General features: G+C 67.8%; 45 protein-coding genes (1 of these 45 running past the window's edge). 28 read left to right on the top strand and 17 right to left on the bottom strand.

The features are described from left to right. The 6 genes from BDO18943_RS30570 to BDO18943_RS30545 form a co-directional block, all read left to right on the top strand. A protein-coding gene (locus BDO18943_RS30570; RefSeq protein ID WP_175025215.1) for a fimbrial protein crosses the window boundary here: on the top strand, window positions 1-502 show its 3' portion. Its footprint begins 38 nt before the window's first position; only the last 502 of its 540 coding nucleotides appear in the window; its start codon lies off the left edge, out of view; it ends in the stop codon at window positions 500-502. 109 nt (window positions 503-611) lie between these two features. Continuing rightward, window positions 612-1,370 carry a fimbrial biogenesis chaperone gene (locus BDO18943_RS30565; protein WP_175025214.1) on the top strand — a complete coding sequence of 253 codons (759 nt, stop codon included), beginning with the start codon at window positions 612-614 and terminating at the stop codon, window positions 1,368-1,370. Then, window positions 1,367-4,150 (top strand): fimbria/pilus outer membrane usher protein, encoded by a 2,784-nt coding sequence (locus BDO18943_RS30560; RefSeq protein WP_235996229.1) that lies wholly within the window; start codon window positions 1,367-1,369, stop codon window positions 4,148-4,150. The genes BDO18943_RS30565 and BDO18943_RS30560 overlap by 4 nt, the downstream gene beginning before the upstream one ends. Before the next feature lie 95 nt (window positions 4,151-4,245). After that, window positions 4,246-5,670, top strand: coding sequence for a fimbrial protein (locus BDO18943_RS30555; RefSeq protein ID WP_175025213.1), 1,425 nt, complete (start codon window positions 4,246-4,248; stop codon window positions 5,668-5,670). A gap of 136 nt (window positions 5,671-5,806) precedes the next feature. After that, on the top strand, window positions 5,807-6,604 hold the full coding sequence (locus BDO18943_RS30550; protein WP_235996228.1) for a fimbrial biogenesis chaperone: 798 nt from the start codon (window positions 5,807-5,809) through the stop codon (window positions 6,602-6,604). Between the two features lie 125 nt (window positions 6,605-6,729). After that, on the top strand, window positions 6,730-7,161 hold the full coding sequence (locus tag BDO18943_RS30545; protein WP_175025212.1) for a DUF1090 family protein: 432 nt from the start codon (window positions 6,730-6,732) through the stop codon (window positions 7,159-7,161). Between the two features lie 42 nt (window positions 7,162-7,203). On the opposite strand, the gene BDO18943_RS30540 is transcribed toward BDO18943_RS30545, so the two are convergent. After that, window positions 7,204-8,145, bottom strand: coding sequence for an AEC family transporter (locus BDO18943_RS30540; RefSeq protein WP_175025211.1), 942 nt, complete (start codon window positions 8,143-8,145; stop codon window positions 7,204-7,206). A gap of 87 nt (window positions 8,146-8,232) precedes the next feature. Then, entirely contained in the window at window positions 8,233-9,804 is a 1,572-nt protein-coding gene (locus BDO18943_RS30535) for an MFS transporter (RefSeq protein ID WP_043179436.1), read from the bottom strand. A 100-nt stretch (window positions 9,805-9,904) separates the two neighbouring features. On the opposite strand from BDO18943_RS30535, the gene BDO18943_RS30530 reads away from it, so the two are divergent. Beyond that, window positions 9,905-10,783 (top strand): LysR family transcriptional regulator, encoded by an 879-nt coding sequence (locus BDO18943_RS30530; RefSeq protein WP_043179439.1) that lies wholly within the window; start codon window positions 9,905-9,907, stop codon window positions 10,781-10,783. Between the two features lie 158 nt (window positions 10,784-10,941). After that, window positions 10,942-11,070, top strand: a complete 129-nt coding sequence (locus BDO18943_RS43005; RefSeq protein ID WP_265328609.1) for a hypothetical protein — start codon at window positions 10,942-10,944, stop codon at window positions 11,068-11,070. A 22-nt stretch (window positions 11,071-11,092) separates the two neighbouring features. On the opposite strand, the gene BDO18943_RS30520 is transcribed toward BDO18943_RS43005, so the two are convergent. Further along, window positions 11,093-11,467 carry a phage protein NinX family protein gene (locus BDO18943_RS30520; RefSeq protein WP_175025210.1) on the bottom strand — a complete coding sequence of 125 codons (375 nt, stop codon included), beginning with the start codon at window positions 11,465-11,467 and terminating at the stop codon, window positions 11,093-11,095. A gap of 216 nt (window positions 11,468-11,683) precedes the next feature. On the opposite strand from BDO18943_RS30520, the gene BDO18943_RS30515 reads away from it, so the two are divergent. From BDO18943_RS30515 to BDO18943_RS30490, 6 genes are all read left to right on the top strand, one after another. Then, window positions 11,684-12,751, top strand: coding sequence for an ABC transporter substrate-binding protein (locus BDO18943_RS30515; RefSeq protein ID WP_175025209.1), 1,068 nt, complete (start codon window positions 11,684-11,686; stop codon window positions 12,749-12,751). A gap of 14 nt (window positions 12,752-12,765) precedes the next feature. Beyond that, window positions 12,766-13,608 carry an ABC transporter permease gene (locus BDO18943_RS30510; RefSeq protein WP_175025208.1) on the top strand — a complete coding sequence of 281 codons (843 nt, stop codon included), beginning with the start codon at window positions 12,766-12,768 and terminating at the stop codon, window positions 13,606-13,608. A gap of 39 nt (window positions 13,609-13,647) precedes the next feature. Then, complete coding sequence (locus BDO18943_RS30505) at window positions 13,648-14,469, top strand: ABC transporter permease (RefSeq protein ID WP_175025207.1); 822 nt, start codon at window positions 13,648-13,650, stop codon at window positions 14,467-14,469. A gap of 41 nt (window positions 14,470-14,510) precedes the next feature. Beyond that, window positions 14,511-15,356, top strand: a complete 846-nt coding sequence (locus BDO18943_RS30500; RefSeq protein ID WP_175025206.1) for an ABC transporter ATP-binding protein — start codon at window positions 14,511-14,513, stop codon at window positions 15,354-15,356. 148 nt (window positions 15,357-15,504) lie between these two features. Beyond that, on the top strand, window positions 15,505-16,458 hold the full coding sequence (locus BDO18943_RS30495) for a TauD/TfdA dioxygenase family protein (RefSeq protein WP_175025205.1): 954 nt from the start codon (window positions 15,505-15,507) through the stop codon (window positions 16,456-16,458). A gap of 159 nt (window positions 16,459-16,617) precedes the next feature. Beyond that, window positions 16,618-17,565, top strand: coding sequence for a TauD/TfdA dioxygenase family protein (locus BDO18943_RS30490; protein ID WP_175025204.1), 948 nt, complete (start codon window positions 16,618-16,620; stop codon window positions 17,563-17,565). Window positions 17,566-17,670: 105 nt separating this feature from the next. Here the strand turns inward: BDO18943_RS30490 and BDO18943_RS30485 are convergent, their stop codons facing one another. After that, window positions 17,671-19,332 carry an ABC transporter substrate-binding protein gene (locus BDO18943_RS30485; protein WP_175025203.1) on the bottom strand — a complete coding sequence of 554 codons (1,662 nt, stop codon included), beginning with the start codon at window positions 19,330-19,332 and terminating at the stop codon, window positions 17,671-17,673. A 270-nt stretch (window positions 19,333-19,602) separates the two neighbouring features. Here BDO18943_RS30485 and BDO18943_RS30480 point away from each other — a divergent pair, with 270 nt between their 5' ends. Both BDO18943_RS30480 and BDO18943_RS30475 read left to right on the top strand, forming a co-directional pair. Next, the gene (locus BDO18943_RS30480) at window positions 19,603-20,010 is read left to right on the top strand and encodes a DUF427 domain-containing protein (protein WP_043179453.1); all 408 of its coding nucleotides are present in this window, start codon (window positions 19,603-19,605) and stop codon (window positions 20,008-20,010) included. A gap of 317 nt (window positions 20,011-20,327) precedes the next feature. Further along, entirely contained in the window at window positions 20,328-21,320 is a 993-nt protein-coding gene (locus BDO18943_RS30475) for a sulfonate ABC transporter substrate-binding protein (protein WP_175025202.1), read from the top strand. A gap of 22 nt (window positions 21,321-21,342) precedes the next feature. Here BDO18943_RS30475 and BDO18943_RS30470 read toward each other — a convergent pair whose 3' ends face one another. Beyond that, entirely contained in the window at window positions 21,343-21,927 is a 585-nt protein-coding gene (locus BDO18943_RS30470) for a putative glycolipid-binding domain-containing protein (protein ID WP_175025201.1), read from the bottom strand. A 174-nt stretch (window positions 21,928-22,101) separates the two neighbouring features. Here BDO18943_RS30470 and BDO18943_RS30465 point away from each other — a divergent pair, with 174 nt between their 5' ends. After that, complete coding sequence (locus tag BDO18943_RS30465) at window positions 22,102-23,010, top strand: LysR family transcriptional regulator (protein ID WP_175025200.1); 909 nt, start codon at window positions 22,102-22,104, stop codon at window positions 23,008-23,010. Window positions 23,011-23,031: 21 nt separating this feature from the next. Here BDO18943_RS30465 and potE read toward each other — a convergent pair whose 3' ends face one another. Both potE and BDO18943_RS30455 read right to left on the bottom strand, forming a co-directional pair. Then, complete coding sequence (gene potE / locus BDO18943_RS30460) at window positions 23,032-24,417, bottom strand: putrescine-ornithine antiporter (protein WP_043179463.1); 1,386 nt, start codon at window positions 24,415-24,417, stop codon at window positions 23,032-23,034. 70 nt (window positions 24,418-24,487) lie between these two features. Further along, on the bottom strand, window positions 24,488-26,788 hold the full coding sequence (locus BDO18943_RS30455; protein WP_175025199.1) for an Orn/Lys/Arg family decarboxylase: 2,301 nt from the start codon (window positions 26,786-26,788) through the stop codon (window positions 24,488-24,490). A gap of 510 nt (window positions 26,789-27,298) precedes the next feature. On the opposite strand from BDO18943_RS30455, the gene BDO18943_RS30450 reads away from it, so the two are divergent. Further along, window positions 27,299-29,479 (top strand): ornithine decarboxylase, encoded by a 2,181-nt coding sequence (locus tag BDO18943_RS30450; RefSeq protein WP_175025198.1) that lies wholly within the window; start codon window positions 27,299-27,301, stop codon window positions 29,477-29,479. A 99-nt stretch (window positions 29,480-29,578) separates the two neighbouring features. After that, window positions 29,579-30,112, top strand: coding sequence for a hypothetical protein (locus tag BDO18943_RS30445; RefSeq protein WP_175025197.1), 534 nt, complete (start codon window positions 29,579-29,581; stop codon window positions 30,110-30,112). Between the two features lie 61 nt (window positions 30,113-30,173). Here the strand turns inward: BDO18943_RS30445 and BDO18943_RS30440 are convergent, their stop codons facing one another. From BDO18943_RS30440 to BDO18943_RS30430, 3 genes are all read right to left on the bottom strand, one after another. Further along, window positions 30,174-31,331 (bottom strand): iron-containing alcohol dehydrogenase, encoded by a 1,158-nt coding sequence (locus BDO18943_RS30440; RefSeq protein WP_175025196.1) that lies wholly within the window; start codon window positions 31,329-31,331, stop codon window positions 30,174-30,176. Further along, the gene (locus tag BDO18943_RS30435) at window positions 31,328-31,663 is read right to left on the bottom strand and encodes a putative quinol monooxygenase (protein WP_175025195.1); all 336 of its coding nucleotides are present in this window, start codon (window positions 31,661-31,663) and stop codon (window positions 31,328-31,330) included. Before BDO18943_RS30435 ends, BDO18943_RS30440 begins: the two co-directional genes overlap by 4 nt. A gap of 294 nt (window positions 31,664-31,957) precedes the next feature. Then, the gene (locus BDO18943_RS30430; RefSeq protein WP_175025194.1) at window positions 31,958-32,674 is read right to left on the bottom strand and encodes an SDR family NAD(P)-dependent oxidoreductase; all 717 of its coding nucleotides are present in this window, start codon (window positions 32,672-32,674) and stop codon (window positions 31,958-31,960) included. 133 nt (window positions 32,675-32,807) lie between these two features. Here BDO18943_RS30430 and BDO18943_RS30425 point away from each other — a divergent pair, with 133 nt between their 5' ends. Then, a complete protein-coding gene (locus BDO18943_RS30425; RefSeq protein ID WP_175025193.1) occupies window positions 32,808-33,785 on the top strand; it encodes a LysR family transcriptional regulator in 978 nt (325 codons plus the stop codon). Window positions 33,786-33,793: 8 nt separating this feature from the next. Here the strand turns inward: BDO18943_RS30425 and BDO18943_RS30420 are convergent, their stop codons facing one another. Further along, complete coding sequence (locus BDO18943_RS30420; RefSeq protein WP_175025192.1) at window positions 33,794-34,531, bottom strand: SDR family oxidoreductase; 738 nt, start codon at window positions 34,529-34,531, stop codon at window positions 33,794-33,796. 103 nt (window positions 34,532-34,634) lie between these two features. Here BDO18943_RS30420 and BDO18943_RS30415 point away from each other — a divergent pair, with 103 nt between their 5' ends. From BDO18943_RS30415 to BDO18943_RS30405, 3 genes are all read left to right on the top strand, one after another. Then, complete coding sequence (locus BDO18943_RS30415; protein WP_175025191.1) at window positions 34,635-35,591, top strand: LysR family transcriptional regulator; 957 nt, start codon at window positions 34,635-34,637, stop codon at window positions 35,589-35,591. A 150-nt stretch (window positions 35,592-35,741) separates the two neighbouring features. Beyond that, a complete protein-coding gene (locus tag BDO18943_RS30410) occupies window positions 35,742-37,130 on the top strand; it encodes a nucleobase:cation symporter-2 family protein (protein ID WP_175025190.1) in 1,389 nt (462 codons plus the stop codon). 347 nt (window positions 37,131-37,477) lie between these two features. Next, window positions 37,478-37,903 (top strand): NUDIX hydrolase, encoded by a 426-nt coding sequence (locus BDO18943_RS30405; RefSeq protein ID WP_175025189.1) that lies wholly within the window; start codon window positions 37,478-37,480, stop codon window positions 37,901-37,903. Between the two features lie 77 nt (window positions 37,904-37,980). Here BDO18943_RS30405 and BDO18943_RS30400 read toward each other — a convergent pair whose 3' ends face one another. Beyond that, the gene (locus BDO18943_RS30400) at window positions 37,981-38,193 is read right to left on the bottom strand and encodes a hypothetical protein (protein WP_175025188.1); all 213 of its coding nucleotides are present in this window, start codon (window positions 38,191-38,193) and stop codon (window positions 37,981-37,983) included. Between the two features lie 459 nt (window positions 38,194-38,652). On the opposite strand from BDO18943_RS30400, the gene BDO18943_RS30395 reads away from it, so the two are divergent. The 5 genes from BDO18943_RS30395 to BDO18943_RS30375 are packed head-to-tail and all read left to right on the top strand — an operon-like array spanning window position 38,653 to window position 48,162. After that, window positions 38,653-40,938, top strand: a complete 2,286-nt coding sequence (locus tag BDO18943_RS30395) for a hypothetical protein (protein ID WP_175025187.1) — start codon at window positions 38,653-38,655, stop codon at window positions 40,936-40,938. 31 nt (window positions 40,939-40,969) lie between these two features. Continuing rightward, complete coding sequence (locus tag BDO18943_RS30390) at window positions 40,970-42,625, top strand: hypothetical protein (protein ID WP_175025186.1); 1,656 nt, start codon at window positions 40,970-40,972, stop codon at window positions 42,623-42,625. 28 nt (window positions 42,626-42,653) lie between these two features. Beyond that, window positions 42,654-43,649 carry a hypothetical protein gene (locus tag BDO18943_RS30385; protein WP_175025185.1) on the top strand — a complete coding sequence of 332 codons (996 nt, stop codon included), beginning with the start codon at window positions 42,654-42,656 and terminating at the stop codon, window positions 43,647-43,649. Beyond that, window positions 43,646-44,506 carry a hypothetical protein gene (locus tag BDO18943_RS30380; RefSeq protein WP_175025184.1) on the top strand — a complete coding sequence of 287 codons (861 nt, stop codon included), beginning with the start codon at window positions 43,646-43,648 and terminating at the stop codon, window positions 44,504-44,506. Before BDO18943_RS30385 ends, BDO18943_RS30380 begins: the two co-directional genes overlap by 4 nt. 35 nt (window positions 44,507-44,541) lie before the next feature. Then, a complete protein-coding gene (locus BDO18943_RS30375; protein WP_175025183.1) occupies window positions 44,542-48,162 on the top strand; it encodes a hypothetical protein in 3,621 nt (1,206 codons plus the stop codon). Between the two features lie 134 nt (window positions 48,163-48,296). Here the strand turns inward: BDO18943_RS30375 and BDO18943_RS30370 are convergent, their stop codons facing one another. From BDO18943_RS30370 to BDO18943_RS30350, 5 genes are all read right to left on the bottom strand, one after another. Further along, window positions 48,297-50,534 carry a TOMM precursor leader peptide-binding protein gene (locus tag BDO18943_RS30370; RefSeq protein WP_175025182.1) on the bottom strand — a complete coding sequence of 746 codons (2,238 nt, stop codon included), beginning with the start codon at window positions 50,532-50,534 and terminating at the stop codon, window positions 48,297-48,299. Window positions 50,535-50,629: 95 nt separating this feature from the next. Further along, window positions 50,630-50,992, bottom strand: coding sequence for a BMA_0021/BMA_0022 family TOMM bacteriocin (locus tag BDO18943_RS30365; protein WP_043179514.1), 363 nt, complete (start codon window positions 50,990-50,992; stop codon window positions 50,630-50,632). Between the two features lie 16 nt (window positions 50,993-51,008). After that, complete coding sequence (locus BDO18943_RS30360; RefSeq protein ID WP_043179516.1) at window positions 51,009-51,353, bottom strand: BMA_0021/BMA_0022 family TOMM bacteriocin; 345 nt, start codon at window positions 51,351-51,353, stop codon at window positions 51,009-51,011. Between the two features lie 33 nt (window positions 51,354-51,386). Next, the gene (locus tag BDO18943_RS30355) at window positions 51,387-55,430 is read right to left on the bottom strand and encodes a TOMM system kinase/cyclase fusion protein (protein WP_175025181.1); all 4,044 of its coding nucleotides are present in this window, start codon (window positions 55,428-55,430) and stop codon (window positions 51,387-51,389) included. Then, entirely contained in the window at window positions 55,427-56,428 is a 1,002-nt protein-coding gene (locus BDO18943_RS30350) for an FHA domain-containing protein (protein ID WP_175025180.1), read from the bottom strand. The genes BDO18943_RS30355 and BDO18943_RS30350 overlap by 4 nt, the downstream gene beginning before the upstream one ends. Window positions 56,429-57,671: the final 1,243 nt, after the last annotated feature.

Below are 57,671 nucleotides of genomic sequence, written 5' to 3'. Positions count from 1 at the left end.
GCCGGCTTTAGCTTTCGCACAAAGCAGCAACACCATCCAGTTCCAGGGCGAAGTGACGGACCAGACCTGCTCGGTCGCGGTCAACGGCAATGCGTCCAGCCCGACCGTGCTGCTGCCGACCGTGTCGACGGCCGACCTGGCCACTGCCGGCGGCACGGCCGGTGAAACCCACTTCACGATCGGCCTGAGCGGCTGCACGGCGCCGACCACCACCGCCCGCGCGATCAATACGGTGTTCGTCGGCAACCAGGTGACGACCAACGGCAACCTCGGCAACACCGGCACGGCCACCAACGTCGCGCTGCAGCTGCTCGATCCGGTCAATGCCACGACGCCGTTCAACCTGAGCGGTGCATCCGGCTACGCGGCGCCGGGCCTGAGCCTCGCGGTCGGTGACACGTCGGCGTCGCACGACTTCGCGGTGCGCTACATCACCGAGAACGGCAGCGCGACGGCCGGCTCGGTGCTCGGTAGCGTGCAGTACGCGATCAACTACAAGTAATCGCTCGACGCGGCGCTTCGCCTTCCTGCCTCGGAACCTCGCGCGTAGCTGCCGCGCTCCTGCGCGCCCTCCAGACCAGACAAAAACCAGACCACCCGCGGGGAAGCCGATGAACCGACCGCACACCCTGAATGTGCTCGGCTCGGCGCTGCTGGCGATTTGCGCTTGCCACGCAAGCGTTGCCGCCGCCAGCGTCGTGATGACAAACACACGCGTGATCTTTGCAGGCAACGCGAAAGAACAGAACCTTCAGTTCACGAACCTGGACGATTCTCCGAGCGTCATGCAGGTGTGGGTCGACGCCGGCGATGCGAACTCGACGCCCGATACCGCCAACGCGCCGTTCGTGGTCAATCCGCCGATCTTCCGGATCGAACCGAAGACCGGGCAGACGGTCCGGCTGATCTTCGTCGGCCGAGATCTTCCTCAAGATCACGAATCTATCTTCTATCTCAACAGCCTTCAGATTCCGTCGCTGAATGCGGCCTACTCGAACCAGAACCGGATGCTGGTGATGCTGCGCAACCGGATCAAGGTGTTCTACCGTCCCGCGACGATCGAAGGCTCGCCGGAAACGGCGCCGGACAAGCTCACGCTGCGTCTCGACCGGCACGACGGCAAGACGCGCGTCGTGCTGGACAACCCCACCGGCTACTTCGTGTCGGTCCTCGGCGGCAGCGCCATGTGCGGCACGCAGGTCGCCACGTTCACCGCGGATATTGTCGCGCCGCGCTCGGGTGCGCGCTGGGTGCTGAACGGCGCCTGCCTGCCCGGCCCCGATGCAGCAAAAATCACGATTCGCTACGTCAACGACTACGGCGCGATCGACACGCACGAATATCGCTCGACCGGCCAGCCCGATAAATGACGCGGACCCATCGAAACCCGCGACAAACTCGCCGCACCGGACCTCGCGCCACGCCGGTCCGCGCAGCCTGTTCGACCGGCGAAGCACCCTGCTACGCACGCCTGTCGCTGCTCGCCGTCGCGCTCGTCCTCGCGCCCCCCGCCCACGCGCTCCAGGCAGCACCGGTCGGCCGCGAGGCCGACGGCGCAACCACGCTCGCGTACAACTTCGACAGCCGGCTGCTGCTGGGCACGCCGCTCGGCGTCGCCAACATCGAGCGTTTCAACCGCACGCATGCCGCCGATCCCGGGCGATACCAGGTCGATCTGTACGTGAACGATCGCTTCGTTTCGCGGCGCGACATCACGTTCCGCAACGCCGATGACGGCGAGCTTTACCCGTGCCTGAGCGATGCGCTGCTGACGTCCGCGGGCGTGCTGCTGCGCGACGTCGCGGATGCCCGCATGCCACACGCCGCGCCCGGGCAGGACGCTCCCGACGATACGCGGCTCTTGCCCGAACCGACACCCGATCACGCGGACACGCCCCCGGCGGATGCACCGCCAGCATTCTGCGGCCCGCTGACGAAGCGCGTGCCGGACGCGCGGACCACGTTCGACCTGTCTCGCCTGCGGCTCGACATCAGCGTCCCGCAACTCGAGATGAAGGTCGCGCCACGCGGCGCAGTCGATCCAGCGTCGCTGGACGCGGGCGAAACCGCCGCATACGTGAACTACGACGCGAGCTACTACACGTCGTCGGCGTACGGCGTGCGCGCGAATTCGGTCTACACGGGCCTCAATGCCGGTGTAAACGTCGACCTGTGGCGGGTGCGCCAGCAGTCGTCGTTCACCTACAATGGCGGCACCGGCAACAGCATCAGCCGCTGGAACAACATCCGCACCTATGCGGAGCGACCGCTGATCGGCCTGCGCAGCCAGCTCACCGTCGGCCAGAGCTTCACGAGCGGCAGCCTGTTCAGCACCGTCGGCTATACGGGCGTCCGCCTGGAATCCGACGATCGCATGCTGCCCGACTCGATGCGCGGCTATGCGCCGGTCATCAACGGTGTCGCGCAGACCAACGCGCGCGTCGTCGTGAACCAGAACGGCCACGTGATCTATCAGACAACGGTCGCCCCCGGCCCGTTCCGGATCGCGGACCTGAACCCGACCAGCTACCAGGGCGATCTCGACGTCGAGGTGCACGAGGCGAATGGCCAGGTGTCGCGCTTCACGGTGCCGTTCTCCGCGGTGCCGAATTCGATGCGCCCCGGCGTGTCGCACTACAGCGTCACGCTCGGCCAGGTGCGGCAGATCGAAGGCTCGCACGCGAAGTTCGCCGACCTGACCTACCAGCGCGGCCTGACCAATTCGCTGACGGCCAACGGTGCCGTACGCGTCTCGCCCGACTATCAGTCGGCGCTGGCTGGCGCCGTGCTCGGCACCTGGATCGGCGCGTTCGGCTGGAACACGACCTGGTCCCACGCGCGCAACGCCCAGGGCGGCTGGCTGAATGGCTGGATGAGCTCCGTCACGTACAGCCACACCTTCACGCCGACCCAGACGACCTTCTCGCTGGCCGGCTATCGCTATTCGACGAAAGGCTATCGCGAGTTCATCGACGCGCTCAGCGCGCGCGAAGCGTACCGGCGCGGCGAAACCTGGGCGTCGTCGACCTACCAGCAGCGCGACCAGTTCACGCTCAACGTGAACCAGGATTTCGGCAAGTACGGCGCGCTGTCGCTGTCCGCCACGACCAGCAGCTACTACGAATCGCGGCCGCACGACACGCAGGTCCAGCTCAGCTACAACAACCACTACCGGTCGATCAGCTACAACCTGTCGTTCGTCCGGCAGAAGACGGCCACCGCCGTCGCGCCGGACAGCGGGCCGATGCAGAACCTGCTGCCCGGCTACGGGCGGGCCGGCGCGGACATGCGGACGAGCAACGTGCTGATGCTGACCCTCTCGATCCCGCTCGGGTCGGGGCCGCGCACCGCATCGCTGTCGGGCAGCGTGTCGCACGGCAACGATCAGGGCACGTCGTACCAGGCATCGCTCAGCGGCATTGCCGACCGTGCGCAGACGCTCAGCTACGGCCTCAGCCTGTCCGGCGAAACGCGCAACGGCGCGCGCACCTACAGCGGCAACCTGCAGAAGAACCTGTCGATGATCACGGCGGGCGCCAGCTATTCGAACGGCGATCATTTCTGGCAGGCCGGCGCCACCGCACGCGGCGCGATCGTCGCGCACCGCGGCGGCGTCACGCTCGGGCCGTATCTCGGCGATACGTTCGGCATCGTCGAGGCCAAGGGCGCGCGAGGCGCGACCGTGCGCAGCGGGATGGGCGCGCGCGTCGACCGCTTCGGCTACGCGATCGTGCCGTCGCTCACGCCCTACCGCTACACGGACGTTGCGCTCGACACGCAAGGCATCGACCGCGACACCGAGCTGACCGGCAACCAGGTACGAGTCGCGCCGTATGCGGGCTCGGCCGTGCTGCTCAAGTTCGCGACGCTGACCGGCCATGCGGTCCTGATCCAGGGCGCGCGCGCCGACGGCGAACGACTGCCGCTGGGCGCGGACGTGCTGGACGACAAGGGCGCGTCGATCGGCGTGGTCGGGCAAGGCGGGCTTGCCTATGCGCGCGTGCCGTCGGCGCACGGCACGGTCAAGGTCCGCTGGGGCAAGCGGCGCGAGGACCAGTGCGCGATGCGCTACGACCTGCCCGCGCCGTCGGCGGCGAAGGCGCCGATCATGCGCATCCGCGCGCAATGCCTGCCGCTCGCGCTGAAATGACCGGCTGCGCGGACCACCGCCGCTCGCCCCCGCGCGGCATCCATCGAAACGGGTCGCGACGCACGTCGCGATCGACCTCAGGAGGAGTGTCATTCATGTCGTACCGTTCGACCCAGGAAGGCCGATCCGTCGCACGGCGATACCGCGGTGCGCTGCTCGCCGCACTGGCGATCGCGGCGCTCGCCATCGGCGTCTCGCCGGCCCGCGCGCAATCCACGTCCCGCGGCTGCTTCAGGATCACCGGGTTGACCACCGGCGTCAATTCACCGTACTACACCGACCCGGGCACGATCGCGCGGCCCTGGTCCGGTGCGATCGACACCGCAGGCGCCGGCGCGTACAAGATGACGATCAACATCGATACGTCATCGTTCGTCCCGGAAGGCACGCTGCTCGCCAGCCTCGTCTCGCCGGTCTACAACCTCGGCTCGAACGGCACCGGCAGCTACGGCCCCGAGCAGGTGCTGTACCGCTGCTCGCCCGATTCCGCCGGCACGATGTTCGAATACTTCGCGACCAACGGCGACAACGCGAGCGCCGGCGGCAATGACGTCAGCGCCATCTCGGGTGTCCCGGGCACGTACCAGTCGCGCTATGCCGGCGTCGTGTTCCGCGTCACGAACATGACGACGGGCCAGACCACGACACGCTACTGGCAGGCACGGCCGCTGACCGGCCTGGACGTCGATAGCCAGGGCTGGTACCTCGTCAAGACCAAGAACTTCAGCGCGTACAAGGTCGAGCTGTTCAAGTGCAGCAACTGCCCGAACGGCGGCAACCGGTCGACGGGCGCGTGGGCCGAATCGCAGCCGTTCGCGTACAGCGCGTTTCGCGGCGGCGCATCCGGCACGATTCCCGCCAGCGGCCTGTTCGTCGGTGCCGATTCCGCGACCAATTATTCGGGCTGGTACGGCGACTGGCCGGCCGCGATCAATCCGTACGGCAACATCACCGTGCGGCGCGCCGCGACGTGCGCGGTCACCAATACGACGCCGATGATCCTGTTTCCGACGATGTCGGTCAGCGAGCTGGCACAGGGTGGCTCCCGGCAATTGCCTATCACGGTACGGATCGAATGCCAGAGCGTGACGCCGAGCGGCATGAGCGCCTTCGTGAGCGGAACGGCGGCCAACCAGACCGCGCTCGGGATCCTCGCAGCGCCGGCGAACGTCCAGCAGGCGATCAACGCGGGCCTGAAGACCTCGGGCAGTGCCGTCACGTACCTGCTGTCGAACGGCTATGGCACCGACCCAGGCGTCGCGACCGGCGTCGGCGTCGCGCTGTCGCGGCCGGGCGGCGCCACGCTGGATTTCCTGAGCAACCAGTACGTGACGACGGGCGGCGCCGCGGACGGCTGGGATCCCGTGCTGAACGACACGACGGCCGAATCGACCGTCAACGGGCAGACGAGCTACACGCGCGTCATCAATGCGACCTTCAAGGCATTCGCACCGGGTTCGACGCCGGTGACGGCGGGCCGCTACCAAGCCAGCGCGCAGGTGATCGTCCGTGTGCAATGACGTTCGACGGGGTGCGGCCGTCGTATCGGCCCGTTTGCACGGCGCCTGGAGATGGGCATCGCGCGCGCAACGAGCCGGCCGCCACATCGCGTGCGCCGCGCTGTGCGTCGGCGCAATCGCCTCTGCGGTCGCGGGCGTGACGCCGGAAGTCTCCCGCATCGTCTTCGCCGCCGACGCAGCCGAGCAGTCGGTCCAGCTCTACAACCTGAACACGTACCCCGTGCTCGTTCAGGCCTGGGTGGACGACGGCGACATCCGGTCAATACCGCAATCGTCGAGCGCGCCGGTCGTCGCGTTGCCGCCGATCTTCCGCATGGCGCCGCACGACCAGACGAGCCTGCGGCTGATCAATGCCGGCGATCCGCTGCCGACGGACCGCGAATCGCTGCGCTGGCTCAACCTGTACGAGATCCCTGCCACGCCGAAGGACTGGGGGCATGACCAACAGACCGTAACCGTCACGATGCGCACCCAGATCAAGCTGTTCGTTCGCCCGGCCGGTCTCGCCGATCCGGGCGCGAGCCGACTGCGGAAACTCGTGCTGTCGCTCGCGCCCGCGCGCCGCGGGCTCGCGCTGACGATCGACAATCCCACTCCGTATTACGCGACGATCGGCGCGGTGCAGGTCTCGCTGGGCGACGCCGCGAAGCAAGCGGTTCCTGACATGATCGCGCCGCTTTCCCGCACGACCGTCACGTTCGACGCATGGCGTGCATCCCCTGGCGCGGTCGCGCGCGTCACCTTCTCGCTGATCGGCGACGACGGCAATCCTGACGCCGACACCCGCACGGTGCGCGTCGGTGCGTGTTCGGGTGACGTCGCGTGCGATTCTGGTCCAGCGTCCGATGCCGTACAGGCCGATACGTCCCCCGCAGGTTCGAACGCAACCAGATCGTCAACCGACAGTCTCGATGAAATGCGCGCGCGCAAGTAACAGTTGCGCTTCCCGATGCGCACCGGTTGCCAGACCCGTCTGATTTACCCGGCCGTGGCCGAGTCGGCAGAGTACCAACCGACGGATGCACACCAGGCAGCACCGAATACCCACCAGGACATACGATGAAAAGAACCCTGATCGCCGCTGCCCTCCCGCTCATGCTGCTCGTTCATTCGAGCGCGTTCGCAGCAACGCAGGATTGCGCGACGCGCATCCGCGCACGACAGACGCAGATCGATTACGCGAAACGCTACGGCAACACGCAGCAGGCGATGAACCAGCAGATCGCGCTCGAACGCGTCAGGGCCAACTGCACGGACACCGGCCAGCTAGCCCGTGTCGAGCGCAAGGTCGACGACCGCCAGCGCGATGTCCGCAACGCGCAGGACGCCAGGCATCAGGCCGAAACGGACCTGCACGCGGCCGACGCGCGCGGCGACGCCCGCAAGGCCGCGAAGGCGCAGCGCAAGCTCGCGAACAAACAGCACGACCTGGACAAGGCCGTCCGCGATCTTCACGAAGCGCAGGCCGCTCGCGACGCGCTGCGGCGCTGACGAGATCGCGATGCGCGACGCCCGCCGGCGGTACGCATCAACTCACGCATGCCGCGCGATCACGAGCAGCACCGACAGCGAGACGATCGACCCGAGCGTCGACAACAGGATCGTGCGCGACGTCACGTGCGCTTCGCGGCCGTAGAACTCGGCGAGCATGTACGGCCCCGTGCCGGTCGGCAGCGCCGCCAGCACGACCGCGATCTGCGCGAGCACCGGCGGCATCGCGAACACGCGCACGCCGAGCCACCACGCCAGCGCCGGCTGCACGAACAGCTTGACCGCCGTCAGCGCGATGCTGCCGCGCGGCGCGGCACCGGTCGGGTCGCGCTTTTCCGCGAGAAACAGCCCGAGGCTGACGAGCGCGCACGGGCTTGCGGCCGCGCCGAGCAGCTTGAGGAAGGTCTCGACCGGCGCGCCGAGCGGCACCCGCGCGGCCGACACGCAAACGCCCGCCAGCGGCGCGACGATCAGCGGATTGCGCAGCAGCGCGCCGACCACCTTCCACATCAGCTTCAGCGGCGCGCGGTCGCGCTGCAGTCCGATCTCGATCAGCACGATCGCACCGGCGAACAGCACGCACGCCACGAGGATGGTCGCGATCGTGGTCGGCGTGAGGCTGTCGGTGCCGAATGCGAGCAGGCACAGCGGGAAGCCGAGATAGCCGGTGTTCGGATACGACGCGGCGATCGCGTCGATGCTCGCATCGGCGAGCCCGCGCCCCGCGAACAGGCGCCACGCGAGCACCCCGGCGAACACGAGCGCGCAGGTCAGCGCGAACGTCGCCACGAAGGCCGGCTGATACAGCTGGTGCCACGACGCGTGCGCCATGATCTGGAACAGCAGCGCGGGCAGCGCGAGCCAGACGACAACCCGGTTCAGTTCCGAGGCCGCGGCGGGCCCGAGTACGCCGCGCCGGCGGCACAGAAACCCAGCCGCGATCAGCCCGAACACGGGTAACAGAATCTCGATCGTCGATGACATCTTGAATACGCTGCGTGAAACCGGAACGCGCCAGCTTAATGGTTCCGCCGGGTCGCGTCCAATGCGCGGCGCGTGCCGCGCCGTGCGTCACGCGCCGTCGCGCATCGGTTGCGTAAGCAACTTGTAGGCAACGACGGCCGCGACCAGCGCAAGCACGCCGCTCACCGTCAGCGCATCGGCGAACCCGCTCGCGAACGCGACGGGCGCCGCCTGCGCGAGCGCACCGGCGGCCGACGACGGCACGCGCTCGAGCGCCCGCGCCAGGTCGCCGGCCAGCAGGCTCGACATGAACGGCGCGTCGGCGAACGCGCGCAGGCCGGGCGCGGCGGACAGCAGCCGGTCGAGCCGCGCCTGCGTGCTCGCCGCCAGCACCGCGCCGAGCACGCCGACGGCCGTCACGATCGCCGAGAAGCGCGTCGTCGTGCTGATGCCCGACGCCATGCCCGTGCGGTTCGGCGGCACGCACGCCATGATCGCCTTCTGCGTGTCGCCGTTCATGATGCCCGCGCCGCAGCCCGTCACGAACATGCCGATCGCGACGAGCCGGTAGTCGCCGCTGGCCGTCAGCGCCGCGGTCGCGAGGTTGCCCGCGCCGATCAGCGCGAGCCCGCCCGCCAGCACGCCGCCGGACGACACGCGCGCGGCAAGCGCCGCGCCGAGCGACGGCCCGGCGATCATCGCGAACGCGAATGGCAGCATGCCGAGCCCCGCGTCGATCGCCGACATCCCGAACGCGTTCTGCAGGTACAGCGGCAGGAACGTCATCATCACCTGCGCGCACGCCGCATAGCCGAACATCGCGAGCACGGCACCGACGAAGCGCGGCTGGCGGAACAGCGCGAGATCGATCATCGGCCGCGCCTGCCAGCGCTCCGCGCCGACGAACGCCGCGCACAGCGCGGCGGCGAGCGCGAGCCGGCCGAGCGTCGCGGCCGACAGCCAGCCGTGCGACGGTGCGCCGATCAGCGCCGCGATCGCGCACGCGAGCGCCGCGCCGAACAGCAGGCTGCCGGCCGCATCCACGCGTTTCGCGTGCGGATCGCGCGACTCGTCGATCGCGACACGCGCGCCGGCCGCGAGCAGCAGGCAGACGGGCAGGTTCAGCAGGAACACCCAGCGCCAGCCGATCCATTGCGTGATCGCGCCGCCGACGAGCGGCGCGATGGCCGTCGCGATCCCCATGCACATGCCCCAGATCGCCCACGCGCGCGCCCGCTCGCGCCCGTCCGGAAAACGGTTCGCGATCACGGCAAGCGCGGCCGTCAGCAGCAGCGCGGCGCCGCCGCCCTTCACCGCTCGCGCGGCGATCAGCCAGCCGGCCGATGGCGCAACGCCGCAGCCGAGCGACGCGAGAAAGAACAGCGCGAGCCCCGCGCCCAGCATCCGCTTGCGCCCGAAGCGGTCGGCGAGCCCGCCGGCCGGCAGCAGGCACGCGGCGAACGCGGTCATGTACGCGCTCACGACCCATTCGATCTCGGCGAAGCTCGCATGGAAACTGCGCGCGATGCTCGGCAGCGACACGGCGACGACGTTCGTGTCGAGCACGATCAGCGAGCAGGTTGCGGACGCGACGGCGAGCGTCGCGGCGGCCGGCAGGCGGGCGCCGGTGCGCGGGGCGGCCGCCGCGCCCGCGCGCGACGCCGGTGAAGACTGGGACATCGGCTACTCCGGAACAGGAAGAACGAGCCGTATGCTAGGCTTGGCCCGTATTGCCTGTCATTGACACTCCGACGCTGTTTTATTGACGAAAATTGCAATCATGGACCGGCTCGAATTCCGTCACGTGCGCGCGTTCCTGAGCGTCGCGCAGCACCTGCATTTTGCCCGTGCGGCCGAAGCGCTCGACATGGCGCCGCCCGCGCTCACGCGGCAGATCCAGGAGGCCGAACGCGTGCTCGGCGTGCGCCTCTTTCACCGGTCGCGCCGCGCGGTCACGCTGAGCGCGGCCGGCGAAGCCTATCTCGCCGAGGCCAGCGCCGCGGTCGAACACCTGCAGCGCGGCCGAGAACTCGCGGCGCTGGCCGAGCGCGGCGAACTTGGCCGGATCGAGATCGGCTACGTGTCGTCGGCCGTCTATTCGGGCACGCTGCAGCGCACGGTCGGCGCATTTCGTGACGCGCACCCGCGTATCGAGCTGAACCTGCGCGAAGTGCCGATGGACGACGTCGCGAACCAGCTCGACACGGGCCGGCTCGACCTCGCATACGTGCGCCCGCCGCTGCCGCTGCCCGGCGGCCTGCGGATCGTCACGCTGCAACGGGACGTATTCGTCGCGGCCGTGCCGGCCGGGTCGCGCTATGCGTCGATGGCCGCCATTCGTGCGGCCGACCTCGCCGATGCGCGCTTCGCGGTGCCCGAACAGGAGCGCGGCACGCTCGAAGTCGCGCGCCGCGGCCGCTTCGCGCCGCTGATCGCCGCCCGCCCGGGCGGCTTGCTCGCGGTGCTCGCGTGCGTGTCGGTGAACGGCTGGGTCGCGGTGATTCCCGATGCGCTCGCCGGCTGCGTGTCGCTGCCGGGCGTCGTGTACCGGCCGATCGCCGGCAAGCCGATCACGTCGGAACTGGCGCTCGCGCACCGGCGCTTCGAAAAGGCGCCGGCGGTACGCGCGTTCCTGCGGACGGTTCCGTCGGCCGTGTAACGCGCACCGTGACGCGCCCGTGCCCGTCGATGGCGGCCAGGCCGGCCGTCGCCGCGCGAATAGGCATTGCACGATTCAATGTTTGTCGGCCAGAAACCGTATCCGTCACCTGCCCGATAGTCGCTTCGCCTGCTCGCGGATCACCGCCCCCCCCGCCGATGACCCAATCCTCCACCCCGGCGCGCCGCCCCATGCTGCAGCGTCTTGCCGCCGTCACGGCCGCCGGCGCGATCCTGCCACGGCACGTCGACTTCGCATCGATCGCGATCCGGAACGTCTCCGCCTGAACGATGCCGCGCGCGGCTACGTTCAGCGTGGCCGCGCCATGTCGAGATCCGGCACGTCGTCGCCGAACGTCGACGCGACGAGCGTACGCATTGCGGCGACCAGCAGCGTCGGCCCCGACTGGTTAAACGTGCAGCGCTCGCCGGCGGCGGGCACGGCACGGTGCAGCACCGCCCGCCACGCCCCGTGCCCGCCGTCGCGCTCGAATGCGGCGAACGGCACACGCTCGACGATCGGGCCGCCGTCGGCCCATGACGACGACGGCGCAAACGGAGCCGGCGCGCCGCCCGGTTCGCGGATCGCCGTACATCCGGATGCGTCGGCGCGGGGAGCGTCGAGATCCTCCGCCATTGCCACCCAGTAGTCGAGCGCCGCGCCTGTCAGGTCCTGGACTTGCATGCCCGCCTCCATCGTCGCCGTCGCGATGAAAAACATCCCGGCCGTTGTGCGCGCAGCCGCACCAGTTGGGTGCCCGCGCGGCATGTATCGTCATCGGCCGCACCGCGATAAGCATAGTTCAAATCGTTGCTTGTCCGGCCCCGGCACGCCATCGAGAATGCGTCGACGGGCTGCGGCCCGGCCTTGCTTCCTCCAACGTTCCGGATCCATCGATTCATGCTTCCACTGCGCCTGCTTCGATCGCTGCTGATCGCGTCCCTCATTGCGTTGCCGGCGGCTGCCGCGCACGCCGACAAGCCCGCCACCATCCGCATCGGCGTCGCCCAGCAAGGCGCCGGCGATCCGCCGACGTTCGGTGGATCGAGCGCCGCCACCGCGCAGTTGCAGCAACTGGTCGAAAAGGAATTCGCGGCCGACGGCATCAAGGTGCAGTGGCTGTTCTTCAAGGGCGCGGGGCCGGCCGTCAACGAGGCGATCGCCAACAAGGCGCTCGACTTCGCGTACCAGGGCGACCTGCCCGCCGTGCTCGCGCGGGCGAACGGGATCAAGACGCGCCTCCTGCTCGCCGCGAGCGTGCGCTCGGGCGTCAAGATCGCGGTGCCGCCGGACTCCACCATCCGCTCGATCAAGGACCTGAAGGACCGCCGCGTGTCGATCTTCCGCGGCACCAACCTGCAGCTCGTCGCCGACAACGCGCTCGCGAAAAACGGCCTCAATGAACGCGACCTGCGCGTGATCAACCTCGACTCCGCGAGTTCGCTCGCCGCACTCGCGTCGAAAGGCATCGACGCGTCGGTGGGCGACTACCAGCTGTACAAGCTGCGCGACGCAGGGCTCGCGAAGATCATCTACGAATCGCAGAACGACGGGCCGCAACTCACGCGCCAGACCCACCTGCTCGTGCTCGACGATTTCGAGCGCGCGCATCCGGATATCGTGCAGCGCGTCGTCACCGCGCTCGTGAAGGGCGCACAATGGTCGTCCGACGAGGCGAATCGCGATGCGCTGTTCAAGCTGTGGGCGAAGAGCGGCGTGCCGGTTTCGTCGTGGCAGGCCGACTATGCGAACCAGCGCCTGAAGGATCGCCTGTCGCCGCTGATCGATCCGTTCGTCGTCGCGCGCTACAAGTCCGTCGCGCAGGATGCGCTCGCGCTGAAGCTGATCCGCCAGCCGGTCGACGTCGATGGCTGGTTCGAACCGAAGTATCTCGACAATGCGCTGCGCACGCTGAAGCTCGAAAGCTACTGGCAACGCTACGACGCGGCCGGCAAGCCGCTGTCCTGACCCGGACCCTCCCGATGAGCGACACCGCGTTTTCCATCCCGTCATCCGAGCGCCACGCGCTCACCACGCCGCCGCACCGTGCGGCGGGCGTGAAACGGTGGGCGTGGCGGCTCGCGCCGTGGCTGCTGCCCGCGCTGCTGTTCGCGCTGTGGAGCATCGGCAGCGCGCGCGGCTGGATCGCGCCACAAATCCTGCCGCCGCCCGAACGCGTATTCGACGCACTTGCCGATCTCGCGACGAGCGGCGATCTCGTGCGCCACACGCTGATCAGCTTGCAGCGCGTGCTGGTCGGCTTCGCCGCCGGCACGCTGCTCGGCTTCGCGACCGGCGTCGCACTCGGCCTGTCGCGCACGCTGGAAGCTTACGTACTGCCAAGCTTCAATGCGCTGGTGCAGATTCCGGTGCTCGGCTGGCTGCCGTTCCTGCTGCTGCTCGTTGGCGTCGGCGAACCGCTCAAGTACCTGCTGATCGCGCATGCGGCGCTCGTCCCCGTCACGCTGAGCACGTTGCAAGGGTTTCGCCAGACACCGCCCGCGCTCGACGAAGTCGCACGCGTGTTCGGCTACACGCGCCGGCAACGCATCGTGCACGTCGTGCTGCCCGCCGCGATCCCGACGCTCGCGACCGGCGTGCGGCTCGCGTTCACGAAGTCGTGGCTCGCGCTCGTCGTCGTCGAACTCGTCGCGTCGTCCGAAGGCCTCGGCTACCTGATCGTGTACGGGCGGCAACTGTTCCAGCTCGATCTCGTGATGGCGGCCGTGATCGTCGTCGGGGCGGTCGGCCTGCTGATCAACCGGCTGCTCGACGCGCTCGAAGCGCGCCTGCGCCGCGGCGTGCCGTCCGCGTTCCGCGGCTGAGCCCCACGCCCTACCCGCGTAACCGAAGGAGATTCACCCGTGACGTATTCTGCTGCCGCCCCTGACGTCACCCCGCCCGCCACCACGACCGCCCGCCGCCTGCACGCGCCCGACTGGCGCGGCTTCGTGCTGCCGCTCGTCGCGTTCGCGCTGTGGTGGGCGATCGCTTCCACACACCTCGTGAGCAGCGGGCTGCTCGTCGGGCCGGCCGACGTGTTACGCACCGCATGGGCGCAAGCCACAAGCGGCGCACTCGGCCGCGCGCTGTCCGCGTCGCTCGCGCGTGAAGCCTGCGGGTTCGCGATCGGCGCGACGAGCGGGCTGCTGCTCGGCGCCGCGCTCGGGCTGTCGCGCGTCGCCGCGCGAATCGTCGGCCCGAGCTTCGACACGTTCAAGCAGATCTCGCTGTTCGCATGGATTCCTCTGATTTCCGTGTGGTTCGGCCTCGGCGACGTCGCCAAGGTCGTATTCCTGTCGCTCGCCGCACTGCTGCCGGTCGCCGCGCACACCTGCGACGGCATTCATGCGGTGCCGCGCGCATATGTCGACGTCGCCCGCGCGCTGCGCTACTCGCGGCTCCAGCTCGTCCGCCACGTGATCCTGCCGGCAGCGCTGCCGTCGATCTTCACCGGGCTGTATCTCGGCCTGATCTATTCGTGGCTCGCGACGCTCGGCGCCGAATACCTGCTGGTCGCCGGCAGCGGAATCGGCAACACGCTGATCGACGGCAGCGAGCAGTTCCGGATGGATCTCGTGCTGTTCGGGATCATCGTCGTCGGCATAACGGGCTGGGCGCTGAACGCGATTGCGCGCGCGATCGAGCGCAAGGTGCTGGCCCGGCGCGGCGACCTGACGCGCTGATCGCCTTTTCCCTTCCCCCCCACACGCTTCCTCGCACCGCCATGACGACCCTCGCCTCCGATTCGCTCGACATTCTCCACGTGAGCAAGCACTACGCGCAACGCGGCGCCACGCTCGCCGTACTCGACGACGTGTCGCTGCACGTGCGCGCCGGCGAATTCGTCACGATCGTCGGTGCAAGCGGTTGCGGCAAGTCGACGCTGCTGCGGCTGATCGCCGGGCTCGACGCCGACTACGCGGGCGAGATCCGGGCCGGCGCCGAGCGCGTGCGCGACACGTCGCTGCAGCGCGGGATCGTGTTCCAGGATCACCGGCTGTTCCCGTGGCTGACCGTCGCGCAGAACATCGAGGCCGCATTGCGCAATGCCCCGCTCGACGCGGCCGCGAAGCGGCGCGCGGTCGCCGATCACATCGCGCTCGTCGGGCTGAACGGCTTCGAGCACGCGTATCCGAATCAGCTGTCGGGCGGGATGGCGCAGCGCGTCGCGATCGCGCGCGGCCTCGTGAACCGCCCGCGCGTGCTGCTGCTCGACGAGCCGTTCGGCGCGCTCGACGCGCAGACGCGTGCGCGAATGCAGAACGAGCTGCTGCGCATCTGGGAACAGGAGCGCATCACGATGATCCTCGTCACGCACGACGTCGACGAAGCCGTGTGTCTCGGCGACCGCGTCGTGACGATGGCGCCGCGCCCGGGCCGCATCGAACGCATCGTCGAGGTCGCGCTGCCGCGCCCGCGCCGGCGCGATTCGCCGGAATTCGCGCGGTTGCGCGACACCGTGCTCGCCGATTTCGACGACAGCGAACCGCCGGGCGACGATCGCGCGGGCGGCAAGCGCATCGACCCGCCGCGCCCGCACCGGATCGGCGAATGGCGGCTTGCGTGGTAACACGCCCGACGCGCCGAATGGCTCAGCATCACGACGCATATCGATCGTCGCTGCGCACACGCTAAGGTTGTGACGATTCATCGGTTCCGATTGCGCGCGGTCCCTGCTTGAATGGGGACTCGACCGACCCGCCTCCAGGAGACTCCCGATGTCCGAAGTCCAGCACGCCGCTCACCCGTCTTCGCATGCTTCGCACGCCGCGCCGCGCACGGCCGCCACGCCGCTCCAGCTTCGCCAGGTCGCCGGACGGATCGGCGCCGAGATCGCCGGCGTGCGGTTGTCGGGCACGCTCGACGACGCGACGTTCGACGCGATCCAGGCCGCGCTGCTGCGCCACAAGGTGCTGTTCTTCCGTGGCCAGCACCATCTCGACGACACCGCACAGGAAGCGTTCGCACGCCGCTTCGGCAATACCGTCGCGCACCCGACCGTGCCGTCCGTCGACGGCAGCGCGCACCTGCTCGAACTCGATTCCGCACACGGCGCCCGCGCCAATTCGTGGCACACCGACGTGACCTTCGTCGATGCGTACCCGAAGATCTCGATCCTGCGCGCGGTCGTGATTCCGCCGTTCGGCGGCGATACCGTGTGGGCCAACACGGCCGCCGCGTACACGCACCTGCCCGACCCGCTGCGCGCGCTCGCCGACACGCTGTGGGCGCTGCATACGAACGCGTACGACTACGCGTCGACGCACGTGCATGCCGACGATACGCAACTGAAGCGCTACCGCGAAGTGTTCACGTCGACCGTCTACGAAACCGAGCACCCGGTCGTGCGCGTCCATCCGGAAACCGGCGAACGCACGCTCGTGCTCGGGCATTTCGTGCAGCGACTCAAGGGGCTGTCGGCGCAGGATTCCGCGCACCTGCTGCAGGTGTTCCACGAACACGTGACGCGTCTCGAGAACACGGTGCGCTGGAACTGGCAGGAAGGCGACGTCGCGATCTGGGACAACCGCGCGACGCAGCACTACGCGATCAACGACTACGGCGATGCGCGCCGTGTCGTGCGCCGCGCGACCGTGCACGGCGACGTGCCGGTCGGCATCGACGGCCGCCAGAGCGTCGTGCTGAAGGGGCCGGGCGCGACGCTGCAATAACGCCCGCATCCCGCGGCGGCGGCGCCTTGTGCGCGCCGCCGTGCCTACCCCGCTTTCCGCCACCGGACACGCGACCATGCCCTTTCCGCCACCAGACCGACGCCTGCACGCGCAACGATGTCGGCCCGCCATCCCGTTCACTTCCGCCAGGAGCGTCGCATGAGCGCCCTACTCGAACCCGCCGCCCAGCCGGTCGACGTGATCCCGCTGTCCGCCCATATCGGTGCGGAAATCCGCGGCGTCGACCTCACGCAACCGTTGACCACGCCGCAGATCGCGGCGATCCGCGCCGCGCTGCTGCAATGGCGCGTCATCTTCTTCCGCGAACAGTTCCTCACGCACGAGCAGCACGTCGCGTTCTCCGCGCAGTTCGGCGAGCCGACGGTCGGCCATCCGGTGTTCGGGCACGTCGACGGGCAGCCGGCCGTCTATTCGGTCGCCAAGCATCGCAAGGCGACGCGCTTCGAAGGCGAGCCGGTGCGCCGGCCTTGGACCGGCTGGCACACCGACGTGACGGCCGCCGTGAACCCGCCGTGGGCGTCGATCCTGCGCGGCGTAACGATCCCGCCATACGGCGGCGACACGCACTGGACGAACCTCGTGCGGGCGTACGACACGCTGTCCGCGCCGCTGCGCGGCTTCGTCGACGGGCTGCGCGGCCTTCATCGCTTCACGCCGCCGGCCGGTGCGCGCGCCACCGGCGCGTTCGACGAGGCGGTCGAACGCCGCCCGCTCGTGACCGAGCATCCGCTCGTGCGCGTGCATCCGGAGACCGGCGAACGTGCGCTGTACGTGAGCCCGAGCTTCCTGAAATCGGTCGTCGGGCTGACGCCGCGCGAGAGCCAGGCACTGCTCGAACTGCTGTGGGAACACGTAACGCGGCCGGAATTCACGATCCGCTTCAAGTGGGAACCGCGCAGCATCGCGTTCTGGGACAACCGCGCGACCGCCCACCTCGCGCCCGTCGACATCTTCGATCTCGACTTCGACCGCCAGCTTTATCGCACGACGCTCACCGGCGACGTGCCGGTCGGCCCCGACGGCCGACCGTCGGTCGCGCTCGAAGGCTCGCCGGTCGAAGCCGCGGCGGCGGTCGCGCTCAACTGAACCGACCTGACCTGAAGGTGGGAAAGGCCGGCGCGCACTGCATCGCGCCGGCCGCTCCCGCCGTCACGCCACGCGGACGAAAGCATCGTCCACGCGGCTCTCCCGTCAATCCAGCCAGACCCCATCGAAGCGATGCCCGCCGAGCGGCGAGAACGTCAGCCCGTGCACGCGTTTGGACACCGGCAGCGACACGATCGACGTCGCGATCGGCGTGAACGGCACCTGATCCTTGAACACGACCTGCGCCTGCTCGTACAGTGCCGTGCGCTTCGCGACGTCCGCGTTGGAACGCGCCGCGTCCACCAGCTTCTCGAAATCCTGGTTGCACCACTTCGCAAGATTGCTGCCGTGCACCGCGTCGCAACCGAGCAGCGTGCCGAGCCAGTTGTCGGGATCGCCGTTGTCGCCCGACCAGCCGTACAGGATCGCGTCGTGCTGCCCGTCGTGCTTCGCGCGGCGGTTGTATTCGCCCCATTCGTAGCTGACGATCTTCGCGCGCACGCCGATCTTCGCCCAGTCCTGCTGGATCAGCTGCGCCATCAACTGCGCATTCGGGTTGTACGGGCGCTGCACCGGCATCGCCCACAGCGTCAGGTCGAAGCCATTCGGGAACCCGGCCTGCGCGAGCAGCGCCTTCGCGGCAGCCGGATCGCGCGGCGCATCCTTCAGGCGCGGGTTGTACGACCATTGCGCGGGCGGCATCGGGTTCGTCGCGATCTTCGCGTCGCCGTTGAACACGGTCTTCACGATCGCCGACTTGTCGATCGCGATGTCGAGCGCGCGCCGCACGTCGACGCGATCGAGTGGCGCATGCTGCGTGTTGTACGCGACGAAGCCGACGTTGAAGCCCATCCCCGAGAACAACGTCAGCTTGGGGTCGCGCCGCACCGTGTCGAGGTCGGCCGGCCGCGGGAACACCGATACCTGGCACTCGCCGGCCACCAGCTTCTGCAGGCGCGCGGCCGGATCGGGCGTGATCGCGAACACGAGATGGGCGAGCTTCACGTCGTCCGGCTTCCAGTAGTCGGGATTCGCGTCGTAGCGGATCAGCGCGTCCTTCTGGTACGCGCGCAGCAGGAACGGCCCGGTGCCGACCGGGAACTGGTTGATGTCGGCCTCGCGATGGCGCGCCGCGAGCTGCGACGCATACTCGGCCGACAGGATCGACGCGAACGCCATCGCGAGATTGCGCACGAACACGACATCGGGCGTCTTCAGCACGAAGCGCACCGTGTAGTCGTCGACCTTGTCGATGCGCGCGACGTTACGGTCGAAACCGAGGTCGCTGAAATACGGGAAGCTGACCGGGTAGGCCTTGCGGAACGGATCGTCCAGGTCGAGCATCCGATGGAACGTGAAGACGACATCGTCGGCCTGGAACGGCCGCGTCGGCTTGAACCACGCGGTGGTCTGGAATTTCACGCCGTGCCGCAGGTGGAAGGTGATCGTGCGCTGGTCGGGCGACACGTCCCAGCTCGTCGCGAGCGCCGGTTCGAGATCGAGCGTGCCGCGCTTGAACTGCACGAGCCCGTTGTAGACCGGGTACGTGCTCGCGTCGAAATCGGTGCTCGTCGTGTGCTGGCCCGGATCGAAACCGGCCGGGCTGCCTTCGGTGCAATACACGAGCGTCTTGCCGGCCGGTGCGGCGAGCGCCTGCGTCGCCGCGCCGGCGAGCAGCAGCGACGCCGCGATGCAGCGCAGGGCCGTTGCGGCATGGGGGATGCCACGCGCACGACGCGCAGCAGGCGAAACGAAAGCGTTCTTCATGGTGGCGGAGATGAGAGAGGGCTGTCATGCACATGACGACCGCCGATCTTCGCGCGCCTCACGTCGATCGCTTACCAATTAATTTCGCGTTGCTTATCGTCGTGGATGCATCCCGCTGCCCGTGCATGAAAACGTCCACGCGAGCGCCGGTCGGCCTGCTCGCGCCGCCGTCTTCCGGCCCCCTGCAGACTTGCGCGAAATGGCGCATCGTATCGGCTGGCCAACGCCGGCGCGCATCCTGCCGCGCCGCCGATTCCAGGAGGACTCACGATGCCTGTCAGCTCCGATACGTCCGCTCGCCCGGTGAAGACGCCGGGCCCCGATCACCCGATCACGGTCGAACCGCACCCGCGGCGCGTCGTGGTCAAGGCGGCCGGCAGGGTCGTCGCGGATACGCGCCGCGCGCTGGCGCTGCGCGAAGCCGCTTACCCGGCCGTGCTCTACATCCCGCGCGAAGACGCCGACCTGACGCTGCTGCAGCGTACCAATCACGCGACGTACTGCCCGTACAAGGGCGACGCGGCCTACTACTCGATTCCGGTCGGCGGCGAGCGCGCGGTCAATGCCGTCTGGACCTACGAGGCGCCCTATCCGGCCGTCGATGCGATCCGCGGGCATCTCGCGTTCTATCCGGATCGCGTCGATTCGATCGAGGAAAGCCCGGCCGGCTCCGATTGAGCCTTGCGGCAGCCGTGCGTCGCGCGCCAGGCGGCCGCGCGTGCGAGGCCGCAATGTAGCCTGCGCGGCCCGCCGTGCCGGCTCGTGCCGGCTAGTTCCGGCCGGTTCCGGTGCTCGTCACCCGCCCGACCGAAGCCACCGACTCCGCCGCTGATTTGCATATGCGGATTCGTTGGTTGGCCGCCGGCCTGCGCGGCCGTATCGTCCTGAATCCGGCGCGGGCCGGTCCGTGGCGCGCATCGCCCGCTTCGGGCCCCGCCCTGCGCCGGCCGCGCCGCCTTTCGCGCGGCCCGTGAACCCGCACGCAGGACGCCTCGATGAACGACACACCGCACGCAGACGTTGAACCGACACCGGCGAACCCGCATCGCCGCCAGTGGCTGCAAGGCGCAGCCGCCGGACTGGCCGGGCTCGCGCTCGGCCCGCTCGCGGGCCTGCCTGCCCACGCGCAAGACAGCGGCACGCGGCTGCGCATCGGTTTCCAGAAATACGGCAACTTCGTCGTGCTCAAGGCGCGCGGCACGCTGGAAAAGCGGCTCGCGAGCCAGGGCGTCACCGTGCAATGGCTCGAATTTCCGGCCGGCCCGCAGTTGCTCGAGGGCCTGAACGCCGGCGCGATCGACGTCGGCACGGTCGGCGAGACGCCGCCGATCTTCGCGCAGGCGGGCGGCGTCGATTTCGTCTACATCGGCAACGAGCCGCCCGCGCCGCAGGGCGAGGCAATCGTCGTGCTGCCCGATTCGCCGATCCGCACCGTCGCACAGCTGCGCGGCAAGAAGGTCGCGTTCAACAAGGGTTCGAACGTCCACTACCTGCTCGTGAAGGCGCTCGAACACGCGGGCCTGACGTACGCCGACATCCAGCCGATCTACCTGACGCCCGCCGACGCACGCGCTGCATTCGTGCAGCGCAGCGTCGATGCATGGGTGATCTGGGATCCGTACCTGGCCGCCGCCGAGCGGCAGATCGGCGCGCGCGTGATCGCGAACGGCGAAGGGCTCGTGCGCAATACGCAGTACTACCTCGCCGCACGCAAATACGCGACCGCACACCCGCAGGTGCTGCGCGCGCTGCTCGACGAAGTCGACGCGGTCGACCGCTGGGCGCGCGACCATGTGCCGGAAGTCGCGGCGCAACTGTCGCCGCTCGTCGGCCTCGACGCGCCGACGCTCGAAGTCGCGCTCAAGCGCGCCGGCTACGGCGTGCAGCCGATCAGCGATGCGACGCTCGCGTATCAGCAGAACATCGCCGACGCGTTCAGCACGCTGAAGCTGATTCCGGGCAAGCTGTCGGTGGCGAGCGCACGCTGATGCACGGCGCGGTACGCATGCGTCAGCGCACGGGTGCGGAGCCGATGCGCCGCCATTCGTCGTAGTCGGTGACGAGGCCCGCTTCGTCGACCGCGATATCGGCCGCATACGTGCCGCTTTCGTAGCGGTACACGTGCTCTGCCGTGCGGGTATAGCGCTGCTCGCCTCGCACGAACCCGAAATCCGGAAAGCGCAGCCACGCCGTATGGATCACGGCGGCCTCGCCGACGGCCAGCCCGAGCCGCCGGATCGGCAGCGTATTCGTCGACGGGCTGAACCCGAGATCGAGGTCGGTCGCGCCCGCGAGCGCCGGTACGTCGACGCCGTCGATCGTCCACCGCCCGGCGTCGCACGCGATCGCCCACTGCCGCGGCGGCTGCGTGCCGCCCCATTGCGTGATGCGTGCCGAGCGCGTGCGCCAGTCGGCGCCGCATGCGATCGCGTAATCGATCCGAAACGGCGCGCCGTCGATCGCACCCGCCACCGATCCCGACAGGTCGATTCCCGTGCGCGACTCGACGAGCCGGCACCATTCGGCGGCCTGCCACGTCTGCACGATCTGCCATGCGACGCAGCGTGTGCGCACCGCTTCATCCTGTTGCGTCATGTCGTCGCCTCCAGTCGTTCGCACGGAAGCGGATTGTCGCGCATCGCGCTGGCGAACACACGCGGCATCGGCAACCGATGGTCAGTATCGGTTCGCCGCGCACCTTCCGGCCGCCCTGCTTTGGTACCATCCGTCGATCGGCATCAACTGGAACCGGACAAGGGGCGCGACTTCATGGATTTGCTGGCGACGATGCGTATCTACGTCAGGGTCGTCGAGCGCGGCACGATGTCCGGCGCGGCGCGGGATCTCGACATGGGCCAGCCGGCTGTCAGTGAGCGCATCGAGCGACTCGAGAAGCATCTCGGCACACGGCTCCTGTTGCGCAGTGCGCGCACCCTCGTGTGCACGGAAGAAGGCCGGATCTTCTACGAACGCAGCAAGGCGCTGCTCGACGCGGCCGACGATGCCGTCGCCTCGGTCTCGAAGACGGAAAACGCACTCGACGGCACGATCCGGCTCGCGGCGCCGCAATGCGTCGGCGAGGTCGTGCTGCCCGGCGTGCTGATGCATGTCCGCAGCGCGTATCCGGGCTTGCACATCGATCTGGTCTTGAACGACGACATCGTCGATCCGGTCACGGAAGGCGTCGACATCTCGATCCGCGTCGGCCAGCTCGGCGACGGCGGGTTCGTCGCGCATCCGGTCGGCGCGGTCGGCCGCCGGCTCGTCGCCGCGCCGTCGTATCTCGAGCGGCACGGCCCGATCGACACGACGGCCGATCTCGCAAACCATCCGTTCATCCGCGTGAAAGGGGTCTTCGCCAGCGAACGGCTGCCGCTGCAGCGCGAAGGCGACGCGCTCGAAACCGTGCGCATCCGCACGATCATGACGACGAGCCACTGGCGCCCGATGTTCGACACGATCGTGGCCGGTGGCGGCATCGGCGTGGTCCAGCAGCCGGCCTGCGCCGACGCGCTCGCGGCCGGCACGCTCGTCGAGCTCCTGCCGCGGTACGCGATTCCCGACTTCGCGCTCAACGTGCTCGTGCACGCGCAGCGGCCGCTGCCCCCGCGCGTGCGGGCCGTCGTCGAACTGCTGAAGCAGGACCTTCCGCCGCTGCTGGCCCGCCCTGCCCGATAACGGCGGCGACCGCCGCCCCCATCACGCCTGCAGCGACTTCCCCGGCTCCTTCACGTGCGCATCGACTTCCATCTGGTAGAAGCGCGCGCTGACGAAGCCGAACAGCGTCCAGCCCAGGAACACGCACAGGCCGCCGAGCATCAGCGCCTGCTCGCCCGAGCTGAACAGCGCATAGAAGCTGTACGCGGTCGCGACCATCGCGATCACGTTCGTCAGCAGCGCCTTGGCCGGCGGCACCTTCGCGACCTTCTGGATCGTAATCAGCGCGGCCATCGACATCACGTAGGGCACGAGGTTCGTGACGACCGCGAGATCGACGATCTTCTGGAACTGGCTGCTCAGCTCCGGGCTGATCGTCATCAGCGCGAGCGCGACCTGCGCGACCAGCAGGATCACCATCCCGACGATCGGCGTGCCGGTGCGCGTCGCCCGCGCGAACACCGGCAGGAAGTAGCCGACATCCGCCGAGCTCTTGAACACCTGCGCGACCGTGAACTGCCAGCCGAGCAGCGAGCCGATGCACGCGATCACCATCAGCGCGGTGACGATCGTGCCGACCGTCGGCGTGAACATCGTCGCGAACGCGATGCCGAACGGCGCGTTCGACGCCGCGAGGATCGCATTGGGTACGATCCCCGCGATCACGTTGGTCGACACGATGTAGAAGATCGCCGACGCGATCGTGCCGCCGAGCACGGCGATCGGCACGTTGCGCTCCGGATTCTCGACGGCGTCCGAGTTCGCGCACGCCGATTCGAGCCCGAGGAACGCCCACAGCGTCACCGCGATCGAGCTGCCGACGGCCGGCCCGAACGGCATGTTGTGCGGATTCCACGCGGCGCCCCAGGTCGCACCGCTGAACCAGAACCAGCCGATCAGCGACACGACGACGACCGGAATGATCACGCCCCACACGGTCACCGAGCCGATCCGGCCGGTGATGCGCGAGCCGCCGAAGTTCGCGACCGTCGTGAGCACGAGCAGGAAGATCGTCCACAGGCACGTCTGCAGCGGCGACAGCGTCGCGTCGAACAGCACGGTGCCGTAGCCGACCGCCGTGACGCCGATCGCGACGTTGGCGATCACGAGCGACAGCCCGTACGTGTAGTTCGCCATGTAGTTGCCGGCCTTGCCGAACGCGTATTCCGCGTAGCCGCCCATCCCGCCCGGCTTGCGGCTCAGCATCCCGCAGCGGGCGAACGCATAGGCCAGCGCGAGCGAGCCGCCGGCCGTGACGATCCACGACAGCAGCGAGATCGTGCCGACCTGCGCGAGCTTCGACGGCAGCAGGATGATGCCGGAGCCCATCATGTTGACCGCCGTGAGGATGGTCAGCTGCCAGACATTCATCCGGTTCTTCGGCGCGGCCGCCGAGGCCGCGCCGGACATGCGCGCTGTGTTTTCCATGATGTCGATCCTTCGATGTGAGGCCGCAGAGCGGCCGGTCGCATGTTCGTCCGTTCGTCCGGCCGGATGCTCAGGCCGTCAGGCAGGTCACGCGGTACGTGCCGTCTTCCACTTCCACGCCGTGCGTGTCGTGCGCGAAGCCCGGGAAGCGCCGGTCGTACGCTTCGAGCGCCTTCAGGTAGCCGAGCACCGGGCCGCCGGCCGGCCCCGCGTTCTCGCCCGGCATCAGCAGCGGAATGCCCGGCGGATACGGCACGACGCCGGTGGCGACGGTGCGTCCGGCCAGCTCTTCGAGCGTGACCTGCTCGACGCGGCCCTGCACCAGATGCTCGTACGCGCGTACCGGGCTCATCTCCGGCTTCGGCAGGATCGAGAAGGCTTCCGACATCAGCCGCGTCGTGCCGAGCTGCTCCATCGCCGCGAACATCGTGTCGGCCAGGTCCTTCAGCCCCATGCCCGCATAGCGCGAACCATGTTCCTTCGCGAGCGACGGAATCGCCATGTCGAGCGACAGGTTCGCGTCGTAGTCGCGCTTGAAATCGCACAGCGCGCTGACGAGCGAGCCCCACTTGCCCTTCGTGATGCCGATCGAGAACAGGAACAGGATCGTGAAATCGGTCGTCTTCTCGACGACGATCCCGCGCGCGTCGAGATACGCGGTCACGACGCTCGCCGGAATGCCGACCGGCATCAGGCCGCCGGCCGGCGCGACGCCCGGCGTGACGATCGACACTTTGATCGGATCGAGCATGCAGTAGCCGTCCTCGATATTGCCGAAGCCGTGCCATTGCGCGCCGGGGCGCAGCACCCAGCACGACGGGTCGCTCGCGAGCAGCTCGGGCGGCGCATCATGGAACGGCAGCGTGCGGCCCGTGCGTGTCTCGAGCACGGTGTCGGGCTGCCAGCATTCGAAGAACCAGTCACCCTTCGCGCTGAACTCGCCGTTCATCCGCGCGATCATCTGCCGGAACGCGACGGCCTCCTCGATCGACTCGTGCGTGAGCGCCGCACCGCCGGGGCCGTCCATCATCGCGGCCGCGACGTCGTTCGACGCGATGATCGCGTAGTTCGGCGACGTCGACGCATGCATCATGAACGTTTCGTTGAACTGGGCATGCGGAATCGGGTTGCGGCCGTCGCGCACGTGGATGTACGACGCCTGCGACAGCGCGGTCAGCAGCTTGTGCGTCGACTGCGTCGCGAACACCGTCGGACGGTCCGCACGATGATCGCGCGGGTCGCCGTGCATTGCATGGCGATCGCGGTAGATCGGGTTGAAGCGCGCGTAGCCGTACCAGGCTTCGTCGAAATGCAGCCGGTCGACGCTCGCGCCGAGCAGTTCCTCGACGCGCGCGACGTTGTAGCACAGGCCGTCGTACGTCGAGTTGGTGACGATCGCATGCTTCGGCTGACGGTCGGCGAGCTCGGCTGCGAGCGGGTTCGACGCGATCGCCTCGCGGATCGCCGTCTGCGTGAGGCGCTCCGACGCGATCGGTCCGATGATCCCGTAGCGGTTGCGCGTCGGCACGAGGTAAGTCGGAATCGCGCCCGACATCGTCATCGCATGCTCGGCCGACTTGTGGCAATTGCGATCGCACAGCGCGATCTGGTCGCGGCTCACGCTCGCCATCAGGATGATGCGGTTCGACGTCGACGAGCCGTTGGTCACGTGATACGTGCGATGCGCGCCGAACACGCGCGCCGCGTAGCGCTCGCTTTCGCCGATCGGGCCCGAGTGGTCGAGCAGCGAGCCGAGCTCGCCGACCGAGATCGACAGGTCGGAACGGAACAGCGCTTCGCCGAAGTATTCGAAGAACGCGCGGCCGACCGGCGATTTCAGGAAGCCCGTGCCGCCCGTGTGGCCGGGCGTATGCCACGAGTATTCATAGACGCGTGAGAATTTCGCGAGCGCGCCGAACATCGGCGGCAACACGGTGGCGCGATAGCGTTCGATCGCCGCATGGATGCGCCCGCCGATGAAGTCGGCCGTATCTTCGAGCAGCCACACGAAATCGTCGACCTGGCCCATCACCGCGGACGGCACCGTCGACGCGACGCTGCGGTCGGCCAGCAGGAAGATCGGCACGTTGCCGTTGCGATGCCGGACCGCGTCGACCACGGCCTCGGACGGCCCGTGGCCGTCCACGCCGAGATCCCAGTCGAGCAGCACGCACTGGATCGATGGATCGGAACGGATCAGCATGATCGCGTCGTCGGCCGAGGTTGCCGTGAGCACGTCGATGTCGCGCTGCGCGAGCTCCGCGCTCAGCGTGCGGACCGCTCGCCCGGTCGCGGTTTCCTGGGTGATCTCGTCGTCGACCAAAAGCGCGCGCATGCCGAGACGGCGAATGCCACCGACGGACGTATTCATGTTGTTGCCCTCGTTGTTCCGATGCTTCGTTGGGGTGATGCGTCTCACGAGCACGCGGACAGCAGGCCACGGGCGGCGGCGTGAGACGCTCGCAAATCCGATTTGATTCGCCATCCAATTCGGTGCCGACTATGCCATAGATGCCATTCGATGAAAAGCAGGCGATTCGGCGAAACTGGTGGCTGTTTTCAAATAGTATTTCACGATTGGTTCATTTTGATGTGCATTGCAGCATGTCAATTCCTGATTATTTGATCATCCTCATCCTGCACTGAGATTGTCGATTCCGGTCGATTGAATTTGCGTGGTTTTGTTGCTACGATCGGCTGCGCCGTGCATTGACCGATGGCGGCTGTGCCTCGCCGGACAAGGCTTCTTCGTGCGGCGCGCCAATCGGTATTCAGCATTCCGCGGGAGCATTTCAATCGGCTGCAGCGCGTATCGGATTACGCAGATTACGCAACCGTGCGAATGTGGCTCCCGCATCCGCACATTTACGGGAGAGTTCGCGTGAGCCTGTTGAAAATCGCAGTCGAGCCGGCGCTGATTGGCGCCTTCCTCACCACGCATGAACAGGTCGATGTATTTCAGACCGATTTCACGAATATCGCGGCAATCGTCGTCGGAATCGAATCGGCGCAACAGGTGCTTAAAACCGTCGAAAGAACCGGGTTCGCGATTCCATTCTTCATTGCGGTCGAGCCCAACCAGGAAGTGCCGCCGTCGATCCTGCCGAGCGCGAGCGGCGTGATCCAGCTCCGCCACGGCGGCCGCCACTACTACGGCCGGCAGATCTCCGCCGCCGCCGACATCTACAGCGAAAACCTGCTGCCGCCGTTCTTCAAGGTGATGCGCGACTACGTGCAGCGCGGCTACGTCGAGTTCGACTGCCCGGGCCACCAGGGCGGCCAGTTCTTCTCGAATCACCCGCTCGGCCGGATGTTCTTCGACTTCTTCGGCGAAACGATCTTTCGCGCCGACCTCTGCAACGCCGACGTCCGGCTCGGCGACCTGCTGATCCACGAAGGCCCCGCGCTGGAAGCGCAGCGCAATGCCGCGCGGATCTACAACGCGGACAAGACCTACTTCGTGCTGAACGGCACGTCGACGTCGAACAAGGTCGTCACGAGCGCGCTGCTCGCCCCCGACGATCTCGTGCTGTTCGATCGCAACAACCACAAGTCGGTACACCTCGGTGCGCTGGTGCTGTCCGGCGCGCGGCCGGTCTACCTCGAAACCGCGCGCAACGCGTGGGGCCTCATCGGCGGCGTCGACAGCGCGGCGCTCGACGAAGCCCGCATTCGCGACGCGATCCGCGACGTCGCGCCGGAGCGCGCCGAACGGCCGCGCCCGTTCCGGCTCGCGGTGATCCAGCTCGGCACCTACGACGGCACGATCTACAACGCGCGCGAGATCGTCGACCGGATCGGGCACCTGTGCGACTACATCCTGTTCGATTCGGCGTGGGTCGGCTACGAGCAGTTCATCCCGATGATGCAGGACTGCTCGCCGCTGATGCTCACGCTCGGCCCCGACGATCCCGGCATCTTCGTCACGCAGTCGGTGCACAAGCAGCAGGCCGGTTTCTCACAGACGTCGCAGATCCACAAGAAGGACAGTCACATCGAAGGCCAGAAGCGCTTCTGCGATCACCGGCGCTTCAACAACGCGTACATGATCCATGCGTCGACGAGCCCGTTCTACCCGATGTTCGCGGCGCTCGACGTGAACGCGCAGATGCATGCGGGCCCGGCCGGCAAACGCCTGTGGCGCGACTGCGTCGCGCACGGCGTCGACGCGCGCAAGCTGCTGATGAAGACCTGCCGCCAGATTCGCCCGTTCGTTCCGCAACAGATCGACGGCCGCCCGTGGGCCGATTACCCGACCGAGCAGATCGTCGACGACCTGCGCTTCTTCCGCTTCCACCCGACCGATACGTGGCACGGCTTCGAAGGCTATGCGGACGATCAGTATTTCGTCGATCCGTGCAAGCTGCTGCTGACGACACCCGGCATCGATCGCGACACGCACGAATATGCGCCGTTCGGCGCGCCGGCGCCGATCCTGGCGCGCTACCTGCGCGAGCACGGCGTCGTGCCCGAGAAGGCCGACCTGTACACGATCCTGTTCCTGCTCACGCCGTCGGAAAGCTTCGGCAAGCTGCAGCATCTGGTCGCGCACCTCGCGCAGTTCGAACGGCATCTCGACCAGGACACGCCGCTGCGCGAAGCGATTCCGTCGCTGTGCGAAGCGTATCCGGAGCTGTACGGCAACATGCGCTTGCGGCAACTGTGCCAGCGGATGCACGACTTCTACCGCAGCCACGACATGAAGCATCTGCAGAAGCTGATGTTCCGGCGCGCACAATTCCCGAAGCAGGCGATCTCGCCGCAGGCCGCGAATGCCGAGCTGATCCGCAACAACGTCGAGCTCGTCACGCTCGATCGCATCGAAGGCCGGATCGCGACCGAAGGCGCGCTGCCCTACCCGCCCGGCATCTTCTGCGTGGTGCCCGGCGAAGTATGGGGCGGCCCGGCGCTCGACTACTTCCGCGCGCTCGAAGCCGGGATCAACGCGCTGCCGGGTTTCGAGCCGGAAATCCAGGGTGTCTATCTGCAAACCCTGCCGGATGGCACGAAGCAGGCGTCGGCGTACGTCGTGGCGGCCGGCGCCGACGCGTCACGCGCGTAAGGCGGCCGGTGGCGGTGTAGCCCGTGCGGCAAACGGCGCGCGCATCGTGAATGCGCCGCCTCGCCGATCGCGCGGTCGGCGTGTATCATCGCCGCCATCATGCCGATCCGTTCGCTCCGTCCGCTGCTGACCGCCGCCGCCCTCTCCGTCTCCGTTGCGTCACATGCGCAGCAGGTCGGCGTCGTCGCGTTCGGTGTCTACTACACGCCGAACGCGCACCTGAAGGCCGGCACATCGCTGCAGATCGTGCCGGACGACGACAAGGGTATCGCGCACTGCTGCGCCACGATTACCGGGCCGGCGAGCAAGCCGGCCAATCAGATATACGACAACCTGCACGACGACCGGAGCGAAGGCCGGACGATCGTCGCGTATGCACTGTCGCTGCCGAAGTCCGTGCCGGCGGACGCGAGCGGCTTCGGCGTCGTCGGCACCGCTCGCTTCGTGCGTCAGGGTGCCCAACCGGAAGCCGTACTCGACGGCGGTCTGCCACTCGCGTTCTCGACCTGCACGTCGACGGAAGGCACGCATTATCTCGGACGCAAGGTCGGCAACGGCAAGTTGCTCGTTCATCTGTATCAATACTTCGACGGCGACCTCGAGCCGACCTGCAAGGATCGCGACCTGAAGTAACGCGATGCGGCATGCAAACGACAGCGTGCCGTCGCCTGCCTGCCGTCGACGCGCCGCCGCGTCACCACGCCTGCCGGTAAATCTCCAGCGCGTCGGCCTCCGTCACCTCGCGCGGGTTGTTCACGAGCAGGCGCGTCTGCAGCATCGCGTCCGATGCCATCCTCGGCAGGTCGCCCTCGCCGATGCCGACGTCGCGCAGCGTGCGCGGGATGCCCGTCGCGACGATCAGCCGGTCGATCTCGGCGATCAGCGCGTGCGTGCGCGCTTCATCGCTGCCCGTCGCCGACGGCGCGACGATCGCCGCGAGCTCCGCATACAGCGGCGCGGCAGCCGGCGCGTTGAAACGCAGCACGTGCGGCAGCACGAGCGCATTCGACAGTCCGTGCGGCACATGGAAGATCCCGCCGACCGGATAGGCCAGCGCATGCACGGCCGCGACCGGTGCATTCGCGAACGCCTGCCCCGCGAACATCGCGCCAACCAGCATCGCCTCCCGCGCGTCGCGGTTGCCGCCGTCGTCGCACGCCGCGAGCAGGTTGCGCGACAGCAGCGTCAGCGCGTGCACGGCCAGCATGTCGGACACCGGGTTCTTCAGCCGCGCGGACGTGTACGCCTCGATCGCATGCACCATCGCGTCGATCCCCGTCGCTGCCGTGGCGGCGCGCGGCAGGCCGAGCGTCAGTTCGGCGTCGAGGATCGCGACGTCCGCGAACAGGTGCGGCGACACGACGCCCATCTTGCGCGCCTCGCCGACCGTGACGATCGACACGGCCGTGACTTCCGAACCGGTGCCGGCCGTCGTCGGCATCTGCACGAGCGGCAGCCGCGCGCTCGTGACCTTGTCGACGCCGTACATGTCGGCCAGCGCCTGCTGCCCCGGCGCGAGCGCCGCGATCAGCTTCGCGACGTCCATCGACGATCCGCCGCCCAGGCCGAGCACGATCTCGGCATCGGCCGCGACGGCCCGCTCGGTCGCCTCCAGCACCACGTGCTCGGGCGGATCGGCGATCACGTCGTCGATCACGGTGACTTGCCAGCCGTGCGCGGCGAGGCTCTCCAGCGCGGGCGCGAGCACGCCGCTGCGATGCAGGAAACCGTCGGTGACGACACACAGCCGCACGAGCGCCGGAAAGCGTTCGCGCAACAACGCGCCGAGCCGGCGCGCGGCGCCGAATTCGACGACCTGCGTCGGAACGGTACGGAATTGAAACGGGTTCATCGGGTGCCTCCCGGTGGCGTCGCCGTGCCGGTGTCCGGCTGCACCATGTAGCGCGACACGTCGCGGCGATCGAGCAACGGAATGATCGCGCCGATCCCGATCCGCTGGAAATGCGGCGTTTCCCGATGCACGTCGAGACCGTCTGCGTCGCGGTAGCGTTCGAGGATCACGATGTGGTCGGGGTCTTCCGGCGACCGGAAATACCCATAGTCGAGATTCTTCGGCTCGGCGCGCGTCGGCGGCGCGAGCTCGGCGAGCAATTCGATCACGCGGTCGCCGTTGCCGGGCTTCGCGTAGTAATGCGCGATGACCTGAAGGTAAGGTTCGTTCATGGTGCGCTCCGTGTTCGACTAGGGCCCGCCACGACGGGGACGCACGTCACGCGCGGCGAACCGGAGGGATCCGGACGCGACGGCGCAACGCCGTGTCGCTGGCTGGTCGTCGCATTGTATTGAATCGGCGCGGCGTTCGCAGTGACGACATTGGGCCACAAAAACGTGGAGAATCCCGTACCCCGTTCACCGCACGGCATCGCACGGCGCGGCATCGCACGGCACGGCACGGCACGGCATGGCATGGCATGGCATGGCGGATCGTAATTGCCCGCTACCCGCGCGAGGCGCCGTTCACCACGGCACCGTCCGCCCCAGATAGTCGAGATATTCGAGCCCGGGCCGCACCCGCTTCGCGATCAGCACGTCGACCAGACTCGGCACGCTTTCCTCGATCGTCAGGCGCGCATCGGGCCCGCCCAGCTCCGTGCGGACCCAGCCGGGCGCCATCAGCGCCATCGCACGCCGCGTATCGGCCTGACGCGCCGCGAAGCTGCGCATGAACTGGTTCAGCGCGGCCTTGCTGCCGCGATAGACCTCGCGCATCCCGCTGACGTTGTTCGCGACGCTGCCCTGCCCCGACGACATCGCGCCGATCAGGCCGTCCGCGGTCACGAGATCCTGCAGCATCTCGATCACGCGCATCGGCGCCAGCGCATTCGTGATCATCACGCGCACGAACTCGTCGGTCGTCACTTCGCCGATCGTTTCGGTTGGCTCGTTCGTCGTTCCCGCATTCACGAACAGCATGTCGAAGCGCCGGCCCGACAGCCGCTCGCGCAGCGCGGCCAGTTGCACCGGCTCGCCGATGTCGAGCGTCTCGATGTCGAGCCGGCCGTCGAACCGGCCGGCGAGGTCGTGCAGCTTCGTGCGCCCCGATCCTGCGCGCACGGTGCCCGTTACGCGCCACCCCTTGTCAAGCAACACCTCCGCCATCGCGAGCCCGAGGCCGCGCGAGGCCGCGACGAGCAGGATCGCGGGCACATTTCCGTTCGATACAGTTGATTGCATGGTTTCCGCCTTTGCCGGGTTTCGTCATGCAGCCACTATAGGTGCGCATCACGACAGGCGCCAGACGCACCCGATTCAACTTATAGTTGCACTGAACGCCGTGTCAAATCGCACGGTGGCGTATCCTGTCGGCATGGAAGCCATCGACCTGAATCTCGTCACGGCGCTCGACGTGCTGCTGTCGGAAGGCAGCGTGACCGGTGCCGCACGCCGGCTTGGCCTGAGCACGTCCGCGATGAGCCGCACGCTCACGCGGCTGCGGATCGCCACCGGCGATCCGTTGCTCGTGCGCGCCGGGCGCAAGCTCGTGCCGACGCCACACGCGGCCGCGTTGCGCGACCGCGTGCATGCCATCGCAAGCGATGCGCGTGCGGTGCTGCGGCCGGCGACGGCCGACGTGGACATCGCGACGCACGCATCCACGTTCACCCTCCGCGCGGCCGCATCGTTCATGGAAATGCTGTCCGGCCCGGTGGTCGCCGCACTCGGCGAAATCGCACCGCAGGTGCGCATCCGCTTCGTCCCGAAGCCCGACCGCGATCCGCAAGCGCTGCGCGACGGCACCGTCGACCTGGAAATCGGCAAGCGCGGCGACGATGCCCCCGAGCTGCACACGCGCATGCTGTTTCACGACTGGCACGTCGCGGTGGCGCGCGCCGGGCATCCGCTGTTCGCGTCGGGCAGGATCAAGCCCGCACGCTATGCGGCCTGCCGTCACGTGATCGCGTCGCAGCTCGGCGATTTCGGCGGGCCGGCCGACGACTCGACCGACAGGGCCCGCCCGGGCCACACCGTGCAGGTCGTCGTACCGGGCTACCCCGATGCGATGCGGGTCGCGGCCAGCACCGACCTGATCGCGCTCGTGCCGCGCTCGAGTCTCGGCAACGCGTTCTCGCCGGGGCTCACGGAGGCCCTCGGGCTGCGCAGCTTCGAGATCCCGGAGCACCTGCCCGAAATTCTCGTTTCCGCGCTGTGGCATCCGCGCATGCACGGCGACCCGGTACATCGCCGCCTGCGCGATGCGATCATCGCCGTCTGCCAGCGCGCGTATCCGGATGGCCGCGCGCCGCGCCCACCGGTGCGTCGCACCGGCACGCGCGCGGCAGGCTGACGCACAGCTCAAACGAGCCTGCCGCCGCCGTCGATGTGCAGGATCTCGCCATTCATGAAGCCGTTGCCGAGCAGGAACGCAATCGCTTCCCCCACTTCATCGGCACGCCCCACACGGCCACCGGGCAGCGCCGATGCCGCGCCCGCGAGGATCGTATCGCGCGCTTCCGTGCCGAACGCGTCATACAGCGGCGTTTCGACGAAGCCGGGCGCGACGACGTTCACGCGAATCGGCTTCAATTCGAGCGCGAGCGACTGCGCCAGCGCCTCGACGCCGCGCACGGCGGCGGCAATGACGGACGTGCCGTGTGCGGCCGGACGATCCGACAGTTGCCCGCCGGTCAGCACGATCGAGCCGGTGGCGGGCATCAGCGGCAACGCGGCCCGGATCGCGTAGACCGGCCCGGCGATCCGCTCCTGCAGCGCGACGAGCAAGTGATCGGGATCGGTCTCGTTCAGCTTGCCGGCAATGAAGCGGCCGGCGGTAATGACCAGGTGATCGACGCGCGCGATCGCGTCGAAGACGGCCTGCACCGCATGCCGGTCCGCGATGTCGGCCACTGCGATGCGCGCGCCGCCGATCGCTTGCGCGGCAGCCTCGAGCTTCGCGCGGGTCCGGCCGACCAGCGTGACGCTCGCGCCGTTCGCCTTCGCGGCGGCCGCCGCCTCGAGGCCGATTCCGGAGCTCCCGCCGAATACCACGACGTGCGCACCGTCCAGTGCAGAAGATTGCGTTGCCTCGTTCATGTCGACTCCTCATCAGGGGTTGAAGGTTCACGAACGTTAGGCCATTCCCTGTTGCGCAGGAACGTGGGAGACTTGAATAAGCTTCATGCCATAAAGGAATAAGATGGATTCGCTGCGAGCCATGCGCGTGTTCGTCCGCGCGATCGAACTCGGCAATTTCTCGGCGGTCGCGCGCGAGGAAGGCACCGGCCAGCCGACGATCAGCAAGATCGTCGCCGCGTTCGAACAGGAACTGGGCGTTCGCCTCCTCGAACGCTCGACCACGAGCCTCGCGCCCACCGACGAAGGGCGCCGGTTCTACGATCGCTGCAAGCGCGTAATCGACGAATATGCGAGCGCGGTCGCCGAGGTGCGCGGGCAAACGGTGCGGCCGGTCGGCAAGCTGGTCGTCAACGTGCCGCTCGGGCTGGGCGAGCTGAGGCTGAACGCGCTCGTGCTCGAATTCCTCGCCGCGTGGCCGGAGATCGAGGTCGAGCTGCAATTGACCGACCGCGTGATCGACCTGGTCGAAGAAGGCGTCGATGTCGCCATTCGCCTCGGCCACCTGCTGCCGCCGGATGCCGTGGCGCGCCACATCGCGTCGTCGCCGCGCCTGCTGGTCGCCACGCCGGGGTACGTGTCGCAGGCGCCGAAACTCCGCCGGCCGGAAGACCTGGCCAGGCACGAATATGTCGGCTACGCACGCGCGGACATCGGCAACGAACTGACCTTCGCCCGCGGCGACGAGCAGGTCGTCGTTCCAGTACACGGCCGGTATCGCGTGAACAGCTCGATGGCGCTGCGGGAGTGCTTCCTGGCGGGAAACGCGGTAGGCAGCGGGCCCGCGTGGCTCGTTCAGGACCTGATCGAGAGCGGGCGGCTCGTGCGGTTGCTGCCGAAGTGGGGCATGGTGCCGCCGCACGAACTGCACCTCGTGTACGCGTCGCGCCGCTATCTGCCGCTCCGGACCCGCACGTTCCTGCAGTTCATGGAGCGGCGGATTCCCGAGCTACCCGGGTTCCGGACGACCACCGCCCCGACCACCACCCCGACCGCGCCCGCGTCGCGGCAGGCCCGCTGACGGACGGACGCTGCGTTCACGGCCGCCCGGGTGCCGATCCGCCACCGTTTTCCCGATTCGTCGAATCCCCGCTATTGCAGCGCCCCTGACGGCGGCGGCGGGCCGTTCGGCTAAAATGCCGCACTTTCCACCTTGTCCGGCCCGCTCGCCATGCAACCCGCCTCCCCCGCCCAACCCGCCGCCCACGGCGCCGACGCCGCCGATTCGGCCCGCGACCTCGTCTACGGCCCGAACGACCGGCCGGCGCCGATGGTCGCCTTCGTCGCCGCGCTGCAGCACCTGCTGGCGATCATCGTGCCGATCGTCACGCCCGGCCTGCTGATCTGCCAGGCGCTCGGCGTGTCCAGCCGGGATACGACCCTTATCGTGTCGATGTCGCTGGTCATTTCCGGCATCGCCACCTTCGTCCAGTGCAAGCGCTTCGGCCCGCTGGGCGCCGGCCTGCTGATCGTCCAGGGCACCAGCTTCAACTTCGTCGGCCCGCTGATCGCCGGCGGCAGCCTGATGGTCAAGCAAGGCACGCCGGTCGAAACCGTGATGGCCGCGATCTTCGGCGTCGTGATTGCCGGGTCGTTCGTCGAGATGGGCGTGTCGCGCATCCTGCCGTTCGTGAAGCGCCTGATCACGCCGCTCGTCACCGGCATCGTCGTGCTGCTGATCGGCCTCACGCTGATCAAGGTCGGCCTCATCAGCATGGGCGGCGGCTATGGCGCGATGGCCAAGGGCACGTTCGCAAGCGCGGAGAACCTGACGCTATCGGGCCTCGTGCTCGGCACGATCATCCTGCTGAACCGCGTGCCGATCGTGTGGGTGCGCAGCACCGCGCTGGTCATCGCGCTCGTCATCGGCTATCTCGCGGCCGCGTTCCTCGGCCGCCTCGACTTCACCGGCATGCACCAGGCCGCGCTGTTCCAGGTCCCGACGCCGCTGCACTTCGGCATCGGCTTCTCGTGGTCGCTGTTCGTGCCGATGCTGATCATCTACCTCGTCACGTCGCTCGAAGCGATCGGCGACGTCACAGCCACCAGCAAGATCTCGAACGAGCCGGTCGAAGGCCCGGTGTGGATGCAACGGATCAAGGGCGGCGTGCTCGTCAACGGCGCGAACTCGCTGCTGGCCGGCGTGTTCAATACGTTCCCGAGCTCCGTGTTCGCGCAGAACAACGGCGTGATCCAGATCACCGGCGTCGCGAGCCGCTACGTCGGCATCTGGATCGCGGGGATGCTCGTGGTGCTCGGCCTGTTCCCGGTCGTCGCCGGCGTGCTGCAGGCCGTGCCGGAGCCCGTGCTCGGCGGCGCGGCGATGGTGATGTTCGGCGCGGTGGCCGCATCGGGCATCAACATCCTCGCGGGCGTCCATCTCGATCGTCGCGCACTGCTGATCATCGCGGTGTCGCTCGCGCTCGGCCTCGGCGTGTCGCAGGTGCCGGACATCCTCAACAGCCTGCCGCACGCGCTGAAGAACGTGCTGGAATCGGGTGTGGCAACGGGCGGCATCTGCGCGCTCGTGATGAACTGGTTCCTGCCGGAAAAGAAGTAAGCGCATGAACCGCGCGACGCGCGGTGCGCCTGACGGGCCGCACCGCGTGTCGTACCAGCCAGCCCCCGCGGTTGCCGGTTCCGGCAACGCGATCGGCGCTTCGCCAACTGGTCGATTCCGCCTCCCCCCATTGCCCCGGCTGCACGCGGCGGCGCATCACGCTCAAAACCGATTGCAGAAATCGCGGCACCAGGCGCTTGAGCAGCAGCCGCGTGGCCGTGATGTTGACGTTCACCCGATTGACGACCGCGTCGTCCGGCTCGTCCGGGAACGTGCCGTCGGCGCTCAAAGGTCAAACCCGGTCAGGTCGCCTTGGCCGATCGATTCGTGCTGGTTAGAATCACGGCATGCCCCAAGCCCCCGCCCCCAACACCGCCCCCGAAACGAGCGCCGTCCCGGTCAAGGAACGCGCGACCATCGTCTGCTACCGCGGCGAACACGTCCTGCTCGTCGCCCGCGCGGCGTCGCGCTGGGCCCTTCCTGGCGGCACGATCAAGCGCGGGGAAACGCCGCTCGAAGCCGCACATCGCGAGTTGTGCGAAGAAACCGGCATGACCGGCCAGCCTCTCGTGTACTCGATGCAGTTCACCGGGCTCGCCAAGATCCATCACGTGTTCTTCGCGGAAGTCGCCCCGGACCAGACGCCGCAGGCGAACAACGAGATCGAGAAATGCAAGTGGTTTCCGATCGACAGCGTCGACGGATTGCGCGCAAGCATTCCGACGAAGCGAATCGTCGAACTCGTTTATCAACACGAAATCACCAAGGCGTAGCGCGCGACGGACGAGTGCACGCCTGAGCCGGCGGCCGGCTCAAGTCGTTTTTCGTGGATCGGCGGACGCGCGGGCGCTCAGTGCGCGCGCTTTCTGCGTAGTTCGCGTGTGGAATAGACGACGAGGAAGATGCCCAGCATCGCGGCGCCGGACGCCATGAAGTCGTTTGCGCCTCCCGAATGGCGCAGGGCTTCGGGGAAAATGCCGAGACTCAATCCGGCGACAGCAAGAAGCAATCCTGCCGCCACGCCCCAGATCGGTCCGGTGGTCTTGTCGGTTTTGTTTTTCATACAGCACCCGTCTACAGTCATTCCTTGGCCGGCATCGGTAAAAAGCTCCACGCCTGCCGCCAGCGCACCCACTATAGCCGGGAAACAATTCACGGCGCTTCAGGGCTTTCACCGATCAAGTTTTCCCGGCCGCGGCCGCCCGCCTCCGGCCCGCGCGCCGCGCCTGTCCGCCGATCGATTTCACGCTGTCGCCCCAGGCGTAATCGAGTGTAATTGAACCGCCCCTCCAAACTGCCTAATTTCCACCTGTACATTCGGCGCGCCGATGCAACCCGCTCGATCGCCCCGAAGGATCCGCGAGCTTTGCGCATCAACCCGGCACCTGTCCGGAACAGGGCAATTCAGAAAATCGGCACCTTAACCCGGCCTCCGATCCGAGGCGGGGATTCGCGCCACACCGCGCGCGAATCCCTGCCGGCCCCGATATAACACACCGCACGTTCTCAACCGGAGATGGAAATGATCAACATTCAGGACTCCCGAGTCATCAAGTACGACAACGACAAGAAGAGCGTCACTGTCTATCGCGATTTCAAGAACACCAATCTCTGGTATATCGTGCCGAAGCCCCAGCTGGCCACCCAGACCGTCGACGGCATCACGCTCCCCGCTTTCTCGCTGACCGAGTTCAGGACGAACAGCGGCTCGGCCGGCACGGTGACGTTCACGGCCGAGCTCGTGATCGACCAGGAGGCCTACCAGGCCGTGAAGAACGCCCTGGGCCAGGGCATCGAATTCGGCCAGTTCACGTGGAACGACGCCCAGGCTTTCCTGACGCTCACGCTCCCGTCCGGCCAGCCGGACACGCAGATCAACGTGACGCCGTCCAACTTCGGCAGCAACGCGGCGACGTTCATCATCGACCTGAAAACCGCCGCCGACGTCAAGACGATCCGCGACATCTTCGACACGGGCGTCGGCCTGTCGACCTGGTCGATCCAGTACGTCGCCACGACGCTGAGCCAGTTGCCGGCCGTCAAGGCCACCGTGACCTACGACTGCGCCATCGCCGCCAGCTACCAGAAGACGGTCCAGATCGACCGCAACGTCTGGGGCAGCGAGACCGGGCGGCGCACGACGATCCGCGAATACATGCAGAAGTCGGATTCCGGCAAGGTCAAACTCGATTGGTCGGTGCAGCCGTCGGACGAGTTCCGGCAACGCGTCCACGACTGGGCGTTCACGACGCTCGAGGGGCTGGTCCAGGCAGCCGCGGACGACGTCGCGCGCCGCCTCGGCGCGAGCGCGGCCGACGATTTCAGCATCAACTCCATCGGCTCGTTCACGCGCGTCTACGAGGAAAACGAGGTCATCGACTGGACGATCATGCCGCAGGGCTTCCTGCCGACCTTCGACAAGAATGTCTGGAGCCGGCTGGACAAGACGGTCGATAACCGCACGCTGGACGTGGCCGTGACGATGTCGGCCGACCTGAAGAGCGCGGGCATCAAGAAGGTCACCGTGACCATCGATTATCCGGGCAAGGGTCAGGCGGAATCCAACGCATTCACGGCCACCAGCGCCAATACGTGGTCCTACCATTCCAACGGCTTCTTCGACGCCGGCAAGAAATTCGTTTCGGAATACACGTACTGGTACCAGGTCGAGCCCGAAAGCGGCGATGGCTTCACGTCGCCGAAGCTCAAGAGCAGCAGCAACCAGCTTCAGATCTCCAACACCGACCTCGGCTACCAGCAAGCCGAGTTCATCTGCTCGAACATCGCGTTCGCGTCGGAAAACCCGAAGAACGAGGTCGACTTCGTGCTGATCGACTTCACGTACCTGCCGACCGCCGACGGCAAGCTGTACGTCGATCAACGCAAGGTCATCAAGAACCGCGAGGCCGTGCAATTCAGGAGCCACAGCTATCAGCCGAGTGGCGCGGCCTATACCTACACCGTCACCTACGTGCTGACGAACGGCAACATCATCGTCAACCAGCCGCAGTCGGCGTACCCGGTGGTGAACAGCAAGACCCAGACCGTCTACAGCATGATCGGCCCCGCCTACTTCACGGTCAACGTCACGAACGACACGATCCCGGGGGGCAGTATTGCGCGGCCGGCCATCACCGGCATCTCGCTGTCGACCGACTACACGGACCAGCCGGACAGCCCGGACCACCAGACGCACAACTTCACCAACTTGAAGATCGAAGAAACCTACACGAGCACCTGGGCATATCAGAACGTCCAGCGAAACACCTCGACCGTTCAGGTCGACGGCACGGTCTATTACCGCGACCAGAACAACACGCGCAAAACCGTGGCGGTCCGCAAGGTGCGTTACGGCAACCAGCCGGCATTCTCGTTGAACCTGTTCCCGGTCGAATTGCCCTTCACCGTGACCTTCGATCCGTCACTGGTCGACTGGAAGGCGTATGTCCAGGTCACGGTCGATGTGTACCGCACGTCGAAATACGGCAAGACCGACATCGATTCCCAGAAATTCAACCCCGTGACCCTCCCGAACGGCACCACGGTCTTCCCGTCGCCCTACTACTACACCTTCTCGCGCGAAGTCGATGCGACGACGGAATTCCACTACGCGTTGACCTACTTCGAAGTCGGGAGCGAACGCGGCGTCCCCGGCCCGGCGGGCAATTACGACAGCAACATACTGATCCTGCCCCACGACGCGAAAGGCGGGACGAAGCCGGTCTACTCGGTACCGCTGCCGGCAAGCGACGTCATGACGCGCGACCTCGCCGAGACCGACGAGGCCGACGAGACCGACCTGGCCTGACCGCCATCCTGACCGACCGAGGCGCACGACCATGACGACCCTCACCTACACCGTCAACCTGGCGACCGAATCCGGCTCCGCGTCACCTCCCGCCCCGCGGCGTGCGACGCTGCTGCTCGAGTTCAAGGATCCGGTCAACGACGCCTACCGGCAAACGACGCTCGTCCTCGACGCCGACACGCCACAGCGCACGTGGCAGGTCGACGTGACCGCGGCCGACACCGGGCAGGCGTTCTATTCCTCGGTGCTCGATTACGAGGCCAGCGAACAGGTCGTGCGCCCCCCGGTCGCCTTCACCGGCACCGAGGCCACCATCGGCGGACCGGTCGAGCCCGTCTCCGTCATGGCGCTGCTCGACACGCTCGACTGGAGCGCCGTCGCCTCGGTTCGGGTCACCGTCGGCGGGAAGTCCCACACGTTCTCCCGCGAGCGGCCGTATGCGTGGTGCTTCGCGTTGCCCAGTCCCGGCATCGTCGAATGGACCGCCGACTACACGATGACGGACGGCACCCGGCGCTCCGGCACGGGCGTCGCCACGCAGGGCGTCGCCGTCATCCCCGCGCCGCCGGCCGAGGTCAGCTTCTCGATCGTCGCGGCCGATTTCGACGCGTTCGCGGTCGCCGCCGTCGCGCTGTGCGTGACCGGCTACGACGGCGTGGTCAGGACTGCCACACTCGGCAAGACGCAGCCGAGCGTGACGCTTTCGCTGCCATTCGCACCGCCGAAACAGACGTGGTTCGTCTACGACTGGACGGTCACCTATACCGACGGCACGCCGGCGTGGACGGCGCCCGCCCGCTCGAGCGACGGCGCGCAATCGATCGTACTCGACGATGTCGGCCGCATCCTGCTGGCCAGCGACGAGATCGACTTCGACGTGGTCCAGACCGTGACGCTGTCCTGGCAGTACGACAGCAAACCCAAGACCGCCGAGCTGTCGCGCGTGCAGCGGTCGTTGTTGCTGCGCCCCGGCCAGGACTACGATCGTGCGCAGCCGCTGGTCGCCGGCCTGACCTATGCGCTGTCCAGCGGGTCGACGAACCTCGCGGGCGAGGCGGTGCCGCAGGGCCGCTTCGAGGTGCCCTATCCGCTCAGCACGCGGCTCGTGCGTGTCTTCGCGCCCGGCATGATGACCACGCCGCCGCTCTACAGCGCGATCACGCTCACGTCGGCCCAGACGCGGGAAGTCGGTTCCGGCTGGCAGCTCCAGACCACCTTGCTGCCGATCAGCCTCACCCCGAGCGCACCCACCTGGGAAACGCGTGTCGCCGCGGTCGACCCGGAGCGGGTCGCGCTATTTTTCTCGGGTATGGCAACGCCCGAGGGCGGCGGCAAGACGAAGCAGATCGTGCCAACCCGGTCACCATTCGAGATGACGCCCGCGGGGCCGGAGATCAAGATCGCGACGGTCCAGGTGTCCGCCCAATCGGTCTCCTGGGGGCGCTACGTCCGCGTGGAAGCGACCTTGTGGACCGGCAGCGATGCGAAACGGGAGAACGAACAAACCATCGCCTTCGACCGCAACAGCGGCGATGCGTGGTGGGCCTACCTGCCGCCGTCGGGAACCTACGGCCCGACGTTCCGGTGGTCGGCGACCTACTATCCGGCCGACGGCACATCGCCGCTGCACAAGGCGCCGACGGCCAGCGACAACCCGAATCTGTCGCTGCCGCCGACCGTATCCTGACCGCGGCCTTCACGCACGAACGCCCACCATGGCCATGGCCGAACTCCACCCGGCAGTGCAGCGCGCGCTGGCGCTGGCGTCCTCGTACGGGACGCCGGCACGCCAGGTCGCAGCACCCGCGCCGGACGCCGCGCTGCGCCACCTGCTGCGCGACCGTTCGCCGGCGGAACCCGCAGCCTGGAACGACAGCAAGCTGGGACGCAGCGGCTTTCCGGTGGAAATCTCCATCGCGTTCGGCCGCCCGGAACTGCGCTACACCGTCGAGCCCGCCGGCCCCGACATTCCGCCTGCACGCCGATTGAGCCGCGCGGCCGCGGCCATCGCCGCGCTATCGGACGAATCGATCGAACCGGCGGATCTCGCGGCGATCGCGTCCTTCCAGGGCAACGCGGCGCTCGCGTACGGCGCGTGGATCGGCGGCCGGCACGGCGACGGCAAGCCCCGCTTCAAGCTCTATGCGGAAGTACCCGAGCGCGGCGCCGAGCACGCGCTGGCCTGGGCCACCCGCCATCTCGGCGACCTGTCCGGCATCGTCCGGCGCGGCGCGTGGCCCGTCATGGCCGGCTGGCAGCCCGCGGGCCGGCGGGCCGAGCTCTATCTCCGCACGCGCCGGCTGTTCCGCGCGGATGTGCCGCTGCTGATGGCGTCGGCGCGACTCGCGCACCGCGCCGACGAAGTCCTCGGTCTGCTGCAGGATGCCTGCTGCAGCGCCATCGAGGCCACGCTGCCGGCGGCCGACTTCGGCGTCAGCATCGGCGCCGGCCCGGACGGCACGTCGACCTTCACGCTGTACGCGGTCGCCAACGACCTGTTCGGCGGCGACGGACGCATCCGCGAAACGGTGCTCCGTGTCGCCGCCGCCCGCGGATGGAACACGCACTTCTATCGCGCGCTGAGCGAACCGCTGGCCGACGCGAGCGGGTTCGTGACACGGCACGGGATGTTCGGCATCGTCGTGGCGTCGGACCAGCCCGCGACCGTGGCCATCGGGTTGACGCCGGACCAGCCCGAGACGCTGTCATGAGCGCCACGCTGCCCGCCCGCGTCGCCGGCGCATCGTTCGACGCGCTCATCGCCGCGCAACGGCCGAGCGGCGCGTTCCCGTCGAGCGTGACCGTCGGCGACCGCCATTACGCGGACGAGAATGCGTTCGTCACGGCGCTGGTCCTCGACGAGCTGGCGCGCCTGCCGGCCGGCACGGCCGATCGCGCCATCGCCCGCGGCCTCGACTTCCTCGAGCACTGCGCATCGCGGACCTGCGCGGGCGCGTTTCATTTCTACCCGCCCGACCGCATGCCGTCCTGGCTGGGCGTCGATCTGCCCGCGGACGCCGACGACACCGCGCTCGCGCTGACGCTGCTCGCCCGGTTCGGGCGACGCAGCGCGGCCCAGGCCGTCGACGCGCTGGACCGCGCGCTGCATCCGTGGCGGCTGCACTACCGTCCGGAGTCCGTCGATCCCTGGGTTGCACAAGGGGCATGCCGGACCTGGCTCGACCGCCGTGCGGCGCCCAATCCGGTGGATGCGTGCGTGAACGCGAACGTCGCGACGGCGCTGACCTCGCTTGGCTGCGCCGGCCACGCAGCCTGCCGCGCGGCGCGCGACACCGTGCTCGACGCCATCGCGTTCGTCGCGGAGAACCCCGCGCATCGCGCACGGCTGACTGCGTTCTACCCCGACCTGTGGGAACTGGTGCATGCGCTGCGCCGCGGCGCACGGCGCGGCGTGGCCGGTTTCGCACCCGCCGCCGCGCAGCTGGCCGGCATGCTCGCTCCCCATGCCGGCGCGCACGCCACCGTCTTCTCGTCCACCGACCGGCGCTGGCTCTGGACCGCGCCCCTGTTGCAAACGGCGCGCACGCTCACGCGCGACACGCCCTAGCCGTCACCGCCCACCCCTTCAACTGGAGAGATTCCATGCCTGGCGTTCATACCGTCCCGCCGTCCCTGTCCGCTTCGCTCTACGGCAACGCACCCGATCCGAAATCGGGCCTGCAGGTCAGCACCCGTCTGATGGAAAGCTACGAGATCGTCCGCCCGGTCACCGGCGCGAGTGACATCTCGACGTTCCTCAATTCCGCCGGACGCCTCGATATCTATTCGTCCGGTACCGCGCAAAAGGTCTACCGGATCCGCGCGGACAACCAGTCGGACACCGGCTGGGCCGAAGCCGACCTGGGCGTCACCGCCAGCCAGGTCAGCCCCTACCTCGCGCGCAGCGACGATTACGACAACCCCAACCTCCTGGGCATCGGCACCAACGGCAAGCTGACGCTCAGCCAATGGAAGGACGGCCGCTACGCGCAGGCCGACTGCCAGCCCGCCGGCGCCAAGCGCCCGCTCAAGCAGATGCTGTCAACCCGGAATTTCGGCAACGTCTACGTCAACGTCGTGCTCGACAACGACGAAGTCGGCAGCAGCTACCTGAGGAAGGACGGCACCTGGGGGTCGACCGACTGGGTGCCGATCCGCAAGAGCCAGGACAGCACGGAGAACGCCACCGTCAAGCGCATCGCGATGTGCGCGAACGATCCGGTGCAGCAGTCGCTGTTCGCCATCGGCCCGGACAACGCCGTGCTGTTCGCTCAGAGCGACTTCCGGTTCTCCTACTTCACGACGCTCGGCTACAAGAAGGCGATCGACCTCGCCGTCGTGTCCGATCAGGAAAAGCGCCTGAACATCTTCATCGTCGATACCGACTTCGGCATCTGGCAAAAGCGCGAGAAGAAGTACAGCACGTCCGGCATCCAGTTCGACGACTGGGTGCTGGTCAGCAACGCGGCCCCGGTGACGTCGCTGCGGGCGGTCATCAACGCCGGCGGATTGCTCGAGATCTTCGCGATCGGCAAGGATCAGCGGCTCTACCATACGCGGCAGATCAGCAGCGGGCTCAACAAGGTGAGCTGGTCGAGCCTGTTCGAACTCGGCAACCCGGTGCCCAACACGAAATTCACCGTCGGCCGCAATGCCGCCGGCTACTCGGAAGCGTATTCCGTGTCGTCGGACAGCAAGCTGTATCGCTTCTGGCAGGATCCGAAGACGACCCAGTGGACCAACGAGGAAATCCGCCTGCAGGGCTCGGGCGAGATGACGTCGGTGCCGACCCATGCAACGGAAATCACGGTGCTCGACGACGCGGGTCAGCTGGCCGTCAATGCGCAGGTCCAGATCGATGCCGCGTCGATGGTACCGCTGCGCATCAACGGCCTGTACTACCAGGCCAGCCCCGACTACACGATCCCGGTGCTGTCGGGCGGCGGCGGCAAGGTGGTGATCGAGCGCTTCACCAACAGCCTCGCGAGCCCGAGCTACCACGTCCGCACGCAGTACATGCAGCCGGGCGAAGGCGTCACCGTGGAGCCGAACGGCGCATTGCAGGAGAAGATGCACGCGGTCGACGCCGATGCCGTCTGGAACGCGAAGACCGCCTCCGGCGCCTACCTGCTGACCGGGGAATTCCGGACCCGCGACAACGCCGAGAACATGGCGAAGATCATGCGGCAGTCGATGTCGTTCGGCATGCCGGCGAACGCGGCGGCCCGGAGCCGGCGTTACCTCGGCGCCAACCGCTCCGTCGTCGGGCTGCGGCATACGGTGCGCGGCACCGCCGATCCGTTCGCGCTCGTGCCGGAGGACGTCCCCGCGCAGCACTGGCGGGTGTCGTTCACCGATACCGGCGTGCACTACGACGACCTGACCGCGGACCAGGCCGGCGCGTACCTGCTGCGCTCCCGCACGCTGGCGTCGTCCGGCGATGCAACCCTGGCGAACGCCGGCTTCCTCGGCATCGACTGGGGCGATATCTGGAACGCGATCAAGAACGGCGTCGGCCGCATCGTCGACGGCCTGAAGGAATTCGTCGTGACGACCATCGTCGATCCGGTCACGCGCCTCGTGAACGAGATCAAGGTCGTCTTCAATTTCCTCATCGACGGCGTGACGTACCTGATCGACAAGACCATCAAGCTCTTCCAGCAGGCGTTCGACATCGTCGAGGGCATCTGGAACAAGATCAAGGTGTTCTTCAAGGAACTGTACGAGTGGCTGGCCTTCTTCTTCGCATGGGGCGACATCAAGCGGTCGGCGGAGGCGACCCGCCATACGTTCGACGCGACCTTCGACTATCTGCTCCTGGCGGTCGATGCCGTGAAAGGCCAGGTGGCGGCCGGTTTCGATCACCTGCAGACGGAGATCGACAAGGCCGTCAACACGTTCCTCGCGCAACTGGATCCGAAGCTCGCGATCGGCCAGTACGCGGACGACGTCGATCGCCCCGACCCGCGCATCGACGAATCGACCAGCCACAACGTGCTGCTCAACGCGTTTTCGGACAACTACAAATCGACCCGCGTGCTGGCGCGCGGCGATGCGCTGGCCCTCGCCGCCGATCCGCTCCAGGACCTGTGCGAGAAGCTGAAGGACGTCGCCGACAACTTCGAGTTCGGTCAGGGCAAGAACGCGTTCCACGACGCCGCCACGTACTTCGAGCAAATCGGCCGCACCCCCGATCGCGTGCTCGACCTGCTGTTCGCCGGCACCGTCAAGGTGATGGAAGCCGTCACCCAGTTTGCACTGAGCGCGGCCAAGGGGCTGGTCCTGACGATTCTCGACCTGGTCGGCGACGTGATCGGCGCGATCAAGGCGCTGTTCAACACGGAATGGGAAATCCCGTTCGTGTCGCAGCTTTACAAGCTGATCACCGGCTCGTCGCTGAGCTTCAAGGTGTGCGACCTGTTCTCGACGATCGTCGCGATTCCCGGCACGTTGCTGTACAAGCTGGTGAAACATGAAGCGCCGTTCCCCGACGCCGCGAGCGTGACCCGCTTCAAGTCGTCGTTCACCGCGCAGTGGCTGGCCGAGCAGAGCGGGATCGCACCGAAGTCCGAAGTGTCGCTGATGGTCAGCGCCGAGCAGAAATCGGCCATCTCGATCTTCTTCGGCGTGTCGGCGTCGGTCTGCATCTTTGCCGCGACCATTCTCGACACCATCGAGATCGCGTTGCAAACCGAAGAGGTCGAGGTCGAGGCGATCGGCACCGGCTCGCTGTTCATGGGCTTCGGCTCCGCATTCTTCAGCGTGCCGTGGATGATCGCGAGCGATGCGGGCGGCTTTTCGTGCAACGACGCCAAGGGGCTCAACAACCTGCTGTGGCTGTTGAACACCGTCGTGGGCTATGGACGGGCCGGGGCGCTCAAGATCGCCGGCAAGAAATACAAGATCCCCGCGGAAGTGGATCAGGTCACCGTCAACCTGTGGGGCTGCGCGCGGCTGGCCCTGGGGATCGTGTGGGCCGTGAAGAGCGGCGAGGAACTGGATGGCGTCGAGGCGGCGGAACTGTTCGTCGACACGATCACCAGCCAGGTGTTCCGCTTCCTGGGCGTCAAGGCGGTGGTCGCCTCGACCGAGGGCATCTCGCTCCTCGCGTTGCTCGTCATCGTCGGCCTGGGCGGCATGACGACGACCGCGCTGCATCTGGCCGCGTCGCTGAAGTCCGACGAGGCCGTCGCGAAGCGCCTTCCCGCCCAGGCGCTGGCGTGACGCCGGTCGATCGTCGCGGCACCGGCCGGCATTGACGCGACACCGTGCGGCGGCACTCGGGCAAGCGGGCCGAGCGCCGCCGTACGACCGCGGTCGCGGCGGTGCCGGGCCGCCCGCTCGCGGCGATCGGCGCATCAAAGAAACAGCAGCGCCTCGTTCAATTCCGGCTCACGGCACGGCTGCCCGCGCCAACCCAGCCGAACGGGAACCGAATAGAGCCGTGGCGCGCCGAAACGCGGCCAGAAATGGCACAGCCCCGGCGCGATCACCTGCACCACGGACAAACCGATGTCGGGCCGCGTCTTGTCGACGATGAGCACATCCATGCCGGCCGCCGCGATGCGTCCGACGCCATCCGCGATCGCCGCCGGCAACGACGCGGCGTCGATCGGCTGCCACGTCGAGCGCGCCGTGCAACGCACATCCGTCGCCGGATACAGGAATCCGGTATCCGAAAGCTTGTCGCGATCCCACGGGTGCGGGGCATCCGCCGCGACATCGAGCAACTGGTTCACTTCGGTCAGCGCCCGCTGCACCGCGATATGGCCGTCCGGATGGCAGCCGAAGCCGATCGAGAAGCGCCCGTCCTGCGGGTTTTCCGCCAGCGCGGCCACGGTCGGCACGCCGAGATCGGCGGTGATGTCGAGTGCCCATAAACGCCATCCGAACGTCGCGTACTCACGCACGAGCGCATCGAAATACGGATCCTCGAAACTCGCGAGTTCAATGCCCGGGCGCGGAATCCGGTTGTACCACCAGATCGCGACCGCATCGCGCTCGATCAATTCGAGCATGCCCTGCAGGATCGCCTCGTCGACGCTCGATCCCGCCGCGCAGCCGTTGGGGTTGTGCACGCAGGCGGCCGCCGGCTGCGCACTGTCGGGCGTTTCCGCATAGCAGTAGCTCAGCGGCACGAGATGGCGCCGGCCGGTCACGAGCGACCAGGCCGGCGTCCAGTCGATGACGTCGCGCGCCGTAAAGCGCGGCGGCACCTGCTTGCGCACATCGCGGGTCAACGCGTTGATCGCCTCGCGCGTGTCGAATTGCCGGTCGCTGAACTGCTGAAGGTCGTTCACGTGGATCGGGGCGGCGTCGCACGCCGGATCGGCGAGCAGGCTTTCCATGCTTCCCGTCAGCGTCGCCTCGTCGCCTTGATACACGCTGCTGAATCGCTCGAGCGCCTCGCATAGCGCGCTCGCCCGGGCCTGCTCGTCGGTACGGCCCTTGCCGGAGCAGATCCTGTCGAACCGGTTGCTGCCCGGCACCGCGGCCGGGCACACGAGAAAGCCCGATGCGTAGACCTTGCGCAGGCCCGCGTGCCGCTTCGGCATCGGATGCAGATACGCGATCGCGCCGCTGACCGGCGATATCAGGTGGGCATGACGCGCAAACACCTGTTGCGGATCGGCGGTGCGATAGCCGCCGTCGGCGCGCGCCAGCGGCGCATCATTGGTCAGGCGCGGCGCCCGCGCCGCCTGTTCGCGCATCCACGCGGGATTGCCGCAGCATGGGCATTGCGGGCGCCTCAGCACGCGGTGCCGCTCGGCGGCCAGCGTGTCGATGCGCTGCGCCACGAGATGGGTCTGCGCCCGTTCCGATGCCGCGGGATTGACGGCAATCTGCTCGACCGTCGCCGCCACGAGCGCCGCCGCGGCAGACGCCGCGGCACGCGACGCGGCCTGGGGCAGACGCGTCGCGTCGTTGCCATGACGGCGCGCGAGCAGCGCTTCGACCGGCCGGTTGATGCGAATCCAGTAGCGCACGCATTCGATGCACGGCGCGTCGGCCAGCGCGCCGCTGCCGGCCAGCAACGGCCCGATCAGCGTCTGCACGCCGCCGGCCGCCACGATGAGCAACGCCCCGCCGCGCGCCGCAACGCGGGCGGCACACGCGGCGAGATCGTCGCGGTCGTGCGTATCGGCGATCGCGACGGTCAGCCCGGCATCCGTCACGACGTCGATGCCGGCCATGTCGAGCGCACGCTTGAGCGCCGTATCGTCGGCGCCGAACCGCTCGACCGCGACGCGCAATTGCGCGACGTGCGTGCAGGCCGCGTCGCCGTCGAGCCCGGCGCGCTCGAAGAAGCCGCGTGCCGCATCGTCGTCGTGCGGCGCGTCGGCGCGCACGTACCCGCGACGCACCAGTTGATCGAGACGCGCGAGCACGTCCCATTCGCCGAACGCACCGGCGAGCGACGTCACGATCTCGGCGATCGTCATCCGCGCCCGCAAGCAGGCCGCGATTTGCACGAAGATCGCGCCGGACAGCATCACGCGCTTGAATTCGTCGACGACGAACAGGGTCTCGGGCCCCGCATCGAGCACGAGCAAATGCGGTTTGAAGCGCAACACGCGCGAAAGGTCATCGAGCATCGTGGGGTTCCATGCGGCATGGTAAACGAGCGTCGCGCGACCCCGGGGCGCCTGCCTCGGGGCCGCGCGACGGCACACGGCGCAGCCGCGCCGCGTCAGCAGCAGGTGAACAGGTAGCTCGGCCCGGCGTCGCAATAGGCCGCGAGTGCGACGGCCTCCTCGTCCAGGATCGCGGGCTGCTCCGGTATGCCGACCGTCATCACGTTGCGCGGCAGGTTCCAGCTCCCGCTGCCGTTGCCGTGGTTCGTCCAGCCATGCCCCCCGGGCGTCTTGACGACCTCGATGTCGACGATCCACGGACACTGGTAACCGAAGTATTTCGCGAGCGTCTCCAGCGGCTTCTCCAGCAGCTCGCCCTTGAATTCCGGGTCCCGCCATGAGAGCGCGATGGCGCGCAGGTAGACCTTCTGGAACTCCAGCATCGATTCGAGCGTCGGATTGGCGTTGTTGTTTGCCATGTCGGTTTCCCCGAGGTCATTCCATGATGGTGATGTGGTTCGCGTTGTAGGCGGCCAGCGCCTGCGCGAATTGCGCTTCGTCCGCCGGCGCGGGCGGCAAGTACAGCGTGAGCTTGTTTCTACGGCCGGCCGTCCAGTCGCCGTTGACGGTCGGCGTCCACACCGACGATTTGGGCTGCACCTTCAGGTCGAGCCGGAACGGGAAGTGATAGTCGAAATGCTCGCGCAGCGCCTTGATCGGATCGGCCTCGAGTTCGTCGAGAAACGCCGGCGAATGCCACGCCAGCGCAATCGCCCGGATGACGGTGGCACGGTATTCGAGAAACTGTTCGTACGTCGGTAATCGAAGATCCTTGCTCATCTCTCTGTTCTCCTGATTGACGAATGGAACCACTTACGGCAACGACTGCAACAGCGCTCCGGCGAACCGGGCGATGCGGCCCATGCCCGCCGTTGTTGCAATTTCAACTGCGCGCCGGCACGCGTCCAGCGCGGCCACGCCGCCGCATCGCGGATCGGCCAGGCGCAAGTACTCGCACTTCTTCAGCAGCAATTGCGCTTCGTAATAGCGCTCCCCGGTCGACTCGCACGATGCGAGGCATTGTTCGATCCGGGCGAGCGCAGCGCCGTAATCGCCGCGCGCGGCATCCAGTTCGGCAAGCAGCGACGCGTAATAGGTCAGCCCGAGCAGTCCGCCCGACTGCCGCTGCGCATCGAGATGCGCGACGACACCCGCACGATCCCCTTGCGCCCACGCGCGAATGATCGCCGCGTAGTGCCCGACCGCGCGTAACCGGTGGACCTCCGACAGGCGCAGGATCGCTTCCGACAGCGCGAGCGCCGCATCGCGATCGCCCGCGAGCTGGTAGGTGCGCGCGAGGTACATCATCGTGACGCCGAGCGTCGGCAAATGGTCGAGGCAGGTCGCGCTATACACCGCGTCGCGCGCCAACGCGAGCGCGGCCTGTGGATCGTCGTCCATGCACCAGCGCACGCTGGCCAGCGCCGCCATCGTCCACGCGCGCGTGTCGAGCCCGAGGATGCGCCGGTGGTCCGCGTCGCGCCGCACGTCGTAACCTGCCAGCACCGCGTCGAACGCGGCGCGGGCGCGCGCATAGTGGCCGTCGACCCACAGACTCATGCCGCGCATCGCATCCGCCGCGACCTGAACCCCGGCGTCGCCGCGCTCGCTCGCGAGCGCATCGAGCCGCACGCCGATCCCGCGCACGGTGGGACGATCGCCCGCGACGTGGTAGTAGGTCGACAAGGTCCATAGCGCGCTGATCTCGAGCTCCGGGTCGTCGAGCGTCTGCATTTGTCGCAACAGCTGCTCCGCATGCTCGCGCACCTGCGGATCCGCCCAGCCGAACCGCGCCATCGTCGCGTGCGTCAACGTCGCACGGATGCGCGCGCTGTCATGTTCGCGTTGCGCGTAGTCGGCGTTGCCAAGCCAGTCGAACACGCACTGCCCATAGCGGATCGCATCGTCGTACCGCGAGCATGCGAGCGCGCGACGCGACGCGTCGATGCCGTGGGCGATTGCGTCGGTCAGGGCCCCCGCACGCGAGAAGTGCCCGGCGACACCGAACGTGTGCGCACCGGCACCGCGATCGGCTTCCGCGATCAGCGCACGGCCGACCCGCGCATGGTTGCCCCGCCGCACCGCGAGCGGCATCGATTCATAGGCCGCATCGCGAATCAACGCGTGGCGGAATGCATAGAACACCCGATCGCGCCGGTGCTGCGCATACACGATCCGCTCTTCGAGCAGCAGCCGCAGGTGCGCGTCGAGCGTGGCCCGATCATGTGGCGACGCGTCGGCGAGCAGTTGCGCATCCACCTCGAGCCCGATGGTCGCGGCGAGCTGCGCGGTGTCGCGCGCGTCGTCGATCCGGTCGAACGCGAGCCCGAGCATGCCGCCCAGGCTGAGCGGAAGCGGATAAGGATCCGCTGCCCGCAGCCCCGCGAGCGAGCCGTCGGCGCCGCTCGCCATCAGCTCGCGGGCGACGGCCTCGATGAACAGCGGGATGCCCGCCGTGCGGTGGGCCAGCTGGTCGAGCCAGGCCGGATCGAACGCACCTCGCCCGAGATGCGCGGACATCAGGCGCTGCGCGTCGTCGCGCGGCAGGCGGCGCAGCACCAGGCGTTCGGTCGCGCCGCGCCAGCGCTCCAGCCTGGCGGGGCGCGACGTGAACACGACGGCGAGCGCCGCGGCGCGCGGCGAGCGCTGCAGGTGCGCGAGAAAATCCTCGGTCGAGCGGTCGAGCCACTGGACGTCCTCGACGACGAGCAACACCGGCGCGCCGTTGCCGAGCGACACGATCAGCTGCTCGAGGACGTCGAACAGCGCGTGCTGTTCACGCGCGCTCGACCACAGGAACCCCTGTACATCGCAGGGCACCCCCAGCCAGGTCGCGAGCGCGGCGCGGGCCGCCGCATGATCGCATTCGAGCGGCGCGATCATCGCGTCGATCGCCGCGAGCGCGCCGCCGGCCTGGCTGTCGGCATCGATATGCCAGTGCGCGCCGATGAACCTCAGGATCGGAAACAGCGCATGATTCTCGCGCTCGGGCAGGCACCCGCAATGGGCGAACGCGTGGCCCTGGCCCCGCACGGCCTCGCACAGTTCGTGCACGAGGCGCGACTTGCCGATGCCGGCGTCGCCGACGACCAGCCGCGGCATGCCGTGCGATGCCGGCTCGCCTCGCATCGCGCGGCGATACCGTGCGAGCGTCTCCTGCCATGCGCGCAACAGCGCGTCGAGTTCACGTGCGCGGCCGACCATCGGCGCCCGCATGCCGGTGTCGAGCGCATCGAACGGCGTATCGGCGCGCCGCTCGCCGAGCAATTCGTGAACCGGCTGCGGCACCAGGCCGGCGCGCGTCAACCGCATCGCGGTCGGCCGATGGTCCGCATGCCGTTCGAGCGCGAGCCGCGCATCGTCGCTGATCAGGATCTGCCCGGGTCCGGCCAGCCTCAGCAATCGCGACGCCGCGGCGGACGTCGAGACGCCCGACATGTGCGATGCGTGCGCGAGCACCTGCCCGACGTGAATCGCGGCGGCCACTTCGACACGCCAGCCTTCGCCGCCGCCGATGCCGCCGGCAGTCACCGGCACCGGCAGCCGCGCGCGCTCGGCCACCCGTACCATGTCGAGCGCCGCGCGCGCCGCGCGGCGCTCGGGCCGGTCGATGTCGCCCTGCAAGCCGAAGTGGAACAACAGCGTGTCGCCGAGCCGTCCGCCGGCGTGCGCGCCATAGCCGACGGCGATGTCGGCGCACTTCGTCAGCCATTGCTCCTCGTAACCGTCGAGCAAATCGCCGTGATCGGGCCCCGCATGGCGTTGCCTGCCCTCCCCGGCGATCGTCACGCAGCAGCACAGCGTGGTGACCTGCCGGTACTCGTCGGCCGCTTCGATCGTCTCGCTGCGCGGTGCGAACGGGTGCTGATGCACCCGCCGGCTTGCGCGGCTGGCCTCGAACCGGCCGACGAGCGCCGCGAAGTTGAGCGCGCGGAACTGCGCCGCGAGTTCGTCGGCCGACGCGGCGCGTTGCTCCGGATTCTTGTTCAGCGCGCGCCGCAATACCGAACCGAGCGGATGCGACGCGATCGAAGGCGGGAGCGCGACATCCACCGGGCTGAGCTGCTGATAGAGAATGTCGGCCACGCTTGCGCCGTGCATCACGACGTCGCCCGTCAGGCATTCGATCACGACCAGGCCCCACGCATACAGGTCGCTACGCGGCGTGGGCAACTCGTTGCGCAATTGCTCCGGGGCGCAATATGACGGGGAGCCGAGCACCTCGGTCTCCAACGTCGCGGTCTGGCGCGCGATGTCTTGCGTGCCGGGCAACAGCGCACCAATACCGAAATCGAGGAGCTTCGCGTGCGGGCCGTCATCGGCCATCGTGATCACGATGTTCTGCGGCTTCAGATCCCGATGCACGATGCCGCGCCGATGCGCGGCCGCGAGCGCGTCGAGCACCTCCGTCATCAGCCGCCCCGTGTCGACCGCCGACAGCGGCCCTTCCGCCGCGAGCCGGTCGCGCAGGGTCCGGCCCTGCACCAGCTCGAATACCGCGAACAGCCGCCCGTCCGGCGCTTCCCCCTGGTCCAGCAGCGCCACGATGTTCGGGTGCCGCAGCGCTTCGCACAGGCTCGTCTCGCGCCGAAAGCGCGCACGCTGGCGCGCGCGCTCCGCCGCGGTCCGCCCGGCGTCGTCGCGCATCAGCTTGATCGCGACCGCTTGCCCTGTTTCGCCGCAGGTCGCGCGAAACACTACGCCGTTGCCGCCTTCGCCGAGCAGCGCGCCGAGCCGGTAATGCCACTTGCCGGCCAGCGCCGCGAAAGGCGCGGCGGGCTGCCACGATTCAGGCATTCCCGGCACGACGGGGGCGCGGGACACGGTCGGCATCACGGCTGGCTCGTCCGCGTTCACGAGTAATGGACGACCTGGCCCGGCGCCGGACGATGCGCGCCGATCCGCAGCTCGACGCCCGGCACCGACTGGCATTCGAGATGCTCGCCGCGCATCACGCGGAACGGCCAATCGCCGAAGCGGACGCTGCCGCGCCGGCGCTCGACGAGCAGGCTCGCGTCGAGCCCCGGCAGCGCCGCGAACTGGCTCCGGGCGCGGTGGATCTGCACGTTGACATGGGATGGATCGATGCCGAGCATGTGCGCCAGCCGCCCGAGGTCGATCCAGCCCTGCGAGGCGGCGTCGTAACCGGCTTGCATGTCGGCCGAGCGTGCGCGAGCGAGCGTGACGAGGCTGTAGTGATGGGCCCGCTCGCCGAGGTCGACCACGCCGCCGCGAACGTGCAGCAGCATGCGCACGTGCTCTTCGTTACGGCTGACGAAGAATTCGAGCAGTTGCGCCGGCGTGGCCGGATCGGCCGGCACGGCAAGCATCATCGTCGAGCCTCTGCTCACGAGCGCCACGCGCCACGTGAAGTCGCCGGTCGACACTTCGTCGCCGTCGTGGAGCGTGCGAGGTGGAAGCGCGTCGTCGCACAGCCATTCACCGGCCGCCGACCGGACGATCGTGACCGGCCGTGCGGCGCGGGCCGGCAGGATCTGGCTCGGCGCGAGCACGATCGGCGGCGCCGCGCCTCGTATCGGCCACAGCGTATCGGCCGGATCGTCGAGCGCATCGACATGCCAGGGTGCGAGACCGGCCCGGCCGAACCGGATCACGTCGCCGGGTTGCAGCACCGCATGCTCGCCGTCGCGCAACGGAACGCCCGAAACCAACGTGCCGTTGCTGCTGTGATCGTGGAGTTCCCACTGCCCGCCGCTCCAGCGGACATGGGCGTGGACGCGAGACACCGACGCATCCCGGATGACCGTGTCGCAGCGCGCGGCATCGCGACCGAACACGTGATATGCGCGGAGCAGGCACGCTTCTCCGGAAGAACCGTTCTTGAGTATCGCCATGACCGCCCCGCGTCGGATTCGCCCGGATCGATGCAGTGACGCATCGACACTGCCGGGCAAGCGATTGATTCACCAATTGCGAACGATGTCGCCTGTTCGCCGCCTCGCCACCTGTTTTTGTCATCCGTCTGTCAAACCGTTGCTCTTCCGGAAGCGTGTCATTTCGGTTAATTGAATTGTCGACCGCTTTGTTGTTTTTGAACCGAGCAACCAGATGAAAATCCTGCCAAATAAAGTCACACACAGCAACCGAAATAATCAGTCCGCGATTTCGGTTTGTAATCGCCTTACATTTTCGACAGATTTCGAGGGAAAAATCAGGAGGTCGAAAATCTCGTTGCACGCGGCGCATCGGGGCTCACGCGCCGCCAGACTGCCGTCCAGCCGGATGATGCATCGGATTTGTAAAGCCGATGTCACAAAACATTCCCAATCGAAATACGCTCAGCAATCAGATTGATAATTTCTGTAAATCACACAATCGCGCCAGCGTTTTAATCGCCACGTTAATTCACTTATTCACTTATCCAGGCATTCGGATTCGATGCGCGGATCATCGATCAAGTTGATGTAAACCGGAAAATTTCCGCAATGCACAATCAAGCCCATTTATTATGCAATCGCTGAAATCCTGCTGTCCAAACCAGGCCCGCGGCAATTCACGCCGCCATTTACTTCGGAATGCGAATTTGAAGAATTTCGCACCTGCTACTCGGGAGGGAAGGATGTCCCTGTCACGACCGGCGGCATCGCGCCGCGTCGAAAAGAATCGACGGAGGAATTGACTTCGACATGGCAGGTCGCGTGCTCGCGCACGAGTCGGCCACGTCGAACGCGCAATACACGGCACGCCACCCGGGGCGCGCATCGCGGAAAACCGTTGTGGCGGAAGGCAGCCGACTACAACTATCACTCGCAGAGACGCGCCAGGTAAGACTCCCGCAGTTGCGGATAGTCTCCTACCCACAATCCTACCCATATTGGGCTCAGCGGCAATCCAATATCGACCGCAATGCCCTGATGGCAAAGGGACGCCGAGCAGTTTCCCGCCAAAATTCCCCAAAAGTTGCCCTCACGGGCTCGGTTGCGTTCGGGACTCGCCCTGTAAGCCGCGATGATGCTCGCATGCGGTCTGACGAGAGAGTCAATTATGTAAAGTTTTGCCACTAGTGTAGCGTTCGATTCTTGATTGAACGTAAATGAATCGCCTGCCTCCAACGTCTACTTTGGTTTGCATTGGAGC

It is taken from the genome of Burkholderia aenigmatica (genome assembly GCF_902499175.1).
GTDB lineage: Bacteria > Pseudomonadota > Gammaproteobacteria > Burkholderiales > Burkholderiaceae > Burkholderia > Burkholderia aenigmatica.
The sequence above is the reverse complement of the archived record's forward strand: the minus strand, read 5'-3'. Positions and strand labels throughout refer to the sequence as shown.

Coding starts and splice junctions, on each gene's coding strand:
- BDO18943_RS30565 (WP_175025214.1), top strand. CDS start 612: ATGAACCGACCGCACACCCTGAATGTGCTCGGCTCGGCGCTGCTGGCG.
- BDO18943_RS30560 (WP_235996229.1), top strand. CDS start 1,367: ATGACGCGGACCCATCGAAACCCGCGACAAACTCGCCGCACCGGACCT.
- BDO18943_RS30555 (WP_175025213.1), top strand. CDS start 4,246: ATGTCGTACCGTTCGACCCAGGAAGGCCGATCCGTCGCACGGCGATAC.
- BDO18943_RS30545 (WP_175025212.1), top strand. CDS start 6,730: ATGAAAAGAACCCTGATCGCCGCTGCCCTCCCGCTCATGCTGCTCGTT.
- BDO18943_RS30540 (WP_175025211.1), bottom strand. CDS start 8,145: ATGTCATCGACGATCGAGATTCTGTTACCCGTGTTCGGGCTGATCGCG.
- BDO18943_RS30535 (WP_043179436.1), bottom strand. CDS start 9,804: ATGTCCCAGTCTTCACCGGCGTCGCGCGCGGGCGCGGCGGCCGCCCCG.
- BDO18943_RS30530 (WP_043179439.1), top strand. CDS start 9,905: ATGGACCGGCTCGAATTCCGTCACGTGCGCGCGTTCCTGAGCGTCGCG.
- BDO18943_RS43005 (WP_265328609.1), top strand. CDS start 10,942: ATGACCCAATCCTCCACCCCGGCGCGCCGCCCCATGCTGCAGCGTCTT.
- BDO18943_RS30520 (WP_175025210.1), bottom strand. CDS start 11,467: ATGCAAGTCCAGGACCTGACAGGCGCGGCGCTCGACTACTGGGTGGCA.
- BDO18943_RS30515 (WP_175025209.1), top strand. CDS start 11,684: ATGCTTCCACTGCGCCTGCTTCGATCGCTGCTGATCGCGTCCCTCATT.
- BDO18943_RS30510 (WP_175025208.1), top strand. CDS start 12,766: ATGAGCGACACCGCGTTTTCCATCCCGTCATCCGAGCGCCACGCGCTC.
- BDO18943_RS30500 (WP_175025206.1), top strand. CDS start 14,511: ATGACGACCCTCGCCTCCGATTCGCTCGACATTCTCCACGTGAGCAAG.
- BDO18943_RS30495 (WP_175025205.1), top strand. CDS start 15,505: ATGTCCGAAGTCCAGCACGCCGCTCACCCGTCTTCGCATGCTTCGCAC.
- BDO18943_RS30490 (WP_175025204.1), top strand. CDS start 16,618: ATGAGCGCCCTACTCGAACCCGCCGCCCAGCCGGTCGACGTGATCCCG.
- BDO18943_RS30485 (WP_175025203.1), bottom strand. CDS start 19,332: ATGAAGAACGCTTTCGTTTCGCCTGCTGCGCGTCGTGCGCGTGGCATC.
- BDO18943_RS30480 (WP_043179453.1), top strand. CDS start 19,603: ATGCCTGTCAGCTCCGATACGTCCGCTCGCCCGGTGAAGACGCCGGGC.
- BDO18943_RS30475 (WP_175025202.1), top strand. CDS start 20,328: ATGAACGACACACCGCACGCAGACGTTGAACCGACACCGGCGAACCCG.
- BDO18943_RS30470 (WP_175025201.1), bottom strand. CDS start 21,927: ATGACGCAACAGGATGAAGCGGTGCGCACACGCTGCGTCGCATGGCAG.
- BDO18943_RS30465 (WP_175025200.1), top strand. CDS start 22,102: ATGGATTTGCTGGCGACGATGCGTATCTACGTCAGGGTCGTCGAGCGC.
- potE (WP_043179463.1), bottom strand. CDS start 24,417: ATGGAAAACACAGCGCGCATGTCCGGCGCGGCCTCGGCGGCCGCGCCG.
- BDO18943_RS30455 (WP_175025199.1), bottom strand. CDS start 26,788: ATGAATACGTCCGTCGGTGGCATTCGCCGTCTCGGCATGCGCGCGCTT.
- BDO18943_RS30445 (WP_175025197.1), top strand. CDS start 29,579: ATGCCGATCCGTTCGCTCCGTCCGCTGCTGACCGCCGCCGCCCTCTCC.
- BDO18943_RS30440 (WP_175025196.1), bottom strand. CDS start 31,331: ATGAACCCGTTTCAATTCCGTACCGTTCCGACGCAGGTCGTCGAATTC.
- BDO18943_RS30435 (WP_175025195.1), bottom strand. CDS start 31,663: ATGAACGAACCTTACCTTCAGGTCATCGCGCATTACTACGCGAAGCCC.
- BDO18943_RS30430 (WP_175025194.1), bottom strand. CDS start 32,674: ATGCAATCAACTGTATCGAACGGAAATGTGCCCGCGATCCTGCTCGTC.
- BDO18943_RS30425 (WP_175025193.1), top strand. CDS start 32,808: ATGGAAGCCATCGACCTGAATCTCGTCACGGCGCTCGACGTGCTGCTG.
- BDO18943_RS30420 (WP_175025192.1), bottom strand. CDS start 34,531: ATGAACGAGGCAACGCAATCTTCTGCACTGGACGGTGCGCACGTCGTG.
- BDO18943_RS30415 (WP_175025191.1), top strand. CDS start 34,635: ATGGATTCGCTGCGAGCCATGCGCGTGTTCGTCCGCGCGATCGAACTC.
- BDO18943_RS30410 (WP_175025190.1), top strand. CDS start 35,742: ATGCAACCCGCCTCCCCCGCCCAACCCGCCGCCCACGGCGCCGACGCC.
- BDO18943_RS30405 (WP_175025189.1), top strand. CDS start 37,478: ATGCCCCAAGCCCCCGCCCCCAACACCGCCCCCGAAACGAGCGCCGTC.
- BDO18943_RS30400 (WP_175025188.1), bottom strand. CDS start 38,193: ATGAAAAACAAAACCGACAAGACCACCGGACCGATCTGGGGCGTGGCG.
- BDO18943_RS30395 (WP_175025187.1), top strand. CDS start 38,653: ATGATCAACATTCAGGACTCCCGAGTCATCAAGTACGACAACGACAAG.
- BDO18943_RS30390 (WP_175025186.1), top strand. CDS start 40,970: ATGACGACCCTCACCTACACCGTCAACCTGGCGACCGAATCCGGCTCC.
- BDO18943_RS30385 (WP_175025185.1), top strand. CDS start 42,654: ATGGCCATGGCCGAACTCCACCCGGCAGTGCAGCGCGCGCTGGCGCTG.
- BDO18943_RS30380 (WP_175025184.1), top strand. CDS start 43,646: ATGAGCGCCACGCTGCCCGCCCGCGTCGCCGGCGCATCGTTCGACGCG.
- BDO18943_RS30375 (WP_175025183.1), top strand. CDS start 44,542: ATGCCTGGCGTTCATACCGTCCCGCCGTCCCTGTCCGCTTCGCTCTAC.
- BDO18943_RS30370 (WP_175025182.1), bottom strand. CDS start 50,534: ATGCTCGATGACCTTTCGCGCGTGTTGCGCTTCAAACCGCATTTGCTC.
- BDO18943_RS30365 (WP_043179514.1), bottom strand. CDS start 50,992: ATGGCAAACAACAACGCCAATCCGACGCTCGAATCGATGCTGGAGTTC.
- BDO18943_RS30360 (WP_043179516.1), bottom strand. CDS start 51,353: ATGAGCAAGGATCTTCGATTACCGACGTACGAACAGTTTCTCGAATAC.
- BDO18943_RS30350 (WP_175025180.1), bottom strand. CDS start 56,428: ATGGCGATACTCAAGAACGGTTCTTCCGGAGAAGCGTGCCTGCTCCGC.